Source organism: uncultured Aquimarina sp., from assembly GCF_947495315.1.
Lineage (GTDB): Bacteria > Bacteroidota > Bacteroidia > Flavobacteriales > Flavobacteriaceae > Aquimarina.
The window spans coordinates 346,029-402,726 of record NZ_CANLYD010000005.1 but is presented as its reverse complement, the minus strand read 5'-3'; the positions used below and the strand labels follow the sequence as shown (position 1 = coordinate 402,726).

Below are 56,698 nucleotides of genomic sequence, written 5' to 3'. Positions count from 1 at the left end.
TAAGTGTATAACTTTCAGAAAAAGACCCTTCTGTAATGGTATAACCAACCTCGAAACTTATTTGAGAAACATCTAAAACTGAAACCTGATCCGGAGAATCAGGGACTTCTACACCACTAGCATCAAAACCTCTAAGTCTGTATATACCATTAGAATTTACCTGATCATAAAAAGGGAAAGTTGCTCCAGGAATATCCACAAAATTCGTATCTCCTAAATCCGCTCGAGACCATTGAAACGTCACTGCCGCAGGAACAGCAGGAGGCCCTGTTCTTGCTGGAAATCTACCTTCTACAGTTATCGGAAATTCTCCACAAGTAGCAATTCTTTCTTGAGGAATACCTGGCTCCAACACACTACAATCAGTAGTACCCGCACCTTCTTCTCCCAGATTTGTTTGTTCTAATTGTATGACTCCAGCCTCATCGGAAAAGTTAGTAATCAATACGATATAAAATTCTCCTGTCTGAGCATTAGGAATTGTGAATGTTTCTATAAAATTGTCATCTGATGTTCTCGCATAACTACAATCTATAATATTGGTATTATCCTCATCATTTATATAAAAATCAGGTTCATCTGCATTATTAACACATTCAGCTGGACGAATATTATCTCCATCTCCATTAAGATCACAACCTCTTGGTAATTCATCATCACAATTAATTATAAAAGAAGTCTGAAATGGACCCCACGCGATGAAATCAACGTCAAGCTGTCTTTCATTACGATCTAAACGATTATCACCATCAGCATCCATCCATTGACGAATATCAAAAACCAAATCACCAGCTTCATCAATAAGCAGAAAATACCAGGAGGGATTTGGTGTAGTATTTAAACATCCAACTTCTCCTAAACCGTCTAAATCACCAGTAGTGTTGGGAAAAGTAAGCTCCAAAGAAGCATCAGAACAAAAAGGCTGAGAATTCTGACAGGCCGTATCAAAGTCCTGAGCGTTCAGCAATGTACTACTAAAACAAAATAGCACAAATAATAATAAGATTTGAGGTAGTAATTTTGTCATATTTTATATAACGTAGGTTCGTTGATTTTCTTATGTAGGAATTAAATTTACTAATATAAATATATAGAGCTTAGAAAACAATGACATTATTTATAATTGTTAACATAGCTTTCACTAAGTAAAAAGACAAAATCGTATCTTTGCAGCCCGTTTGCGGTTGATTTTACTTGAATTCAAAATAGTATATGGATTTATTAATAATTTTCAACGTATACATTGTAGGGAATTTAAAAAAAAGAATGAGTTAAAATTGTACATTCCAGGAAGGTACTATTTCAATTTTAATCAGAGAACACATCATATATTATGATAGTATGCGTGTGTTTTTTATAATTCTTTTATATTTTATAATAACAAAATTTTGAACTTTTGAAGATAGACAAGGCCCTTGAAGCTATTGAAGCGCTAGGTGATAATCATGTAGCTACTAGCGCTACCACTCCTCTGAGAGAAGATGCATTTAAACTTAGTGACAAAGAAAAGATCGCTTTGATTAAAGATGATGTTAAACATATTATGGAAACTTTGGGATTAGATCTTAGTGACGATAGTCTTAAAGGCACACCCCAAAGAGTTGCAAAAATGTTTGTAAACGAAATTTTCTCGGGACTACATCCTGAAAGAAAACCAGACGCTTCTACTTTTGACAATCACTACAAATATGGCGAAATGTTAGTAGAAAAAAATATAACAGTTTATTCTACTTGCGAACACCATCTTTTACCTATAGTTGGTCGTGCTCACGTAGCCTATATCTCTAACGGAACTGTTGTAGGATTATCTAAAATGAACCGTATTGTAGATTATTACGCAAAACGTCCTCAGGTACAGGAGCGTTTAACTATGCAAATTGTGCAGGATCTTCAGGTAGTTCTAAACACTAAAGATGTTGCTTGTGTAATAGACGCTAAACATTTATGTGTAAATTCCAGAGGAATACGAGATATAGAAAGTAGTACGGTAACTAGCGAGTTTGGAGGGAAATTCAAAGATGAAGCTGTTCGAAGAGAATTTTTAGACTATATCAAACTAGATACTACTTTTTAATTTTATCTTTAATCAATAATCATAAGCATTTACCAAAATTATGGCAGTAGCTCCGTTGTATAAAACTCAGGAACTAAAGATTTACAATTCTATTTCGGGTCAAAAAGAAGTATTCACTCCTATTACGGAAGGTAATATAGGAATGTATGTTTGTGGTCCAACCGTTTATAGCAATGTGCATTTAGGAAATTGTCGTACGTTTATTTCTTTTGATTTAATATATAGGTATCTTAAACATTTAGGATATAAAGTTCGCTATGTGCGCAATATAACGGATGCTGGTCATTTGGAAAATGATGCTGATGAAGGAGAAGATAAGGTTTCCAAAAAAGCACGATTAGAACAACTAGAACCTATGGAAATCGTACAACGCTATACGCTGGATTTCCATAACATCCTAGCTAAGTTTAACAATATACCTCCTAGCATAGAACCAACAGCGACTGGTCATATTGTGGAGCAAATCGAAATTATCAAAACCATTATCGATAATGGTTTTGCGTATGAAGCTAATGGCTCTGTATATTTTGATGTAAAGAAATTTAACGAAACCAATAACTACGGAAAATTAAGCGGTCGTAATCTAGAGGATATGATTGCTAATACAAGAGAATTAACCGCTCAGAGTGATAAAAAAAATCCGCAGGATTTTGCATTATGGAAAAAAGCGGAACCAGAACACATTATGCGCTGGCCATCTCCATGGAGTGACGGTTTTCCTGGCTGGCATCTAGAATGTACTGTAATGAGCACAAAATATCTCGGCGAACAATTTGATATTCATGGAGGTGGAATGGATCTTAAATTTCCACATCATGAATGTGAAATTGCACAAGGAGAAGCTGCTTGTGGTGTTACACCAGTAAACTATTGGATGCATGCGAATATGCTTACTTTGGATGGCAAGAAAATGTCTAAATCCACGGGTAATATTCTTTCTCCAGCCGAAATATTTAGTGGAGAAAGCGATAAATTAAATAAAGCCTTTGCTCCTACGGTTGCAAGATTCTTTATGTTGCAAGCACATTATAGAAGTATCCTGGATTTCTCTAATGATGCTTTAGAAGCTTCAGAAAAAGGATTCTATAGATTAATGGAGTCCATTGGAACTTTAGAAAATTTAAAAATTAATAAAGTTACAGAAGGGTTTGATGTTCAGAACTGGATTAACGAATGTTATGAAGCAATGAATGATGATTTTAATAGTCCAATATTAATCGCAAAATTATTTGATGCTGTTAAATTCATCAATTCTATTAAAGAAGATAAAGCTACTATCTCAGAAGCAGATCATAAGCTCATTCAAAAAACTATGAACGAATTTGTTTTTGATGTTTTGGGATTAGTAAATACAAATGAAGCTTCCTCAGATATTAGCGATAAGCTTTCCGGTACTGTTGAATTATTAATTCAGTTAAGAGCGGAAGCCAGAGCTAATAAAGATTTTGCTACTAGCGATAAGATCAGAGATGAATTACTAGCTATGGGTATACAACTTAAGGACGGACGTGAAGGCACAAGCTTTACACTCAACTAATCCTATATTTTGGCTTCAAAATTAACATTAAAAAAGATTTTGATTATGCCGTTTGTCGGATTGGTAAAATTGTATCAAAATTTAATTTCACCCTTAACTCCAGCCACATGTAGATACCAACCTACTTGTTCTCACTACACTGTAGAAGCATTACAAAAACATGGATTACTCAAGGGAGGAAAACTTGCTATAAAACGAATTTTTAGTTGCCATCCTTGGGGAGGTAGTGGTTACGATCCTGTTCCGGATACTAACCAAGAAAAGAAAGTTAACTCATCTAAATAGCACTTTAACTCATTATTATTCCATTTGTAATTTCGAATTTAATTAAATACCTATATTTACCCTTGAAAAATAGATTACCACATGATATTCTCTAAAATAGTTTGGAATCCCATAGAAGGATTCGATCTTGGCTTTTTTGTCATTCGTTTTTACAGCCTAATGTTTGTAGTTGCATTCTCACTAGGCTGGTATTTAATGAAGAAAATATATGTCCGAGAAAACATTTCTATGGAAAAACTGGATTCCGTATTCATTTATGCAGTTATAGGTACTTTATTAGGCGCTAGACTAGGACATGTCTTTTTTTATGACTGGGATTATTATAGAAATAATTTATTGGAAATTATTTTACCTTTTAAATTCAATCCAGCGTTTGAGTTCATTGGTTTTAGAGGACTAGCAAGTCATGGAGCGGCAATTGCTTTTATTATTGCTATGTACTATTATTCTAAAAACGTTCTGAAGAAACATCCTTTATGGATTATAGATAGGGTTACTATTCCTGCTGCAGTTGGAGGAATTTTTGTTCGATTAGGAAACTTTTTTAACTCAGAAATCATAGGAGAACCTTCTGGTGATTCGGCTTTTGGGGTAAAGTTCATCAGAGATGGCTTACGTAAAGCTGAAGTAATAAGGGAGACCGGAATCAAAAATGTGAATGAAGCATATTCTGCTGTTGTCAATGATCCACAGTTCTCTAATTTATTAGAAGCAATTCCATATCGCCATCCTGCTCAACTATACGAAGCATTTGGATATATCTTTGTATCTCTAATACTTTGGTTATTTTATTGGAAAACAGACAAAAGAAACAACAGAGGTTTTCTTTTCGGAATGTATATGATGCTGATATTTATCGTTCGTTTTATTGTAGAAAATGTTAAAAAGAGTCAAGGAGGTTTTGAAGACGCTTTAGGGGATGCCTTATCTACGGGACAATGGCTAAGTATTCCGTTTATTCTTGTTGGTTTGTATTTTGTGGTTAGAGCCAAAAAAATTCCAGAAGATCCTAAATCATACACGTTAAAATAATAAGCGCAATAAGAGTTCAAAAAAAGAGGATAAATTTTTAGAATTTATCCTCTTTTTTAGTTTTGCTAAACATCTTATTATGTCTAAAAAAACACAGAAAAACTCTAAATCATGTACTCTTAAATAACCAATCATTCTCTACAAACAAGAGGTTTCTTTATTTTTCACACTTATAGAATTTTCAAAACATCCATTTTAAGTTTAAACCTTTTTACTTTTTGAAAGTCAAAGTTCTACAACTTAAAAAACACAAATCATGAGAACAACTGTTCTGATATTTTTAGGGATATCACTTTTCCTAAATAATTCCAAACTATTTAGTCAAAATACCAACTTGTATGGCCCCGAAAATTTTGTAAATATTTCTGATGGAGAGGGTGGGTTTAACGGCACCCTTGAAGGAGGGGATCGTTTTAGCAGAGATCACGACGTTGCCGGAGATATTAATAACGATGGAGTATTAGATCTAGTAGTAGGAGCACGATCAGATGATGATGGTGAAACAGATGCCGGCGCAGTGTATATTTTATTTATGAATCCCGATGGAACTGTATCTACACACCAAAAGATATCTATGTTAGAAGGTAATTTTAACGAAACACTAACCGAAGGAAACTTCTTTGGATATGGTGTCGCAGGGATTGGAGATTACAACAATGATTCGATTCCTGATATTGCTGTTTCTGCTCCAACCCAATCTAACACAGCTCTATACATTATCCACTTAAATCGTGATGGCACCGTTAAGAGTTTTGTGAAAAACTCTAATATTATCGCTCAGGGACTTTCTGCTATTGGAGATCTCAATGAAGATGGAAGGATCGATTTAGTAGCTTGCAATCCTGGTTCTGATGATGGTGGAACAGATAGAGGAGCTATTAGTATTTTATTTTTAAACGAACAATCAGAAATTGAGACTTCGGATATAGTGACAATAAGTTCAATAAATGGAGGATTTGGATCAGGATTGGAAAATGGAGATTCTTTTGGGGGTCGCGAGGTTGCTATGTTAGGAGATATTGACAATGATGGAAATAAAGAACTTGCTGTAGGAGCATTTCAATCCGAAGGTGGTAAAGGAGCTATCTGGATTCTGTCTTTAAGTAGTGACAATTACAATGTTATTTCTAAACAAAAGATCACAGAAGGAATAGGAGGTTTTACAGATATCTTGGATGATGAAATGAATCCTAATGGAACAAGCGGAGCTCAATTTGGACATGCGATGGCTAGCCCAAGAGATCTTAACTCAGATGGAGTTCCTGATTTAATAACAGGTGCCAATCAGCAAGATGAAGGACACGCATATATCTTATATCTCAATTCAGATAAAACTGTAAAAACTTTTACTAAAATAAATAATACAGAAGGTGGTTTTAATCTTTCTCTAGAATCTGAAGAACGCTTCTCCAGATCAATTTCTTTTATTGGTGATCTTAGAGGCGATGGGAGCCTTGCTGTAAATATTGGAGGTGGTGCAGGAGGAACTGGAACATTATATATTCTATTTTTAAAACCTTGTGAGTTTCCTCAAGAGCCTGGATTTAATTTTTGGAACGAAGGAACAACCTTATTTTCCAATTGGAATCATAATACACAAACGGTTACTGGACCATTAAGTTTTGAGCAATGCACGGTAAAAGCTTATGAAACTGATGCTATCTATGTTACATTTAAGGAAAGTGATGGTAGATGTATTTGTAAAGCAAACGATGCTTTTTTAGATAACAGTGATGAATTAAGCTCTGCATTTACCAACAGCTGTTCTAGTGACAACACACTATCTATTCCAACTTTATCTAAAAATGATTTAATTGCATACCCGATTCCAACAGGAAGTTATCTTAGAATTGATGGTTTGACATCAGCACTAGAGTTCAAAGAAATCGAAGTTGTAGACATCACCGGAAAATCGTTTCCTATAAAGAATTATACAATGATTAATGAGACAGTTGAAATCGATACCCAACAGTTATCAAAAGGAATCTATTTTTTAAATATTTATAAAAACGAAAATACTTTTGATTCTATAAAATTTATTAAACAATAAAAAAATAGAGATCAGCAACTAGCGCTACTGATCTCTATTTTTTTTAGTAGGTTATTATATCTAAAAAACCTCGTTAGACTCTTTTAACTTCTCTGTGTTTTCCACCAACTGAAGTTCGTCTATAATTTTTTGAATATCGCCATTAATAATATTACCTAGATCATACAAGGTTAATCCGATGCGATGATCAGTTACACGACCTTGAGGATAGTTATACGTTCTGATTTTTGCTGATCTATCTCCAGAAGACACCATACTCTTTCGTTTCTCGGAATCGGCTGCTTGTTTTTTAGCTAATTCTATCTCGTATAATCTGGAACGTAATACTTTTAATGCTTTTTCTAAGTTTTTATGAGAAGATTTCTGATCCTGACAACTCACAATCATACCTGTCGGCTCGTGATGTAATTTAATTGCAGAATAGGTTGTATTCACAGATTGTCCTCCAGGACCTGTAGAAGTCGTTCGTTCGATTCTTACTTCTGTCATATCCAATTCCACATCAAACTCTTCAGCTTCAGGCAATACCATTACAGTAGCGGCACTTGTATGAACACGTCCTTGTGTTTCTGTTTGAGGTACACGTTGCACACGATGCACTCCTGCTTCGAATTTCATAGTTCCGTAAGCATCTTCCCCATTAACTTCTAATATAATTTCTTTATAACCACCACTAGTTCCTTCGCTAAGATCAACTACACTAACACTCCAGCCTTTACCTTCGCAATATTTAGTATACATCCTAAATAAATCTCCAGCAAAAATACTTGCTTCATCTCCACCTGCTCCGGCACGAATCTCTACCACACAGTTTTTAGCATCTTCCGGATCTTTAGGCACTAACATATACCTTATTTTCTCCTCTAAAGCTGGTAATTCTTCTTTGGCTTCTTCTAATTGCATTTTAGCCATCTCGACCATTTCTGCATCACTGCCATCATCAATGATTTCTTCTGCTTCCTTCTTATTATTAGTCAACTCAATATAGTGATCTCTTACATCCATCAATGCTTTGAGATCCTTATATTCTTTATTGAGCTGCACATATCTTTTTCTATCAGAAATAACATCTGGCTGAATAATAAGATCGGTCACCTCATCAAATCGTTGCTTTACAATATTTAATTTATCAATCATAATTCTATCTATCCTGTGCTTGGAATTCACAAAAGTACGCTTTTTTGTTCAAAGGTCACATTGCCTTTTAATATTCTCTAGGGGTATGATGTAAGCCAAAAAATTGTATTTTTACAACTGAAATGTTAAATCATAAGCGCACATATAATAATAACCTGATTTCAAGCTGGTTCATTACGCTTCTACTTTTTCTCGGTATTGGAGGATATACTAATTATACTCCACCAATTGTTAATCAAACCACAATTGAATTAGTAATTTCTAATGAAAAAAGTTGCGACAAAACATTATCGTATGCAAATGCTATAAAGGTTAACGAACATTTCAACCTTTATCACACTTACCTTAAACAACTATCAAAACATCACACTACGATATCTTTGGTTAAGACGAAAGAGTTTAACAGTACTATCTCTTTAACAATAACACATAAAGTATTTCGTATCAGAAGCAACAACTACACTACTGAAGAAGATTCTTTTCATTTAATATAACACCTTATTCTTGGCTTTTTAGCCAATTTTCAAAAACATCTAAACACTGCTATCATAACAGATAGTAGCTTACACTATTACCAAAATGAAAAGATTTAAAAAAATACTAAGACGTATCGTCTTACTCGTGTTTATTGTTATGGTGGCTATGATTCCGGTTCCGATTTTCTTTCAGAAAAAAGAAGGAAAATTTAACGATGATAACGCTATAGAACTTACAGAAACAAAAGAAGAAGATACAGAAACCAAAACGGTTAAATTTAATGATGAACTAGGATCATAAATTATCCTTCTCAATTAATAATTAACGTGAGTTTCGACATAAGAAAGTCTCGTCAGTTTGAGTGTCCGCCCTCGGGCGGATGTATCGAAAACAAGAGATTTTCGTCATAAAGCCTAATTTCGATACAATTTTTCTCCATTTCATTATGAAAAACCACTCAATTTGACGGCTTTATATAGATTCAAGTTATAACTCACGTTAATTATATAGATCGAGAGCCTGGAGAATTACTAAAAATGATTTTTCAGGTTTTCGAAATAAAACATAAGGATTTATAATAATTTACGACTTTTGTATATAATGAATGATTTACAAATTGGCTTAGGCGGAGGGTGTCACTGGTGTACGGAGGCAGTTTTCCAATCTTTAAAAGGTGTGACTTTGGTAGAACAAGGTTATATTTCTAGTATTGGAAAAAACAATTCTTTTTCTGAAGCGGTAATTGTATCTTATAATCCCGAAGCTATTGAGTTAAAAGACTTGATTGAGATTCATTTACATACTCACAAAAGTACTTCAAATCATAGTTTTAGAGAAAAATATCGAAGCGCTGTCTACTACACTGATGAAAAGCAAAAAACGGTTATCGAAACTTATATAAATGAACTACAGGAAGATTTTGAAAACAAGGTAATTACACAAGTTTTGAAATTAGATAAATTTAAACTGTCAAGACCTGAGCTTTTAGATTATTACAAAAAAAATCCTGAGAAACCATTTTGCAAGCGGTATATACACCCTAAACTTGACTTGCTTAGAAAAAAATATGTCGAAAAAACAAATCTCTAATTATACGTGTATGTGCCGAATTCACTATTGATAGTGAGTTTCTTTTCATCCGCACTTTCTACGCGACCTACAATTTTAGCATCTACATCAAAACTTTTAGAAATTGAAATAATCTCATCTGCAATCTCTTGAGAAACATACAATTCCATTCTATGTCCCATATTAAAAACCTGATACATTTCTTTCCAATCTGTACCTGAGTTTTCTTGTATCAGTTGAAACAAAGGAGGAACCTCGAATAAATTATCTTTAATGATATGCAAGTTATCTACAAAATGTAAAATCTTAGTTTGAGCTCCTCCACTACAATGCACCATTCCGTGAATAGTTTCGCTATCAAACTTAGATAAAATCTTTTTTATTATTGGTGCATAGGTTCTTGTTGGCGATAACACCAATTTCCCTGCATCAATTGGAGCATTCTTTACCTCATCGGTAAGATTGGTTTTTCCAGAATAGACAAGATCAGAAGGCACTGCAGCATCAAAACTTTCTGGGTATTTCTCTGCCAGAATTTTATGAAATACATCATGACGAGCAGACGTAAGACCATTACTTCCCATACCACCATTATATCCTTTTTCATACGTAGCCTGGCCAAAAGAAGCTAGACCAACAATTACATCTCCTGCTTTTATATTTGCATTATCAATAACATCGCTACGTTTCATACGTGCTGTTACTGTAGAGTCTACGATAATAGTTCTAACTAAATCCCCTACATCTGCTGTCTCACCACCTGTAGAATGAATTGTAACTCCAAAATCTTTTAGTTCTTCCAGTAATTCTTCAGTTCCATTAATAATGGCAGAAATTACTTCTCCCGGAATTAGGTTTTTGTTTCTACCTATAGTTGAAGAAAGCATGATATTATCAGTAGCTCCAATACATAATAAGTCATCGATATTCATTATTAATGCATCCTGAGCAATACCTTTCCATACAGAAACATCTCCTGTTTCTTTCCAGTACATATATGCCAGAGAAGATTTAGTACCAGCACCATCTGCATGCATAATCAAACAATAATCCTCATCACCTGTAAGATGATCCGGAACTATTTTACAAAATGCCTTTGGAAAAAGACCTTTATCTATATTCTTGATAGCACTATGAACATCTTCTTTAGATGCTGAAACCCCACGTTGAGCGTAGCGTTTACTTACTTCTTGACTCATTATTATAGTATTATGCGGATAATAAAGCGCAAAGATAGTTGAAATTCTGAATTCAGAATTCTGAATTCAGAATTATATTATTCCCAATCAGCCATAGAAGCATCAGTAATCAGATCAGCTCTATTAGCTATTTCTAAAATTGACATGGTCTGTATGTTTCTTTGCGATATACCGTCATTAGAAGTGTTTACAAAAATCAGAGCAGCCTCATTTGGAGAAAAACGTGCATCCAAATCATTTGTTCCTGCGGGCTTTTCTATAGAAATATCTAATCTAGAGCTATCACCGAAATCATAAATAAACAAATGAGAATCTAATTGCCTGTAATCACTACTTTCGAAACCAGAAACATCTTGGCAATATAAAAGCTTAGTGCCATCTACCGAAAGATTCACACTTCCAGCTGCTCCAGTCTCTCCTGATAACACTGTATCTAATATCGTACCTGAAGTATTAATCGTAAAAATCTCTACTTCATACCCATCAAGGTTATTTGTTTTAAGCACTATGATATTATTATTGTCGTTCTTATCCACTTCCGAAATCAAGTTTCCATTTACCGTTTGATATATCAGAGTTAAACCACTTCCGCCCACATTAATACTATATAGTTTATCCTGATTAGGAAATAATAATTTCGAACCATTGTCGGACCAGGAAAAATCAATTTCTCCTAAGTTGAATCCTGCAACTGACACTTGGGAAGTAACTTGCGTTATCTGAGAACCATCCTCGTTCATTGTAAACAAATGTGTTTGTGAACCAACGGATTGCAAAAAAGCAATTTTACCAGTTCCCACATTGCGTCTTGGCCTGAAACTATTTTTAGTTTCTGAAGTAAGTTGAATTTCAGTTCCTCCTTGCTCATTTGCAGAATAGATAACGCTATTACCATTAATAGATCTCGTGTATACAATTCGATTATTTGGAGGACTCATCGTCTCAAAAGCAAAAGTACCACTGTTAACAGGATCATTTATTCCGTCACTGCTACTTACCTGCCAGAAATACTTAACTTTATAAGAAAGGTTCGTCAAAGTATAGGTAGTATCTGTAATATTTTCAAAAATCTCTACATCAGAATTCTCATCATTACGCAATGTAACTGTATATGTAAGCGTATCATCATCGGGGTCCACACCGGTCCAAACCAAATCGACCTCCAATGGCTGATCTATAGAATTATCTACTGGTGAATCCAAAATAGCTGTATCAGGAGGCCTATTACCTGCTGTTTCGATATCCATTTCGAAAACTATTTCTAATTCTCTATCAGCAATTACGGATATCGCTTCAAATTGTGCTAATAACCCTTCTTTTTGAGCTGACAATGAATAATCTCCTGAAGGGATATTTTCAATGAGATACTCACCATTTGCATCTGTAAAAACTGTACTAGATGAAGGGTTTGTAGATATCTTTACATTTTCTAAAGGTTCATTTGTCCCTACAGCCACTACACTACCTCTTACAGCACCTAAACCTTCTAAATCTATAGTATCCTCACTACAGGAGGACATAGTTAATATGGTAAATACAGTTATTATTTTTATAATATATTTCATCATTTTCATCAGGGTTTTATCCTTTTGGAGCATCACCATTTTCAATTACTTTTCGATTTCTTTTTTTAAGCTTTCTGAGTTCTTTTTGTTCTCTACGTTTTTGTTTACGGAGCTCTTTATCCATTTTTAAAGGATTTTTGAAATACCAGTTTAAGCCCAAAGAGAAATTAAAATACTGATCATCTCGTTTACCTTGTGTAACATTATCCAGTTTATCTCCCAGAACAAGGTTATGTGTTGCATTTAAGGAAACACCTATATGCTCAGAAACCAGGTACTCAACCCCACCTCCGTACTGAAACTTAAAGAAAGTTCTGTCAAAATCATCGCTATTTACAGTTCCCATTCCTCCAAAAAAGAAGGGAGTCAATTTTTCGAAAGGTAAGAGTGTCAATTCTGCATTTACATCTATCGCATTAAATCCTTCAGAAAAAGCGCCTTCATTTCTCAACTGAAATTTACTAAGACTTGCATTAGCATTTAGATATGGATTGAAATACCACTTTCCTCCTATTCTGGCAGAATACGATAAATCTGCATTGTTATAGTCACCGCTCATCAATGCCAATCCTCCATTGGCAAAAACTGCCTTTTCTCCTCGTCTTTCTTTGAAATAACGCTCATAAAGCCCTGTATTTTGAGCCTCATTTTTATCTGCATTATAATCCGCTACTAATGCATTTATTTTTTCTGGTTCAGCTTTAGAACTCCATAGTTTATCTTCTATCCCTTCTATTATTAAAGCCTCTACAGCTTTTTCAATAGCTTCAGAAACCGCAATCTGTCCTGGTTCATTTTTTGTGAAACCAGTTTCAGCTTCTAATAATCTGCTAAATTTTACATATCTAAAGAAACTTGCATCTAACGCTTGTGATAATATAGTTTTAGACACATATACGGTTTTCAAGATCTTACCACTTGATGTAGATACAGCTCTTAAATAAACTGTTATCCTATCTTGTCTATACTGAGTAGAACCACCAATTCCAAAATATCTTGCACCAAGTCCACCTGTTATGATATTAGAATCGTATGACACGATTCCTCCTTCTAGAATAATCCCGGCATATAATAATGGAGGTAATTGAGGCTCATTTGGATTTTTATTTTTTCTATATTCTTTTCTGGTTGAACGTATAATATTTCGTTCATTCAAAAGATTACTTAAATTTTCTCTTTCAATTGGCACAAACCACTTAGAGTCCTCTAAGGCTTTAATCAAAATAGTGGTTGCTCCTTGTGTAACTGCTGTACTAAAAGTACTACCTGCCTCCGTGGGTTTATATTGACCAGTTTGGTCTCTAAATTTATAAACACCAACCACTACTGGCTCAATTGGGCGAGGAAAATTTCTTAAAGATTTGGTAAATCGTGTGTCTTCACCGATTCGTGCCTGTTCTATTGTGATGGGTTGATTAAAATAGGTACCACATCCAGACAACAATATTGTACAAGAAATTACTAGAATTACTTGATAAAACTTATGACGCATTAAAAATTAATTAGGAATTATTACTTGAGATTGATCTCCTGTACTGGTGTCCAAAATATTAATCACCAAACCTTCACCAGATGGAAAAATCTCTATAAACAATGTTCCAAAACTAAAGGTTCCTTCTGTAAGACCTTCTTGTCCGAATTGTTCATTAAATAAAGTTCTTGATATCTGACTTAACAACTGATTATTAAGGCTTTCTGTAAATCGTTCTAGTTCGGATCTATCATCTGCATTTGGATCATTATCATCCGTGAACGTATTCTGAGCTTCAGCAGAGCTTAATAACCATTGATAATTAAATGTATCTCCTCCAAAAGCAGGATTTGTTGGTCTATACACTAAATCTTGTCCAAAGCCATATTGATAAGCGGAGAAAATGAGTATAATAGTTATTATGATTGACTTCATTATTTTTAGAATAAGTAATTAATACTGAAAAATATCTCTCTTTTGTTTCTTTAGATCTTTAAAATATTTATACACTCTACGTATTGCAACTTTAGACATTTGCTCTAAGTATTCTATATCCGGTTTCCCAAGAAATTCGTGAATGACTTTATCTTCTATTTTAACTTGAATAATAGTACTTCTACCAAAGCTAAGCTTTTCATAAACTCCAACTATTTTAGAACCATTTATCCTGTTTAATGTATATGAATTATAAAAGAATTCGTAAAAATCTTTCCCCGGTTTTGTCTTTGTTTCTTCGATAACGATACCTTTTAATTCTATACCATCATCCTCAGTATATTCTTCTTCTTCTTTTTTCTTTTTCTTAGCTTCTTCATTAAAAGCGATACGATCTTTACCTACAATTGTTTCTTCTTCATAAACCAACAAAAGGATTACAATTTTATCACTCTCATCAATACCCACAGATACGGTAGCTAAATTCTTTTGCTCGTTAGCTTCTAATGTAAATCTACCTTCTTGATTATTTTTTGTAACATTATTATCCGAATCAGTTCTAAAAATTGAATATATATATTTTAAACTTTTATAAACTTCTGTAGAATTTGCAACTTCAGCACTGACAGAAACTATATCATCAATTCTCTCTGTTTTAATTTTAGCAACAACCTCAGTATTTGTAAACTGACCATTTGAAAATTGAAATACCAAAAGAAATAATATGATCAGCTTAAAATTCATAAAGCAAGCAAGTAAACTTTATTAAAAACTTCTAACAATAATCGTGCGAGCATTTCCGGTCATTTTAAACTTTAAGTTTTTGGATAACTCATTACTCCCGAATCTTTCAAAGGAAAGATTATCTCCTTCCTGAAGAATCTCTAAACTAGTTGAAATATCAGAGTTAAAAGAAAAATCAGTAACTGTATTATTATTACCGTTCTGAGTAATAAACTTCTCTATTTCTTTGGATGTTTCATTTATATCGATCAGGTTTTGTTCTCCATTTTGACTTAAACGAATATCCGATGATTGCGCTGTAATATTAGAAAATATCTGGTTACCCGTGCCAATCTGCTGAATAAAAACGGTATTATTTCCAGCCATATTCTCCCTAGCCACTTGCACCGCTGTATTATTCTGCAATTGATTTAGTGTAATAAATCGCTCCTGACTTTCTACCAATGATTCCTCCTGACTTTCTGTGTTTTGAGCAGACGCATTTCCAAAAAATAATAAGATAGAAGCAACAACACAAAGTGTGATATATTTTTTCATTGATAAAAGGTATTAAAAGTAGTAAAAGAGTTACACTACCTTAAAGATAGTGCAACTCTCTCAAATATATTAAAATTATTTCTTAAAGCTCTCCTCCAGAACCAGTCTGTGTTACCACAGCAGCGTTTCCTGTTCCGCTTTGAAGGATAACACTACTATGAGATTCTCCTGTTTGAGTAACAAAAGTAGTATTATCTTGACCAAACTGAATGTCTTGTGCAAAGTTAGAATCTCCTACTTGAAATATATCACTGATGTTTCCAGCTCCATTTTGAAAAGATTCTGCAATGTTTTCATCACCAATCTGTCCTTGAAGCACTAAATTATTTTCTCCAAAGATACCAAAGTCACCTTCTTGAGATGCAGTAGCAACGTTTCCATTACCAGATTGGAATTGTTGTGTTTGATTCTCTCCACCAAAGAAAGCTAAGTTCTGAGTTGCAGAAGCAGAGTTACCATCACCTAACTGAGTTTGAACAATAATGTTATTATCTTCTTCGTGTTGAGCATACGCCTCATTCTCATCTCCAGACTGAAACTGATCTACAATACCTCCTCTAGAGTCAAAGAAACTACTACCTTGAAGAGAAGTAGCAACGTTACCTCCACCATTTTGTGATTGAATCAATAGATTGTTAGATCCCCACTGCTCACCAGTACCAAGATTAGCTTCTCCAGTTTGTCTTTGGTCAGCTGTATTAACATCTCCAACCTGTGCCATTGAGGCAGTATTAAAAGAACCGTCCTGAATGATTAAACTAAAGTTTTCTTCACCACCTTGAGATGTTGTTGCTGTATTAGCATCTCCAAATTGACCTTGACCTGCATAGTTTAAAGATCCATCTCCGAAGAAGCCCGCTCCTTCTTGAGAAATTGTAGCGGCATTACCGTTACCTTCTTGAAGCTGCTCTGAAAGATTATCTCCACCAAAGTTTAATAAGTTTTGAGTAGCAGAAGCAGAATTCCCATTTCCTACTTGTACCTGATAAACTTCATTTCTATCCTCTTCGTGTTGAGCAAAAGCAGTATTCTTATCACCTGTTTGCATTTGTGTAACAGTTCCGTTTCTAGAAGCAAACGCATCACTACCTTGAATAGCTTCTGCATTATTCCCCGCTCCTAGTTGAGTTGTTGTATTAGTATTTGCTAGACCTACCTGTGTAATATTGGCTGCATTCATATCACCAGATTGATCAACACTACTAACGTTCGACTGTGCAACCATCACTGACGCGCTTAATAAAGTTGCTAGACTAAAAATTACTTTTTTCATACGTAAAATATATTAAATTTGATTAATAATTCAATTCAAGTATTAAACATTTTGGGGCGTACGAAGGAGTGATAGATAATTATACCTAACGCTCTTTTCTAAAAAAATCTGGGGGAGTTATCTAGCAAAAAATCTATTGACCTTTGCTGACATTGCAAATTTATGAAAACATTAAGGGTATTTTTGGAAATTCCGTAAGAATTCGACAAAATGCATTACGGAAAACCCATAAAATCAGTAATTTCCTATGGGTTTGTCAAGGGTTTAACAGATATTAATTTTTTGTTAAAAATAAAACAAAAAACACTATTAGTCAGTTAATTCTTACCTATCTAGTAAAAAGAAGCTCTCTATATTTAGTTAAAGGCCATAATTCATCATCGACCAATAGCTCTAATTTATCACAACTATATCTAATTTGATCAAACAATGGTTTTACCTTATTACAATAATCAGCAGCTTTTTTTTCAGCATCTTCTAATTTATTAGCTTTTCTGCGTTCTGCTGTCATCTCATTTACTTTAGTATTTATTTTACCTATATGCTCAGAAATCTCCTCAATAATCTCCATCTGCTCTTTCGCATATTTTTTAAAATCCTTTTCATAAAGATTTTTTAACCCTGAAACATTACTAATCAGCATATTCTGATATTTAATAGCAGTTGGTATAATATGATTTCTGGCAATATCTCCTAATACTCGGCCTTCTATCTGAATACGCATTACATACTCTTCAATTTCTATTTCATAACGTGCTTCGGCTTCTATCTTATTCATTACCCCCATTTCTTCAAAAAGATCCAATGTCTTTTTAGAAACCTTTGCTTTTAATGCCTCTGGTGTTGTCTTATTATTACTTAGACCACGTTTTTTTGCTTCCTTCTCCCATTGTTCTCCATACCCATTACCTTCAAACAGAATGTTCTTAGATTTCTTAATATATTCTCTTAATACATTAAAAATGGCCTCGTCTTTCTTTAAATTTTTCTTATCGATTAACTTGTCAACCTCTTTTTTGAATTCCACAAGCTGCTTTGCCACTATAGTATTTAAGATCGTCATTGGATTCGCACAATTGGCCTTAGAGCCAACCGCTCTGAATTCGAACTTATTTCCTGTAAAAGCAAAAGGCGATGTTCTGTTACGATCTGTATTATCTAATAAAATTTCAGGGATTTTACCTACCACATTAAGTTTTAGATCCGTTTTTTCTTTTGGGGATAATTTTCCATCCGTAACTCCTTCTAATTCTTTAAGCACTGATGTAAGTTGTTCTCCAATAAATACGGACATAATAGCAGGAGGTGCTTCATTAGCACCAAGACGATGATCATTACTTGCAGAAGCAATTCCGGCTCTCATTAATTCTTCGTGTTCATTAATAGCTTTAATCGTATTAATAAAAAAGGTTAAAAACTGAAGATTACTCATAGGTGTTTTTCCAGGGCCCAATAAATTTACACCTGTATTAGTGCTTAGCGACCAATTATTATGCTTACCGGATCCATTTACACCTGCAAATGGTTTTTCATGTAGTAATACTTTTAGATTATGTCTGGATGCTACTTTTTCCATAATATCCATTAACAAAGAATTGTGATCCACTGCTAAGTTTGTTTCTTCGTAAATAGGTGCCAACTCAAACTGATTTGGAGCTACCTCATTATGACGAGTTTTCACAGGAATCCCCAACAGCATACATTCTACTTCTAAGTCTCTCATAAAAGCCAAAGCTCTATTAGGAATACTCCCAAAATAATGATCATCTAGCTGCTGACCTTTTGCCGAAGAATGCCCCAATAAGGTTCTTCCTGTCATTACAAGATCTGGTCTAGATTCCACAAGCGCTCTATCAATCAAAAAATATTCTTGTTCCCAACCAAGTGAAGCGTTTACTTTTTTTACATTTTTATCAAAATACTTAGCAACTGCTGTTGCAGCAGTATCCACAGCATGTAACGCTCTTAGTAACGGAGTCTTATAGTCTAGAGCCTCACCTGTATATGCTACAAAAACTGTAGGAATACACAAAGTTGTTCCATAAATAAATGCAGGAGAAGTAGGATCCCAAGCAGTATAACCTCTGGCTTCAAATGTGTTACGAATACCACCATGAGGAAAAGAAGAAGCATCTGGTTCCTGCTGTACTAATTGCCCTCCACCAAACTTTTCTATACCCTGACCATTACCTATCGTTTCAAAAAAAGCATCGTGCTTTTCTGCAGTAGCACCAGTAAGCGGCTGAAACCAATGCGTATAATGTGTAACCCCCTTAGCCAATGACCAATCCTTCATTGATGATGCAATTTGATCAGCAATCCTTCTATCAATCTTAGTTCCATGGTCAATTGCATCCATTACACTATTATATGCGTCTTTAGTTAAATACTGAAGCATCGTAGCCTGATTAAATACATTTTCGCCAAACAATACAGATCGACGTTCAGTCTCTGTAACTATCACAGAACTACGATTTAAGGTTTCTTTTAATGCTTGGAATCTAAGTGTTGACATAATTGAGTAAGTTTTTTGCAAATATAAAAGAAGTTTTTATTGTTAATATTAAAAAAATGCTCTTTAAAAATTAGAATAAAACCAAAATACCCTACAAAAAAGTAGGGTGTTGATAAAAATTGATAAAAAAAACACATTTGACCCCCTATTTTTTTTCCGTTATCATAAAATAAAACTAATTTTGAAACCTTTAAGAGTTCAATTTATAAAGTATTAATTATGAGTAAAGCTAAATTAGAATACATTTGGTTAGACGGTTATAAGCCAACTGCTAATCTAAGAAGTAAAACAAAAGTGGAAGATGATTTTAGTGGAAAGCTTGAAGATTGTCCTGTATGGTCTTTTGACGGTAGTTCTACAAGACAAGCAGAAGGAGGTTCTTCTGATTGTTTATTAAAACCTGTAGCTATTTACCCTGATCCAACAAGAAGAAACGGGTACTTAGTAATGACAGAAGTTCTGAATGCTGATGGAACTCCTCACGAATCTAATGCAAGAGCGACAATAGATGATGATGGTGATTTCTGGTTTGGTTTCGAGCAAGAATACTTTATTATGGATAGAAATACGCAGTTACCTTTAGGTTTCCCTGTTGGTGGATATCCTGGACCGCAAGGAATGTATTACTGTTCTGTTGGTGGTAGAAACACACACGGTAGAGATTTTGTAGAAGAGCATGCTGATCTATGTATTGATGCCGGACTTAATTTTGAAGGAATCAATCAGGAAGTTGCTAGTGGGCAGTGGGAATTTCAATTATTCTCTAAAGGTGCTAAAAAAGCTGGTGACGAAATATGGGTTGCCAGATACTTATTAGACAGACTTACAGAAAAATACGGATACTATATTGAATACCACCCTAAACCAGTAAAAGGTGACTGGAATGGTTCTGGTATGCACGCCAATTTCTCTAATGAAATATTAAGAACTTGTGGATCTAAAGAAGTTTATGAAACTATTTGTGAAGCTTTTAGACCTGTAACTAAAGAACATATCGCTGTTTATGGTGAATTTAATGACCAACGATTAACAGGAGAACACGAAACACAATCTATCAATGAGTTCTCTTATGGAATATCAGATAGAGGAGCTTCTATAAGAATACCTATCATCACCGTAGAAAATGGATGGAAAGGATGGTTAGAAGATCGTCGTCCTGCATCTAATGGTGATCCTTATAAAATTGCAGCTAGAATCGTAAAAACTGTAAAAACTGCAGATGTTTCAGCAGTTACAGCATAATGATTTGAAGCAAGTAACTAACTAAAACTTGTTAAACGCAAAAAAGTCTCCTGAAAATATCAGGAGACTTTTTTTATTTTTAATTCCTCAATAATCATTATGAAGCAATACTAGAATTCTTTGAATATTGGCATATTACTAATTTTACAGTTTCAACGCTAGAAGACCTCTTCAATCTTCCTATTCAGACACCTTTATATTTCTAGAAATAAATAATCTAACGCACTCTATTATCCAACTGCAGCTTGGCTTTTATAAGATCTGTATTAACCAATACCTAAATAAAGTATTTCTAATTCAATTTAGGCAACACCTCAACATCACAAGCCTTTTGAAACATATACTATCCTTATATAGAAGACATTTAATCAAGATACCCAATTATACAACTACAAAATATTAGCAAAAAAAATGTTCTCACCTTAGGTAGTACCAAAGATTTACTTTATAAACACTAAAGCTATAAAAACACAATATCCAGCAAAAATCAAAAACCCCTTTGGTCTTCCTAAAATCATTTTTTTTGGAATAAAAGCTAGAGGTAATAGAATCAACGCAAATCCAAGCATCCAAAAGATATCTATATTCATTAATCGTGGATCGGTAACCGCTATTGGCTGAATCAGCGAAGTAACACCAAGAACAGACGCTATATTAAAAATGTTAGAACCGATAAGATTACCTAAAGAGATTGCTTTTTCTTGCTTCAATGCAGCAATTACAGAAGCTGCTAATTCCGGTACACTAGTTCCTATAGCAACCATAGTGAGTCCAATTACAGCTTCACTTACTCCCATTCTAGTTGCTATATCCTTTGCTCCTTCTACCAACAACTCTGAACCAAAATATAGTGCTAATCCTCCTATCAACAACCAAAAAATCATCTTAAAATTAGAAACCTTTTCTAACGCATCATCAACCTCTTCGATCATTTTATCTGCGTGCTTTCTTGCTCTTTTAATCAATAAGAACATATAAACAAATAAAGAAATCAATAATGCACCACCTTCTGTTCTAGTTAGCACACCATCATTATCCAAAAAGAAATATAATGCCAAAGACAGTAGCATCATTACCGGCCAATTAAACTTATAAAAATCTTTATCTATAGCTAGTGGACCTATAAGCGCCGTTATACCTAAAACCAATCCGATATTTGCCACATTAGAACCTATAATATTACTAAGAGAAAGATCTGCAGAGCCACCTAGCGCCGCCTGTAAGCTAACCAATAATTCAGGTGCAGATGTAGCAAATGATACAACAGTAAGACCAATAACCATTTTTGACAGCTTCAATCTAAAAGATAATGCAACCGAAGAACGTACTAAATACTCACCTCCAACTACCAAGAGTACAAACCCGATTATTACAAAAATTATGCTCTGAATCATATGCTACTTATTTGTTTGCGAATATAAAATAAGTATACCATATGTCACGGATGTAACTAGTATTTTTTGACTTCATATTATATGGTTTTACATTTCAAAAACTATAAAAATAGTTAAATAACTACAAAAACAGTTGTGTAACTATTTTTATAGTTATATATTTGAAACCACTTAAAAACTCGTAAATGGAAAAATTGACTAATAAGGAAGAGGAAATCATGCAAGCTTTATGGAAACTGGAAAAAGCGTTTGCAAAAGAAGTTCAGGCCGAACTAAATAACACCGTACATTACAATACGGTATCTACTATCATCAGAAACCTAGAAGACAAAGGATACATAGCTCATAAAGCATACGGAAAAACCCATCAATACTATCCTGTCATAACTAAAGAGGCATATCGAAATAATTTTGTCTGCAAAGCTATGACACAATATTTTAATGATTCTTATAAGAACATGGTCTCATTTTTCGCTAAAGAAGAAAAAATTACAGCAAAAGAATTACGAGAAATTTTAGATGTAATCGAACAAAAAAAATAACGCTATGGAAGCTTTTTTCATATATCTATTTAAGTCAAGTGTTATACTATCTTTATTCTATCTTGTTTATTTCTTTCTTTTAAGAAAAGACACATTTTTTAAAATAAACAGACATTTCTTACTTACAGGAATACTAAGCTCATTATTGCTTCCTTTTTTAGAGTTTACTACTATAGAACTTATAGAACAACCAATTTTCCAGACAATAGCATACAACTCTTCGTACTCTGATATTACAAAAAATGAACCCGAACCGACAAATTGGTGGCTAATTGTCTTTAACCTATATATCACTTTCACCCTAATCCTATTAGGACGTTTTGTTGTTCAACTTATATCTCTATTAAGAATCTTTAGAACCAGTCAGAATAGAAAAAATGAAGGGTTTTCTTTTTTAAAAACGGCAGAAGACATTGCTCCATTCTCTTTCTTTAAATATATCATATTTAACCCAATACTTCATGACACTAAAGAGTTAGAAATGATTTTGAAGCACGAGAAAATACACGCAAAACAATACCACACAGTAGACATATTAATAACCAATATTTTTGCGATTTTTCAATGGGTTAACCCATTTATATGGCTCTACAAAAAAAGTTTACAACAAAACTTAGAATTCATTGCGGATCATGAAGCAACCCGCGATCTTCCTTCAAAAAAAGAGTATCAATTAACTTTAGTTAAAGTATCATCAGGTAATTATTCATCAATCACGAATAATTTTTATCAATCATTAATCAAAAAACGAATCGTTATGTTAAATAAAAAAGAATCAAACCAACAGAACCTCTGGAAAGCAACAATTATATTACCCCTATTATGTTTGTTTTTATGGAGTTTTAATACTAAAACAGAGATACATTATATTCAAAATAAAACTCCAGATCAAGCTACTTCTGTAATGGAAGTTTTACACAATGAAGCTAATATTATTTCTGAAGATGCTAAATTCCCTACTGAAAAGGAAGATAATACTAAAATACGTGAGCATTCGTTTCCTTCTAAAAAAGAGCACCCCAATACAATAGAGCATCAAAATATAATCACTCATAATCCTGCTGTCACTACGCTCCCTGTAAAAATTACAACTCCAATAGAAGAAAAACCTTTGACAAGGTCAAAGAATACCAAAGTCAAAAAAAATATAATCGAATTCACTATAAATAAAAGCGCCACAAAAGATCATTTAGAAAAAGTTAAAAGGATTTTTAAAAATGAATATGATGTAACAGTAACATTTAGTGATCTTAACAGAAATAGCAATAATGAAATCACTAGCATCAGTGTTAAAGTATCATCTAAAAAGAGTAATGCTAATTTTTCAGTATCAAACGACACTCCAATAACTCCGTTTGTTTTGTCTTATGACAGTAAAAATGATAAGATTAATATAGGACAATCTAACAGTGGTCATAAAAATATTTGGATTAGTAAAAACAAACATAATAAACATAGCGACGGTCATGTAATAGAAATCAATTCAGGTGATGAAGGAGAAAGTCTTTTTATTGTAGAAAGTGACAAAAAGCATAAAAGAAAAGTAATCAGAAAAAAAGGTAATAAAAACAAGTTTATTATAAAAAGTGATCACAATGATGATGAAGATCATATATTCATCAATTCAGATGATCACAAAACAATTTTTGATTTTGATGGTAATTCGGGAAAAGATCCTTTATTTTTTATAGATGGAAAAAAAGCCAGCAAAAAAGAGGTAAAAAAACTAAAATCCGATGAAATTCAAAGTATTGATATCTCCAAAGGTAAAGCTAGTGTTAAGAAATACGGAAAAAAGGCAAAAGATGGTGTCATTAATATTACCACAAAAAAGAATGCAAAAAAAGAGACAGGTTTTAAGATAAATATTGACAAAAACAATATGAGTATCGGAGAAGCCAACATAAGACCATTAATATTTGTTGATGGAAAAAAAGTTAGTCATAATGAATTCGAAAAAATTAAACATAAACAGATTGAATCTGTAAATGTTTATAAGGCAGAAAAGGCAATAGAGAAATATGGTAATGTAGCAAAAAATGGGGTCGTAGAAGTTGTTTTAAAAAAATAGACATACCACAATACATAAACAAGTAACCAAAAACTCATCACAATCCGATGAGTTTTTTTATTTTAGATATATGGAAAAACAGCTTTTTATCTTTATCGCAAAACTAAACAAACTATTACTACCTAGTTTCACAAAACGAAGACTGGATCTTAGTAAAGCTTCTAAAATACAACTACTCATTTTTGGGTGGAGATTGTATGTAACCAAAAGGGCTCTTTAAAAATAGTGATAAAAAAACCTGAAAAGCATTACCAGAGAATATACTTTTCAGGTTTCATTTTAAAATAATTAATAAAGAAATTCTAAAGCTACTATATCAAATTCACCGAACTCGCCTCCATTAAATGGGAAACAAGAATTCATAATTGAACCAGGATCTTGACTAGCTCCCGGAGTACCTGGAATATATATTGCCCCATCCGGATTCGCAGACTCTCCAGTTTGTCCGCAAGATTGGCGAGTATCCCAATCAGTATGCCTTAGTCCAAAACAATGTCCTAATTCATGCGTAAACAATCCCTCTAGTAATTGATCATTATTATTGGCATTTGCACCTCCATTAATAATTACTCTTTTAAAAGGTTCTCCGCCACTTGGAAACCCAGCTCTTCCTCTCACTCCATCTTGAGCTATCTCTGATCCGCTAGTTTGTGTATAAGCTACAATATCATTATTATTAAAATTAGTAGTAAACACTAACTCAAGTTGAAAATCCACATTAATAGCGTTGTAGTTATTTACAGCATACCTCAAACCTGTTTGAGCAATATCACTTAGACCAAAGCGATTATTTCCGTTATAACCCACAACACGAACGTTTCTTGGAGTGCTTACCAGATTAGTGGTATGATATTGTTTACTATGTACACCATCTCCATTATCCATTTGCATAATTTGATCATAAGTAAAAGCAATATCATCTTCTATAAGATATATCTCTCTTTGAGTACCATCAATATCTGTCAATATTTCTTTTGTGACTTGATTATGATTAAAGTTTAATTCTGAAATTTTCTCTAATATTTCTTTGGGAATATCCTGAGAAGATTCATTGATCGTGTTCACTGGCTCTTTTTCGCACGAGAAAAACGAAAAAACAAAAAACACCAAAAGTGTTCCAGTTAAAATTTTTGAATTTTTCATAAAATTAAAGTTTGTGTTTATATTTAAATTAGTTATTCCAAAGCTAGAAAAATCAATTTCACATTATTAATACTAAATCCACTATTCTATGCATTAAATTACCCAAATCACCTGATTACAATGCTTTCAAAAATTCACACACTATCTAAATAGAGTAAAAAATTATAAAACCAGAAGATTCACTTTGCAACATTGATTTCAATTTTTCGTATTTAAAAGAGAATACATTTCAATTAAAATCGATAACCAAAAAACAATATTTAGTATGAAAAAATGGATCATTCTGGGAATGGGTATACTAGGTATACTATCCCTAACAGCATTTACTTCTGGTTCATATATTGACCGAATTCAGGACGAATTTCGACCTAATGAGATCATTGCCACCATCAATAAAAATACAACAGAAAAGGAACTGGAGGATCTTAAAACTTTTTTTTCTGAAAATGGTATTGAATTCATCATAGAAAAAATAGAATTTAATGAACAAAATGAGATTACCAGTTTAAGCATCGTTCTTAAAAAAGGGAACGCTAAAAGCAAGTACTCTTCCTCTTCCTCAGAACCCATATCAGACGTCGAGCTTGGCTATAAAAATGGCAATCTATACATAACTAATTCTGGGATGTTTGATATTGCTTCTTGGAAAAACCAAATCGGTTTTAACAATCAGGATTTTGATCTGGATAGCATCTTAAAAAATCAGAATTTCAGATTTAACTTCGATTTTGACCAAGAAGGAGATTCCATATTTTTTAACGGTCATCATTTTGACATAAACAAGCTAAAAGATCAAATCACGAATTCTTTTGAATTTGATGAAGATGAAAATGGAAACTTTATTTTTAACGGTCAACAATTTCCATCACATTTTAGTAAATCAAAGAAATTCAGCTTTGTAGATGATCCAGATATTGAGAAATTAATCATTATTGATGGAAAAGAGTCTGATTTTAAAACATTAGATGAATTAGCAAAATCAGATAAATTAGATGAAGTCGATTTCCTGAAAGCTACCACAGCAATTAGTATTTATGGAGATAAAGCAAAAGATGGGGCCATTATCGCCACTACGAAAAAGTAAAATAAGAATACCTATAATTTTATATACTGTCAATTCGAGCGCAGTCGAGAAATATGAAGTCTTGATTTTTCATAACATTTCGACTCCGCTCAATGTGACCGTAGAGAAGTTCTAATATTTTTAGATTCTCCATCCCTTATATCAATAACTTAACAATGAAGCCACTGTGGTCTGAAGTTTATTTCTACCATTAAGAAAATCCAGTTCCATAATAAAATTACACTGCACTACAGTACCTCCTAATTCTTCCACAAGTTCACATACAGCTTGCGCAGTTCCTCCTGTAGCCAAAACATCATCGTGAATCAATATATGCTCTCCTGCCTTAATAGCATCTTTGTGAATCTCTAAGACATCTTCTCCATATTCTAATCCATAACTTTTGGAATTCACTTTTGATGGTAGTTTTCCTTTCTTTCAAACAGGAATAAAACCTGCATCTAATCGCTGTGCAATCATACCGCCCAAAATAAAGCCTCTCGCTTCGATACCGATTACTTTATCAACCTTTATGTCGGTTGGACATAATCCAGCCAATTGATCTGCACAATGCACTAAAGCATCAGAGTTTGCTAAAAGTGGAGTGATATCTTTAAAAATAATTCCCGGCTTCGGAAAGTCTGGAATATCTCTTATTAATTCTTGTATGTTCATGCCTGCAAAATAACGAAAATCAAAAAAGAGTGCTAAAAAATTATGAAAACCGCCTTGAATTTTAAATCCAGTTTCTAAAACAGTCTTGAATTATTATAGTTTTTAAAGCAAATTACATTATTAACTTATAATTTATAACACAAATCAAGACTTTAAACTTTCATATTAAAACATTAATCATTTTTAAGCTTACAAAATATATTCACTTTGGCAGATTTTAGCATAAACATTTTTCTAATTATTCTTCTCCATATATATTGAATGGAAACGAAATAACTGTATCAATTATCACTCTTTAATAAGTATAGAAATCATGTAATCAATAGCATTCCTTTATTTACTAAATAACTTATTCATAAATTTTAAATACATCATTACTATGCTAACATATCTAGGAATTATAATGGTACTCGTTGGAATTACCATTTTTATTATTAAACCATTTTTTAAGGAATCAAAAATAGTACATAAGTTCACTCGACAAAGAAACATTGCTATGATTATAATTGGACTATTCATGAGTATCGTCTCAGGAATGTTCTTTTATGCAGAGCCAGGAACGGCATACGCTGTGCAATATCCGTGGGGAAGTCAGAAAGCAGTCGTACATCAGGGAATCAATACCAAGATGTGGGGACGATTGATACCCATTCAATTTGAACTACCTATTAAGTACGTGATTCCAAACAAAAAGAACGAGATGGGTGAACAAAGTAAATACGCTAACGTTGATATTGCCAAATATTGGGCGTTTAGCGATGCAGTAAAAGCTAGGATTGCAACTTCTGTGGTAATCAGTATCAATACAGCAGATGAGGATCAATTTTTATCCGTTGCAGATCGTAATAAAACAGAGAGAAACTTAATCCGTTCCAGGATTATTCCTAATATTGATCAGTCTATAAAAAATACTTGTAAACTAATGGATGCTCAGGATTACATATCTGGACAAGCTTCTGATTTTGATAGATATTTTAAAGATCAATTAGAAAACGGGATGTATGTATTGGAAGAATATTTTGCTAGCGAAAGTCGTGAAATTATAGGTGACAGTGCTACAGTGCGAACAGTCACTAATAAAGAATCAAAACAAAAGCGTTTTCGCATCCAATATAATAATGGAGAGCCAGTTAGAGAAAGAGGAAACTCTCTATCCGGATATGGCCTGACAGTGGTACAAGCAGTTGTTACAGAAATCGATTGGGAAACAACTTTCGACAAGAGGTTACAATTACAAAAAGAGGAAGTAGCACAAACTCAATTAGAGAAACAACAAGCAGAACGTCAATTTTACCGTGCGCAGAAAGAAACGGCAAAGGGAGAAGCAGAAAAAGCTACAGAACGTGCTCGTTTAGAAAAAGAACAAATTCAGAAAACTATTGAAGCAGAAACAAGAGCTAAGGTAGCAGAGTTTAATCTTATCGAGGAGCGCAAGAACTATGAAGTTGCTCAGTTTAAAGCTAAAACTCAGAAAACAATGGCAGATGCACAATCCTATGAGAATGCAAAACTAGTAAACGCTGGTCTTACACCTCAGGAACGTGCAGAGTGGGAATTTAAAACCTCTGTAAATGTTGCTAAACAGCTTAAAGATCTAAAACTTCCTGAGATCTATATTCAAGATGGAAGCAAACAAGGAACTGATGGTAATTTATTACAATCATTAATCGGAGCTGATCTTGCTAAAAAAATGATGTCTCAAAAAACATCTAAAGAATAAAACCAAAAAAGCGGAATGAAGCCTATTCATTCCGCTAAAATCTATTATTCATAGTATTACATAACACTACTTATTCGTTAGAATAATAAAAACTCTATTATATGAAAAATCTCATAAAAATATATACAGGAACTTCAATACTAGTTAATCGATTAGCTTTCTTACTAGATGAAATACATATTCCTTCTATGATTAAGGATCATAGTCAGTCAGCGAGGTTAGCAGGCTTTGGAGTCGTTGAAGGCTCGACTGAGCTATTCATTTTAGATACGAATGCAAAAAAAGCAAGCGAAATCATTAAAAAATTTGAAAAAGAAAATTTAAAATAGTTTTATAATTTATAAAATACCCATATATTTGCACCCGCAAAAAAGGCCTCGTAGCATAACTGAATAGTGCACTTGATTACGGCTCAAGAGGTTGCAGGTTTGAATCCTGCCGAGGTCACTTGATAATCAAAGCGTTACAGAAACAAATCACTGTAACGCTTTTTTATTTGCACAAAATTTGCATTTTTTTCCTAAATTAAAAACTTCTTTAATAAGATTCAGTAAATCCCAGATTGAAACCTTCTTAGGCTGCTTTTAAGTAAAAAAACAGTTATAGAATATTATCTAACAGGAAATATGCTAATAGTAAATAATAATATTTTTTTGCAAAGATATCTAGGTAAAACTAAAATCACATTATCAAAAAAGATATCCGTTAACTTTCAAAATGTCAATGATAATGTCTTAAAAAGAAATTCCAAAAAACCTCTCTTCAAGGATATATAGATAATAATGTTGTTAATCTTTCTAATGCAGACCTTAAAAAGAAGAACTTATTAAGAATGTTAAGTATTCGGGTTTTGAAAACGAATATCTTGAATTTAATTGCCTGGAAAAAGATGTAGATTATAATACACAGTATTGTGAAGAATATTAAATAAATTACAATACACCTGTAAAAGTTATGAAAATGATAGTTTTCCATACTAGAATTGCTAAATCTAAATTGAACTAATGTTGTTCTTAAATAGAGATAATTTTTTCCTATTCATTATCTTTTTTCCAATTAATTAGTTTTTCTGACAAAGCGATCCAAAAGGGACTAATTATTAAAGTTAAAGAAATCAGACTAATAGTGAAGTTATAGGAGAAGTCTTCTATAATACCTAAACCTAATGCGGTGGAACTAATCAAAAAGCTTAACTCTCCTATTTGAGCTAGAAGAGCCCCTCCTAAAAATGCTTCTTTCCAGGTATTTGAAAAAACCTTTAATATTACAGTATTCAATAAATGATTGGTTATATAAACTACAAAAATAACCGAGAGTATGGTCCAAAGATTATTTATTGTACACAAAACCAAGATCTATTTGTAATCCAACACTAATAAAAAATAAGGATACAAACAAAACTCTAAAAGAATGTAGCGTGTCATGTATCCAATCTGTTGCCTTTGCTGCATTAATAATCATTCCTCCAACAAAAGCTCCCAAAGCAGGAGATATACCGAAAAAAGATGTTGCTAAAGCACCACCAAAACATAGAAAAATAGCCATAAAAACCTGTAATTCGTGATCTCGGTATATTTTTTTGGAATATGGCAATACAATTACTCCCTTAATATAGATATATATTAGTGTAGCTACAATCACTATTGCTCCAATTATCATCAATACAATGTTTTCTGTAGATTCGGTTTTCCCACCAAGCTGGGAGATAATTATTAATAGAGGTACAAAAACTATATCCTGAGCCAATAAAATACTTAATACATTTTTTCCTATTTGATTATCAATAAGATGTTTATCCTGTAGAAGTTTAATTACCACCGCAGAACTACTTAAGGCAATTACAAACCCTAATACTACTGACCTTGCAAAACTCCAATCGTAAAAATTTCCAATAAAAAACACTAATAATACACTTAAAATAATTTGCAACAAGGTGCCAAGTACTGCAAGTTTCCATCGCTTAAGAAAATCAATAAGATTAATTTCCATACCTATAAAAAACAGTAAAAGAATCACTCCCAATTCTCCTAAAAGCTCAATCGATTCCTTGTCATCAATAACTGCTAACCCTTGCTCTCCAAGAAAGATACCTGCCAAAATATATCCAATGATATATGTTTGATTCATTTTTCTCAGGATGATACTAAGAACAATAACAAGTATTGCCAGAATAGAGATTATTTGTATAATTGGTTCGATCTTAGAAATTAAAAACATACAGAAAATATTTATTCAAATGTAACTGTAAATGTCAATTAATTAATTCTACATTTCAAAAATGTACGAAGCTTACAAATATTAACAACATAATATTTAATATATTTAATAGCTGCTTAAATCTTATGAAAAAATGAAAAATATTTTGATTCCTATAGATTTTTCCGAAAATTCTATCAATGCACTACAGTATGCAAAAACACTTTTTAGTACTGAAATTTGCACATTTTATTTACTAAATGTTTATATAACTAACCCGTCTAATTTATTGAGTGAGGAGTATAATAATTCAGTTTTGACCAAAATGTCTTACGAATCTGAAAAAGACTTAAAGTTGTTTTTGAATAAGAACAGTAGTGAAAATGATAATAACAATCATCGTTTTGAATCAGTCTTCAAAGTAAATACATTGGTTAAGGCTATTAACTCTGTAGTTACCTCCAAAAAAATTGATTTTATAATAATGGGAACCAAAGGAGCTAACGGGGCCAAAGAAGTGTTTCTAGGGAGTAATACTGTAAAGGTAATTAATCGAGTGGAAAATTTTCCAGTGTTAGTAGTACCTCAAAATTACATTCCGAAAAAACCTTCAGTCATTACATTTTCTACAAATTTCAAACGATCTTATATTGAGAAAGAATTAAAGCCATTAATTAATATAGCTATATCAAATAACTCGAAAGTAAATATTGCTCGAATAATGATGGAAGAATATCTAAATGATCATCAAAAAGTAAATAAAAAAACTTTAAAAGTGTTTTTTAAAGAAATAGATTATATTTTTTGCAAAATAGATCTCGAAAGTTCTCAAACTAATGCTATAAAAAACTTTGTCCAGCAAACAAAAAGTGACCTCATTGTTTTAATTCATCATAAACACAATTTTTTTCAAAAGCTATTAGAAGAAGATGTGGTAGAGAAGATAAGCTTTAACAGTTCAATTCCTTTATTAATATTACCTGAATTGAAACAAAAAAGTATTACTAATAAATAAAGCCTATATATAAAATACTCCCTGGGTATATTAACGTATGTCATATTTCGGCACCTGATTTCCGAAAAAGTCTTATTTTTTCTTTTATCATTAATGAATAAAAAATAGTTTTACCAAAAACTGTAAAACATATGTTATGTTGATATCTAAGCAAGAGTTACTATTCACTGCCATATTATTGGCTATAATGGTTTTAGTAATATTTCTTACCAAAAGGGCAATCAGGAGGTTTAGTTTCGTTAAATCAATTGATGTAAACCGAAGAAAAGTTATATTTAATTTAAGTTATCTTCTTATTTATATAACCGGAGGTTCTTTCTTGGCTATCGTTTGGGGTGTAGATCATAAACAATTTGTAGTATTTATTTCTTCGATTTTAGCTGTTTTGGGTGTTGGTTTTTTTGCGCAATGGTCAATCCTATCTAATTTAACTGCAAGTGTAATTTTATTTTTCAGTCATCCTATGCGAATTGGCGATAGAATTAAGGTTTTAGATAAAGATTTTAACTGGAGTGGAGAAGTTAAAGACATTACCGGTTTTTATCTTTTTATGAAAACAGATGATGGATGTGATATCACACTTCCAACTTCCCTTGTGATGCAAAAAGGTATTGAGATTTTAACAAACAAAGACATACAAGAAATAAAGCCCGAAGACTAATAATATTTTAACAAATATCTAAGCGAATAAAACCTTCCTCGTTACCAAAACTATTGAAATTTTACTTTGCACAGTGATACGATATGTTTTACGAAATACCTTAAAAGTTATTTTTTTCAAAAAGACAAATAAATTCTTCATATGGCCTAATAATAATTCAGGATCGAACTTTAATTTGTATATATTTATTGTGTAATTTTTCGAGAATGACTTTTTTTTAATAAAATCTAGCAAGTCGATTAATATGTCCGGAAATATTAATCGTGCCTTTAAGAATTACCTATAATAGGGCTGCAAAATTTTGTTAGCCCTATTTGTTATAATCTGTAGTAATCAAGCTTCTATTCTGAAACAACAACTCCATCAGTAGTGAATGCAAATCCTTGTTGACCAGAGATACCAACCATAACTCCTTGAAAAATTGGTTTAATAGTTTTATTAGCTCCCCACGTAATCAAAAAATTAGCTCCACTCCCACCCAAAGTATCCTTCTCTTCAATCACATATTCGATAGATTCTAGTGGTTTAAGATAAATAGGTTGTTTTATATAACTTCTTACAAAATCTCCTTGAGTATTATAATAATCTGCATTTTTGATAAATAATGAGTCTTTTGGACTGGTATTTCTGATGCTTAAGGTAGCTGTAAGTAGAAATCGATAATCCTTGGTCTTATTATAGATGTCAGAATAAATTGGCACATATATTTGTTGTTTTATCAGGTAACTAAAATTTTCATTATTCTCAATTTTATTTTCTTTAAGTATTCCCTGTTCCAATTTTTTGTTCGGATTTTGTTTAGTACACCCTAATAAAACAAGAAAAAAAACTGATACAGTACAAAAGTTTTTAGATATATCCATGATCTGAAATAATTACTATTAATTTAGATTGAAATTACATTTTTTAGAATTTAATTAGGTATTGTTATCGAAATTTTACAAAAATTTCTTTTTTAATACATTTACAGAACAACCGTTGCGCTATGAAGAAAAACAGACCTATTCACAAAAAAAGTAAAAAACCTAAATCCTCACAAAGTCTGGGTAAAGCGCCTGGAACTGTAGTGTATATTGGCGAAAAAGAACATCTCGAAACTAAAATTGAGATTCAAGATTATACAAGGGATACCCATAATATTTCTGAAACTGACAATATTGAAGATGCATTTACTTTTAAAGGCAATGATCGTGTGACCTGGATTAATGTAAATGGTCTAAATCACACCAAAGAAATTATTAGTATTGGGGAATTTTATGGACTACATCCATTAATTCTAGAAGATATAGTAAATACTGATCAGCGCCCTAAGATAGATGAGTACGAAAACTATATTTTTTTAGTACTAAAAATGATGTATTTTAATAAAGAAAAAGAATTTATTGTAGAGCACATTTCTATAGTATTAGGAAAGGATCATGTCATTACTTTTCAAGAATCTGACGAAGATATTTTTGATCCTGTAAGAATTCGAATAACTAATGCCAAAAGCAGAATTCGAAACTCTGGAGCTGGGTACCTTGCCTATTCTTTACTTGATGCTATTTTTGACAATTACTTTGTAGTTATCGATGACCTTGGTGATAAAGTAGAACAATTAGAAGAAGAGCTATTTAATGAAAAAGAAGGAGATCATATCACGCAAGAAATACAATCGCTTAAACGCGAAATCTTACGCATAAGAAGAAGTATTTTACCACTTAGGGAGGTTATCGGCAGGATTGTTAAATCTGACACCACTCTGATCCTAGAAAAAAACAAAGACTATTACAGAGATTTATATGATCACATCATTCATATACAAGAGAATATTGATGTTTATCGCGAAATGATCTGGGGACTTATGGATATGTACATGACCACGATCAGTAATAAAATGAACGGTATTATGAAGGTACTGACCATTATCGCAACCATATTCATTCCTCTAACTTTTATTGCAGGAATATACGGAATGAATTTTGACCATATGCCGGAACTTAAATATCGATATGGATATCACGCCTTAATGAGTATTATGATTATCATTTTTATTGGGCTATTGATTTTCTTTAGAAAAAAGAAATGGTTATAACCTTATACCGTATAGCTTGATAATTACTTACAAAACATCTATCTATTTATTAACGTATAATATCATATTGCATTTGAGATACTATTTTGGTCAAATGCGTTAACATAATCTATAGAATTTCATTTACTTACTCACATACAATAATCAACCTAAGTTTAAATTTCTTTTGAAACTTAATTAATTGAAAATCAAATCATAAGTTTTAAAAAAAACAAAATAAAAAACTAGTTATGCTAGTTGTAATGGTAATATCGTTGATAGATATTATGGTTTTTACATTACAAAATTATCAAGTGGTAGCCATTAAACTATTTTTTAGGAAGTCGGAGCATTTTTATCTATAATTCTGTTTACTGTATTTTCAACAACTATATTAGTTATAGTGATAGCTATTTTACTAACATTCTATCACTTAAAAAAGCTTAGAAATTAATCTCAAAAAAGTATAATAAAAAGGAAAATCATGAAAAACAAAAATAACATTCAAAGACCAGGTTTACGTAGAAAAAAATTTGGAAGTAAAGCATTTTTGAGAAATGTTAGAAAAAAAATAGGCAAGATCGCGAAGCCTCAAAAAAACACAATGCCTTAAATTTCAAACTTCTCGTTAAACATTTAACAAAAAAACATGATAGAGAATCAAGAATTAAAAACGGATAAAAACATAAAAGTTGAAGTTACTGAAAACTCACCTATGTCGCATTCTGAAATATTGCGAGAACAAGTATCAGAAGCATTAGTAATTTATGACAAAACAAACTCAAGTATTCTATTGAGTTCGTTCTCTGCGGGCTTAGAAATTGGATTTAGTTTTCTACTAATCTGTGTAATGACCGCTTTTTTTATTGATGAAACGAATAGCGCTTTAGTATGGAAGATAAATGCACTAGTGTATCCAGTTGGATTTATTCTTGTTGTTTTAGGAAAATCCATGTTATTTACTGAGCAAACATCTTTGCTTACACTACCTGTATTAAATAAAAAATCAAAAATAATAGATCTTTTCAGGTTATGGGGATTAGTACTTACAGGTAATATTTTTGGAGGAATGTTAATAAGCATAGTTGCTATTTGGATTGGTCCCAAATTAGGAATTTTTGATATAAAAATTATTGAAAAAGTTTCAGAACACGTGCTTCATAGTGATCTTACTGTGATATTCGTAAGTGCGATATTAGCAGGTTGGTTAATGGGTTTGCTATCCTGGCTACTTACCTCCTCAGATAGTACGATTAGTAGAATTTTGGTGATTTATATCATTACAGCAGTAATTGGTGCTATGGGATTGCATCATAGTATTGTAGGGAATATTGAGGTTTTCTCAGGACTAATCGTATCAAAAAGTATCACAATGATAGACTATCTTTCCTTTCAGGGAATTGCGATTGTAGGAAATGCTATAGGTGGAGTGGTATTTGTAGCCTTATTGAAATACAAAGCTTTTGCCTACAACGGCAACAATTAATAAATACAAAAAATAAAAATAAATGAAAACAGTTTTTGAATACACTAATGTAAGTGCAAGTGATAGATTAGAATCATTTGTAGAAGAAAAATTAGGCAATTTATCAAATAAGTATCCTTTCGTAATTCGTGCTGATATCTTCTTAAAAAAAGAGAGTAGAGATGACAACTCTGGACACATTTGTGGTATTCGATTAAGTGCTCCGGGACCAAGATTGTACGCCTCATCTGATAAAGTAAGTTTTGAGGAAGCGATTACCGAAACTATTAGAGACCTCAACGATCAATTAGAAAGAAGGAAAGATAAAATGAAAACTTATTAAAATTAACAATAAAAAAGATGAAATTTCTATTCGTATTAACATCACACGACAAACTCGGAGATACCGGTGAAAAAACAGGATTTTGGATTGAAGAGTTTGCTGCCCCCTATTATTATCTTACCGACAAAGGTGCGGAAGTTACGTTGGCATCCCCAAAAGGAGGTCAACCTCCTATAGACCCTAGCAGCGACAAGCCGGAAAATCAAACTGAAGCTACGAAACGCTTCCATAATGATAAAAAGTTACAGGAAAAATTGAGTAAAACCCTTCAACTTTCCGAAGTTAAAGAAAAGAATTATGATGCTATTTTTTATCCTGGTGGTCATGGTCCTTTATGGGATCTTGCCAATGACAAAGATTCTATTAAATTATTGCAATCATTCTACGAAAGTAATAAACCCACAGGTTTGGTATGCCACGCACCTGCAGCTCTAAAGAACGTAAAAACTAGTGACGGTGAATTTCTTGTAAAAGGCAAAAATGTAACCGGATTTACCAATAGTGAAGAAGCAGCGGTTCAATTAACAGATGTTGTTCCGTTTTTAGTAGAAGATATGTTAAAAGACAATGGAGGAAAATATAGTAAAGCTGACGATTGGCAACCTTATTCTGTACATGATGGAAACCTAATAACAGGACAGAACCCAGCATCATCGGAAGAGGTAGCTGAAAAACTATTTAATATGTTGAAGAATTAATTAGAATATTTCCGAGTATACCTCAACAAAAAATGCAGGACGTAATACATCCTGCATTTTTTGTTGAAAATTTAATTAAGTATGATAAATCATTCAATATCTTAGTACACTATGAAGTTACTAACCATCATAACATTTTTTTCAGCTCTATCTTTTCTTTTATATGGATTTAGTTGTCTGTTTTCTAATCATATGAAAAATGAGTTTGTTCGGTTTGGTCTTGAAAAGAGAAGGAATTTAACCGGTGTATTACAAATACTTGGTGGCTTAGGCTTGATTGTTGGTTATTTTTGTTTCCCAATTCTTATTTCAGTGTCTTCCGGTTCTTTGGCCTTATTAATGCTACTTGGTTTTGGAGTACGAATAAAAATTAAAGATCCTTTACTAGCGTCTATGCCATCTCTATTATATGCAATCCTCAATTTTTATATATTTTTTCAAAACACTTTCATCTCGGAACTCTCTTAAAAATAAAGTTTTATATGACTACTGGCAGCAATAAGAGTACACATAACAAAAAAAAGAAAAGCTGGAAAAGATTTATATAATGGGTCTTTAATTTTAAAATGCATTAGTATTGATCCTAATAAAAGAGTTGCCAAACCAAGCGCTGAAAATTCTTTTAGTTCAGGATACCAAATCGATATTATTAATAAAATTGCCAAAATAACTTTTAAGACTCCTATAAGATAACAGGACCAAGTTGATAGTCCATAAGCATGAAACTCTTCGATAATGGTGTTGGCGTTACCACCTCTCCATTTTGTCGCTTTTTTATTCTGAATAAGCCATACGTTTAGTATACTTAGTCCTACGATAGCCTGCATAGCAATGATTACATAATTCATGATAGTAATTTTAATTATTTCTAAGAGCCTAAATCGACTCTTTTTTATTCAATTTTGATCTTCCTTTAATATTTACTCTTTTAGCTTGCGTGTACAACTCTTCTTTCTTCCTATCTTCATAATCTGAAACTTTACTACACTTTGCAAGACTATTAGGAGTGTTAGCGATTCATACTGATCTTCATTTTTTATACTGCCTATTGTTCGCCATCGTTTTCTTCTTTTGATTTTATCTCAATAGTAGTTTTATCAGATTCAAAAGTCGACTTTTTGGCCTTTTCACCATCTTTATTATACACGTGAACTTCTCTTTGAGGAAATGGTAAAGAAACACCTTTATCTTCTAAACGTTTCTTGGCTTCTTCTACAGTATAAAAATGAATGCGCCAATAATCCTCAAGCGATGCCCAATATCTTAGTGATAAGGTTACAGCGCTTTCACCAAGTTTCGAGACTACAACTTCTGGTGGTGTATCTTGAATAACCCCTTCCTGACTGTTGATTAAGTCTAAAAGAATATCTTTTGCTTCTTTAATGTTACTAGTATATGAAACTCCAATCTCTACGTTATTACGGCGAATTGGTTCTGCAGAATAGTTGATGATGTTCTCATTGGATAGTTTTCCATTCGGAATGATTGCCAATTGATTTCCGAAGGTGTTTAACTTGGTTTTGAATATTGAAATTTCTTTTACCGTACCAGAGACTCCTTGTGCTTCAATAAAATCTCCAATCTTAAACGGTTTAAAAAATAAAATCAATACTCCTCCTGCAAAATTAGATAAAGATCCCTGCAATGCCAATCCAACAGCTAAACCAGCAGCACCTAGAACGGCTACTAACGAAGAAGATTGTACTCCTAATTGTGTAATGACTAATATTAGTAATAAAACTTTGAGCCCTATGCTAATCAGATCGTACAAAAACTTCTCTAAAGTCTCATCATAATCCTTTTTCTGGAAGAATTTACGTAAGCCTCTACTAAACAAATTAATGATCCAAATACCCACAAAGAATATTACAATTGCAGATACTACGCCAGGCACGAAGTCCCAAACCCATGTTACGAATTGCTCCCAATTTTCTCCAGTAAGTCCTAATTTTTCCATTTTATCTGATCTATTTATTAATATTAATTTGTTTTTCTAATATGCTTTTCATTTCTGTCAATTGTAACGTAATCTAATCAAAATAAGCTTCGATTTCGTTCTTAATGTTTTCCCATTGTTCTTTTTCTCCATTAAATGCTCTAAATATTTCTTTAATTTTTGACAGTCCAAAACCCTTAGCTTCTTCGAAACCTATCTTAGGAGGTAAAGATAGCTCTGCATTTGTAACTACTGCATCAATAATAAAAGACTTTTTAGAACTTTTTGCCATTTGTATAGCCGCCAAAATGTCTTTTGCATGAGTAACTTTTATTCCATCCCCTCCACAAAGCTTTGCGTACTCTGCAAAATCAAAATTATCGACCTTGAGAGCTTGAAAATTAGGTGCTAATCCAGCTTCTTCCATTTCTATTTTGACAAAACCTAATTGAGAATTATTGAATACAATAATCTTAATTGGTAATTCATATTTAACAGCAGTAGAAAAATCCTGTAATGACATATTAAAAGCACCATCACCAATCAACCCCCAAACTTCTCGATCAGGAAATTGAAGCTGTGCTCCTATTGCAGCCGGTAAACCAACAGCCATTGATCCGTGGTTAAATGACCCTATAATTCTCCGATCAGAATGAAAATTCATAAAATTAGAAGCCCAAATAGCTGCGGTTCCTGTATCAATAGTAAAAATTGCATCATCCGAAGCTATATCGCTAACACCTTTTGCAAAGATATGTGGATGTAAAGGCTCCATATCACGAGATGGATCTGCTTTTTTATCATTAGATTCTTTCCAATCACTAAACTTCTCTGTTAAGGTATTTAAAAAAGAATCATCTTTTTTTTTTGAGCATAAACTAAGAAGTGAAGTAATTGTTGTTTGAATATCCCCGTGAAGACCTAAAGTGACAGGTGAACGATTACCAATGTTCTCAGGTCTAATGTCAACCTGAATAGTTTTAGTTTCTTCAGGAAGAAAATCTGTATATGGAAAATCTGTCCCTAACATCAATAATAAATCACAATCCATTACAGCTTTATAACCTGAGGGGTTACCTATCAGTCCTGTTAATCCTACTACATTATCAGTTGTGTGATCAAATACATCTGCTGCTCTTAGTGTATGGGTTATTGGAGCTTTTAATACTTTTGAAAAATTAATCACCGCTTCTCTCGCTTCTCTACACCCGGCTCCTGCTAAAATTCCTATTTTCTTAGACTCATTGATAAATTTTGCAGCAAGGTTTAACTCCTCCTGGCTAGGAACAACATTACTTTTTGATCTGAATACAGTATGAACAAAATCTCTGTTTTCGACTTTCATTTGGGCAATATCTGCTGGCAATTCTATCCTACAAACACATTTGTGATTCACTGCAATCCTGATAGCCCTAAGAATAACTCTTGGAGCTTCTTCTGGAGACCTTATGATTGCTTGATACTCACATACATCATCATATATTTTCTTAAGATCTGCTTCCTGATGATAATTTGTACCTAAATGCTCTATCGGTATTTGCCCGGTTATCGCAATTACAGGAGACCGCTCTTTTTTCGCATTATATAAACCATTTATTAGGTGTAAAGCTCCGGGACCAACAGTACTGGCACAGACTCCAAAATTATGATTAAGTTCTCCTTGTGCAAACGCTGCATAGGATGCATTTCCTTCATGATGTACTCCAACCCATTCAATAATATCCTGTTTACCAATAGCATCTATAAGAGGATTTAAAGCATCTCCTGCGACTCCAAAAATATGTTTCACTCCTTCATTTTGTAATATTTCCAATAACTGTTCAGATACATTCATTATTTTATTTTTAAATTAATTGATTAACCTCGGCACCCATTCTTTAATTTTTTTAAAAAACCAGCTGGGATTCAAAAGGTTTTGACCACTTTGATACTCTATCTATTGCCGGAATAAGCGTAGCAAAAACTTCAAATTTTCTAGTATACACCGAAGTATTATCTTGTAATTCTCCCAGTTTGATAGTCATGGGTGTTTTAATACTGATATTTTCTTTATTAGCCTCTTCTGATCTTATCAAAACACTTTCCTTGCATAAAAAATCATCCTTCCGTTCATTTCTAACTACTCTCAACACTTTGGTATCATCCCAATTAGAAATCAATACAGGCAAATCTTTAATTCCATGAACGTCGTAGACGAATAGATGTAATAAATACTCCATATTGCCAGATATATCTAATGGATGAAATTCTATTTCAGTTTTTACGATGATCGTGTTTGTTTTTGTATCATCTACCTCAACATATTCTGGAATTTTATCAAGGGTCACTTCCGTTATTTTTGCCATATTGTTATTATTTACATGTTAAAAAAAGAGATTATGATTTCTATTTATTCACTATTCTACCGTGATTATTACTTACAAAAGCATCAATAACTATTAAAATACATCTAGGAAAACTCCCGAAGCAATAACTCCAATTATCAATAAAATCAATACCAATACAATGAACTTTGTCCCTATTTTTGTCTTTGTATTTTTCTGAAAAATATAATCTCTTCTTTCCTCGTCTTCTTCTTTTACGAATTTCATTTTTTGTATGTTTTTAATTAAACTATTATTATTTTAAACAATTTATTTTCTTATTTACAAATTCAAAAATTCCTTCTTTTGAAAGGTCTCCCCTATACTTTACAGCCATAATACCACCAAAAGATACCTTAAACTAGAAATGCTTCCTCAGATTTTTTTAAGGAAGCATCAATCTCATTTACTTAAATAGGGTAATTTCTCCTGTAGAAGGATAAATTATTATGATTGTACTTGCCATCTAACATCATTTTTACTACATTCAAAGATAGATTGAGAGATGTGAAATGATGAACGCTTTTGATATAAATGTTAATTCGTTTGCCAAAAATCATTTCCGTTAACATCCTTATGGTTTGAGTTAAAGCTTACGACTATTTTTGATGAATTTTGTAGTAAATAATTTAACAACTTAAAAAACAATAACAATGAGTAATAGTGGAAATACATTTTTAGGAATTTTGGCGGGAACCGCAATCGGTGCAGCTTTAGGTATTCTATTTGCTCCAGATAAAGGAGTAAATACAAGAAGAAGATTAGTAGATGAGGCGCAAGCAACCAAAGATCATTTAGCAAGAGAGGCCTCTAATTTAAAACATCAAATAGCAGATACCGTATCTACTCAAAAAGAAACATTAGACACCAAAATTGAGTCTCTAGTTTCTGATGCAAGTTATAAAGCGGACGATGTGATCACCTCTCTCGAAAAAAAATTAAGCGAGTTGAAAGCTAAGAACAAGAAATTACAGAAATCGTAATGGGAGTAATTAACGCAATAAACGAAACCTCTAATAAAGCTTTCGATTCTGGAGAAAAGTATGTAAAAGCCTCTCAAGAATATTACAAGCTCAAGGCTTTTCAGCAATTGGCACTGGCATTTTCATTCTTAAGCAAGCTGGCCATCATTGGTGGCTTGCTTTTTCTTGGATTAATATTTTTAACTGTGTCGGGAGCAATTTGGTTAGGCCAATTTATTGGTAGTACAGCATTGGCTTGTTTAATAATGGCCGCAGCACTTTTTGTTTTTACGGGTATAGCATATCTTATTCGCCAAAAAATTGATAAAAACATTATAAAAAAAATGTCTCAAGAATTTTTTGATTAACGCTATGAAAAAAACATACACCTCATTTAAGGAAATAGAACAAGATCTGCGTAAGTTAAGTTTACAACGTCAAATATCTCTGGAAGAAATGAAACTTCTAAAATCTGAGTTCAAAGATGATTTACAACCGTATCAGTGGGTTTCTACTGTTCTTAGTGCTGTAAAAAAATATGGTATATTCTATTTAATCAAAAGGCTCTTCAAATAGTATATTTATGATATGCCTACAACCTCTTCTACAGGCAACTCAGTTCTGTTTTTGAAATTATTAGGGCTAATATCATACTTTTCTTTAAAAATTTTAGAGAAATAACTTCTACTACTAAATCCTATAGAATATACAATCTCTGAAATATTCATGTCGGTAGTTCGTATCAAATCTCTAGCAGCTTCTAACCGCACATGTCGAATGTATTCTGTTACTGTTCTAGCATATAACAATTTAAATCCTTCCTGGAGCTTTGCCTGAGGTAAACCTGTTTCTTCAGATAATTGTTCTAAAGAATAATCTTTGGCTACATCCTTGATAATTTTCTTAGCTAAACTTCTAATTATCTTTAATTCTCTTTTTAAAAGCGTAGTAGGTAACACTTTTTCTTTCACTGCTCGATCATGTTGCTGAATATGCATAGATAAAATTTGATAAATCATACCTTCTATTTGTAATATCCTTATCATACCTTTTTGCTTTATTTTTCGTAAAGCACCTATCTGATCTGCTAATTTTAAATTAAAAGTGCCAAAATAAGCAAAGGCTTTTTCATGATCTTCATCCATAAAAACTTTATATAACTTCTCATTGAGCTGTGATACATTGTTGAGTCGTTTTTTTAAATACTTTTTTCTTGCAATTTGTATTACGTTAATTTCTAATTTTTGTTCTCTCGGAAAATAACCGTAATTATATCCTCCATCCCGGCTAGTAATAATAACTGACTGAAACTGTTCTAAAGTATGTATTTCATTTTGATAACCAAATCGATGTCCGCAATGTCCTGTGAGGCAATATGCAAAATGAATTGGGTTATATTCTGAAGCATCCATGACTAACACAAACTCCTTATGAAATATAATATCATATTCTAGCAGGTTTACTCCCCAATCAAACGTAATAAATCTAATGGAACCATGCGCATTTAGATTATTAACGGTGAGTTCATACTCTCCCCATCTTTCCTCTATTTTTCCTCCTATAACTTCCTGAATTTGCCTTACTGTTCCTTCAGTATCCTTAGCAGTAATATTAATTTCTATGGCGGTTGTTGGTTCTGCGTACATTTTTAAAAAATGATTAGAGTGATATTTTTGTTTAACGTTATTGTAAAATTAACAAACAAAAAATAATTTATTCTTTATTTGAGGTATAAGGTTTTGTTAAGATACATCAAAAAAGAAATGTTATTACAGATAGCATATTATAAAATCAAAAAAACTCCCAAAAAAGGGAGTCTTTAAAAATATTATATCTTTAGATAATTTTTTAGATTGAATCAAATTCATCTACAAAAAAGTAGTCTTTGTCTGCGTTATTCACAAAATATACTCCTTCCCCAAAAATATACTCTACATTTTTATTATCAACGATTACTTTAAAACCTCTTTCTGTAGGCTTTAATTCAAAACTATCATTAGCATCTTTGCTGTATCGTAATACAATGTATTTATCATAATCGCTATATAGATCATTATCTACGTAAATCAATTTTGTAACCTGTTGAGGAGAAATTTTTCTATCTTGATTTAATTTTCCTTTATCAGAATCATCTAGCATTACTTTTGACTTACCTGTTTTATACACAGTAATTCTGTAAGGTATTGTTTTTCCATCTTTCTTGAATTCGTACGTTTTAGTAGTTCTAGTTTTTATAACTTGTCTATTGCTCTGCGCAATTGCACCTGTAAGTGTAAATGTGATTAACAATGCTGTTATTAATTTTATCATTTTCATTTTTATATAATTTTAAAAGGTTATTAATTTGTTTGTTTTGATTATGCTATTCTAACAAGGGATGTGTCTAAATGGTCAGAAGTATCTTTTGACCACGCGTTTAACATCCAGCTCGATTTTTCTAGCTCTCTAATATAAACTCCTACCATATCTATTGTACCCTCGTCTCCTGCCTCTTCCGCATGTCTTAATATTATCCGCATTTGGGTAAGTAATTTTTTATGGTCTCCAAGTAATTCTTTTACCATTTCTATATCTTTCATCAAAGGTGTCACTTCTTTTATGTCTGATAATTTGATGTACTCTGCGAACTGACTTACCGGATGATGCTGTAGTGTCAAAATACGCTCTGCGATTTCATCTATTTTTAATTTAGCATCATTGTATAATTCTTCAAATTTTATGTGAAGATCAAAGAAATTTTTTCCTAAAATATTCCAGTGGAAACCTCTCAATTTTTGGTAGTATAAATTGTAATCAGCTAAAAGTATATTTAATTCTAATACTACAGGTAAAAGCTTTTTCTCATCCATGTTCAAATAATTCATAGCAATTTTTTAAGATTAATAATATAGTAAAGTCGAACAACAGAATTGTATTATTCTTTTTTGTTCATTACAAAGATACCCTGAGTAGAATGGCATCTTTTGCTCATATACTATTTATCTTAACTCTATCGTAAAGAGATCAAACATCAGATGAAAGTTATAAGAATATGGTTTTAGAAATTTAGTATTGTTTGAAAACAAATACCTTTTCCGGATTTAACAAAACTATATAAAAATTCTAGTAAAATGAATCTTAATCAACTAAAGGCTCAAGATTAATATAGCTATAGTTAATTTCTCCTATATGCTTATATTCAGTTTCTCGATCGTGAAGTTCTCCCCAACCAAAATTTCGTTCGATAGTCTTATCTTTAAATTCCGATAACAAATCTTCAGAAAGTAAAATATATTCATCTATTGGTATTTTATTTTTTAGTAATCTATGGGCGATAATGACATCTTCTCCCATAAGTTTTATGTTTTTACCTATAGGAACCGCACTTATTTCCTGGCCATAATGTAATACAATTTTAAGACCAAGCATCTCCGGGATATTATTTCCTTCTTTTGTATTTTTATATTGTTTGTGGAGTATTTTTAACTGTTCATAAAATTCTGTGTAAAACAATCTGCACTGATACACCAGTTCTGTGAATGTTGGTAATGGTCCGGTTCTATAAAACAAAATAGCGTCTCCTTCAATTTCTGAGACCTTAAGATCTAATTTGTTCGCATAGATTACTCTGTTAAGTAATGACGGTATTACTTTAGAACTTAATTCTATATTTGTGGAACTCATAAATTCAGTAAAACCACTGATATCCGGTATACATAGTAAGGTTGGTGTTGCTTTCATATATTTTGAAGAAAAAAGTTAAGTCTCTAATAACTCTAAGATACGTTTTAGATCTTGATTATTACTTATGTGTTTTTTTAAATCATTACTTAATGCGATAATTTCATTTTGTACAGCTTCTACATAATCAGGATGTATATCATTACAATTTTTAATAAAAATCAATGCACTCAATAGTTCATAAGAAACTGTACTATCTGACTTTGCATAAAGACGAATCGGTTCAATCACAATACGCATTATTTCTGAGGCACTTATTTTATTATGAATAATTGTAACTTCACAATCAGCTATGCCCAAAATAGTTTTTGGTTCAATTTTTAGCGCCTGCTGCACTAACTGACCTAATTTAGAAATAGCATTGATAGCAGTACCCGGATCATTAATACCTGGAGACAAAGCTTTTACGGCTACCTCGGTTAATTTTATCATTCCTCCAACACCACTATCGTCTTCATGTCTGTTAGAGAGAATATAAAGACAAATGTGTAAAGATTTTAATTCCTCTTCAGAAATAGGTTCTTTAATACCAAGAACAGGATCTCCTTTCCAAATATGTTGATCCGCATAAGGAATGATTTCTATTGTGTTTTCTTTACTTTTTAAAGAATCCTGCAATAGTGTAATATCAAATGATCGATAATAACCAGTTTTTTTACTAGGTATCGTCTTCCAATATTGAAATGAGGTATTTTGATTTTCAGAACCCTTCTCTTTTTGTTCTTGTTTTTCCTTTTCAAGCAATTTAGTACTGGACGCATAAATCTTGTCTATAATATTATGTATTTGTATTGCTTGAGATATACTATGAATAAAATACACAAACAACCCAATACAAAATGCTCCCAGTACCGCTGACACCATTACAGAAAATCCTACGGCGTTTGTGGATGAACCATAAGCTCCTAAAGACATTAAAACAATTATTGCATACAATATCGTTCCAATATAAAACCCTAGTATGATTTGATGCTTTTTGTTAGAGATCAACCCTGGCAAAAGTCTTGGAGAAAAGTTAGAAGAAGCTTGATTTAATACTACCATTACCATGGTAAAACTAAAAACGGTCAATGACAATATCCCCCCAAATAATGTAGAAAGAATTGTTCTGGCAGTTTCATTATCCTGTACCAAAAGATATGGCACCTTTTCCTTAATGGAATCGATTACTTCCAGATTTTCTACAAATAACAAAATAATTGCCAAAAAAAAGAATGCTGCACTAATTAGAATAGGATAAAATGCGATGCTATGAAAGACAGCACTTTTTACTCTTTTTAAAAACTTCAATGTGGATTTCATAACAGTCTGTCTACTTTTCTTAATATAATAGATTAGCGATATTCAGGGTTTTCAAAATTCCATCGTGTACCATCATCCCAATCTTCTCTAGAATTACCATATGAGCTATAACCATTATTATTCTTTAATATAGCAGCTAAATGAAGTAAATTATAAGTCATAAAGGTAGTGTTTCTATTGGTAAAAGCATTGTTCTTTGCACCAGACTCTTCGTCTAGGTAACTTGGTCCGGGACCTGCTTCTCCTATCCATCCACAGTCCGCTTGTGGAGGTATACTGTAACCCAAATGCTGTAAAGCATATAGGATTCCCATCGCGCAGTGCTTTATTCCATCTTCATTACCTGTGATGACACACCCACCAACTTTTCCATAATAAATATACTGTCCTTTTTTATTAGTTTTACCACTCATTCCGTACAATCTTTCAATTAATTTGGTGGCGACAGATGATTTTTCTCCTAACCATATAGGTGTTCCTATAATTAGGATATCAGCATCCATTATTTTGTCATAGATTTCCGGCCAATCGTCTTTTTCTTTTCCTTCATCCTTCATATCAGGCATTAACCCATAAGCAACATCATAATCTACTAATCGAAGATATTCTACTCTTACATTTTCGGATTTCATAATATCCATAGATACATTCATAAGTCCTTCAGTATTGCTTTTTTGATTAGAACTTTTTAAAGTACAGTTAATGTATAATGCTTTCAGATTAGAAAAATCAGGTTGTTTTGTAGAGCTCATATTATTTTAGTTTTAAGAATTATTTTGAGTTACAAGTTCACGAATTAATATATGATGCCGTTGTGCAATCACTATATTTTTTAACTCAATACCAAATACAGAATACTTTGTACCTAATTCACCTAACTACCAAAACAGTCAAGGAAAATTGTATATGCGCACAGTTTATCACTCCTTGAAATCTACCTTTGCCTTGTAACAAATAGAAATAAGGGCTACTAAAATCAAAAACGTAAAATATCATTAGGGCAAATGTGATGTGTTAAAATAAGTAGCCCTTAATTTTTAAACTAAAAAACCTTTTAATTATGAAAAAATTTGCAGGAATATTAATGATCATTCTTTTAGTAACAAGCTGTGATATACAGCAAAAAAAAGAAGCAAAATTACCTGATGTAGATGTAGATATTGATACCGAAGCTGGGCAACTTCCAACATTTGATGTTGATTGGGCTGATGTGAATGTAGGAACAAGAACTAAAATGGTTAAGGTCCCTAAAGTTGTTGTGGTAATGGAAGAAGTAGAGGTAGAAGTACCTTATGTTGATGTAGATATGCCGAATAGTGGAGAGAAAGAAGAACTTACGCTAACAGTTGAGGCAGAAGTAACTGGTAAAGAACACTCTATTGATATTAAAGAGATTATTGCTTCCAACGATAAATTATACGTTATTTCTAGTCTGAAAGAATTAGATCAAGATCTAGGGGACAAAAAACTAAGAGTTTCTGATCGTGTAATTCTTAATGCTCCTGACCTTAACGTAAAGCATATCATTATGGGAGAAAAGCCGGACAGAGTATTTAATGATCAGTATAAATACATAAAAGACATTAATGCTTTTAAAGCAGGCTTAAAAAAACCAAGAGTGATTTTCACTAAATAGTATATCTAATTCCAGATAGATATGGTTAGTTGACGAAATGGCCTCTTTAGATATATTTAAAGAGGTCATTTTTATTTTAAGAGCATAATATAATGGTATTTTTGATTAGCCCTAAATAAAAAAGAAATACAAAAGAATATTCTAAAAGCATATGATATGGCTGCAACCAGTTTAGGAAACACTAGAAATATCTGTCGTAAATACTATGTGCATCCCTTCGTAGAGTCATCTTATAAAGATGGTTCTATAGAAAAGGTATTTAACAGAATTGATCCTTCTGATCAATTAGAGGATTATTTCACCAATACAGAAGGTGCTATTTTAAAATTACTGTCGGACTACACACCAACATTTTTAAAAAATATTAAACACTAAAAATCAAAAAAACATGAATGACAAACTAATCAATGCCTGGAATAAAATGTATGAAAAACTAGAATCTTGGTTAGACTCGATTGTAGTAAACTTACCCAATATTTTGATAGCAGTCTTTGTATTCATAGTAGCACTTATTGCTTCAAAATATATTAGCAAACTAGCACGAAAGATACTCGATAAAAGCAGACTTCAACCATCGATGAAAAATCTGATTTCAAAATTTATATCTATTGCTGTTGTCATTATAGGATTATTTCTGATTTTGGGTATTCTTAATCTGGATAAAGCACTGAACACCATTCTTGCAGGTGCTGGGGTAGCTGGTCTTGCCGTTGGTTTGGCATTACAAGGAGCATTAGCCAACACCTACTCAGGTATAATCCTTTCGTATATCAAACACATCAAATTTGGAGACTGGATAGAAACCAATGACTTTGAAGGAGAAGTTATCGATATAGATCTACGTGCCGTTACCATAAAGCAAGTAGATAATAATTTAGTATATATCCCTAATAAATTGGTAGTAGACAACCCAATTAAGAATTACTCAACTACAGCACAATCGCGTGTCATTCTTGAGTGTGGTGTTGGATATGAATCAGACCTAAGATTTGTCGAAAAACTTACAAAAGAAACTATAGTCTCTAATTTTGAAGCAGTACAGAAAAAAAATGACGTTTTATTCTTATGGAGAGAATTTGGGGATAGTTCAATTAACTACGAACTCCGTTTTTGGATTAATTCTACCTCTGCTTTGGAAGTTGCTAAAGCTAAAAGTGAAACCATGATGTTAATGAAAGAAGCATATGATAAAAATAACATCAACATCCCATTCCCTATACGAACATTAGATTTCCCTAAAGGTTTTGATTTAATGAAAGAAGAAGAAGAAAAATAGGATATCTTTAAAGAATAAATCAAAAATTATAAATGAAAAATATTAGCCCAAACATTATACGGCAGGTTTTTGTATTACTTCTTATATTTTTAATTGGCGGACTTATATTTAGAGAAATCCTCCCGTATCTATCCGGTATTTTGGGAGCGATCACCATTTATGTCATTTTACGAAAGTGGATGGTGCTTTTGGTTCGCAAAGGCTGGCATCCAGACCTTGCAGCAATAGCATTATTAATTGGTTCTTTCTTAGGAATATTAGTACCTGTAGTGGGTTTAATTCTTATGTTGAGCAACAAAATTGGACACGTTGCAGATAATTTTGAAAAAGTTATTGTGGCACTTAAGGGAAGGTTGGACACTTGGGAAAATGAAATTGGCTACGATCTAAGCGAACAATTAGACGCAGAAGCCATTTCTAATTGGACTACAGAAAACTTGCAAAGCTTTGCCGGAGGCACTTTTAATGTATTTATTTCTATTGGTATTATGTATTTTCTCCTCTATTATATGTTTACGAACAGAAGGAAATTAAGGGAATCTCTTTTTGAGTATATACCAATTAACAAAGATAATTTAAAAATTATAGGTGACGAGAGCCAGAAAATGGTTCGATCTAATGCCGTTGGTATTCCATTGGTTGCCATCATACAAGGAGTTGTTGCGCTTATTGGATTCCTGATATTTGGTATAGAAGATCCTTTGTTTTGGTTCGTTATAGTAATCGTTGGATCTATGATTCCTTTTGTGGGTACGATCATTGGTATATTGCCCGTATTTATAATTACACACTCCACCGGACACGTTTATCAAGCTTGGGGGATTTTAATATACGGATTAGTAGTTGTTGGGTTTTCTGATAACATAGTCCGGCTATATGTTTTACAAAAATTAGATAATGTACACCCAATAATAACTCTTATTGGAGTGATTGTCGGTGTTCCTCTATTTGGCTTTATAGGACTCATTTTTGGTCCGCTATTAATTAGTCTGTTTTTAATAGTGGTTCAAATCTATAAATCAGAATATGGAAAATCAACACCGAATGGTGAAGAAAAATTATAAATAACGTGAGTTCGATCTAACGATTTGGTTTAAAAAAGCCGTCAAATTGATTTAATTTTTCATAGTGAAACGTAGAAAAATTAGCCTGCCTGCCTATGGAGGGTATCGAAATTAGGCTTTTGATTGAAAATTCACTTGCCTACCTGCAATCCGACAGGTAGGCAGGTCTCCGATACATCCGCTTGAGGCGGACACTCTGACTGACGTGAATTTTCTTATATCGAACTAACGTTAAATACAATGAGAAGCAGATTTTTTTACTTACACTGTTAGCGTGATACTACCTTTTTTTATATCATACCACTTCATTAAAAGAAAGTGCTTCAGCAAATTTATGAGCGTATTTGTTTCTTAGCATACTCTGGTAATTCAAAAATCGAGAAAGCGATACAATCTGAACCTCTCTTGCAGCTCTGTAATATCTTATTTCCGCTTCAAAAAGAACGCCTAATACTTTTTGTGATTCACCTCTGACATTCATACCACTGACTTTATTTATTAACTATAAAGGCATGAATGACACCAGGCAACCATCCGATTAAAGTTAATATCAGACTAATTAAAAACGTAGTTCCGAGTCCATGTTTTAAAAAAACAGCTAATGGCGGTAATAAAATGTTCAAAATTATTGTTAGAAAAGACATAGTTTTATGATTTATTAGTTATTATTCTTTATTGGTTTGTTAAAATTGCTTTCTTCAGTCATTCTAATTATCTGCATAAAATAACCTCAGTATAATCTTTCAGCACATGTGAACCATCAGAACTCTTAATATATAGTGCCTTATTTGCACTGCTAAAACGGACCAACGAATTCTCCTTTATTTTTCTTGTAATCTTGTACATATATGTTTCTTCGACAATACCGAATAAGGTAGTTTGATCTTGAGTCCACCTTACTTTTTCTCCTTTTTTTATCATGTCCTAATTTTGAGCTATATCAATTTAACTATATACGATCAACTTCGTTTTCACTTTTAAGCACATAATCACCGTCATCTTGTTGTATATAAAGCGCTTTATTTCCTTCCTCGCCAATTCTGGTTACTTCAGTTCCTTTTATGGTTTTGGTTACCTTACTAGTATGTGTTTCCTCTACCTTTCCGTTTGACTTACCTTGACCCCATTTCCACGAAACTTTACTCCCTTTTCGTATCATAAATTTTTTATTGCAAGATCAATTATAGATACCAAATACATTAATCCAATCAAAAAACTTATTGACTCAAACCCGCTGAAAAGCTTGCGTCTTGCTATAAAAAGTTAAATTCTAAATGAGTCAATTTTTCGTTTATCTGAGCAAATAGAAATTACAAGACGACTTTATCTTCGTATAAAATTTAAAAGAAATGGGGCTTCAATTTCTATTGATATTTGTAAGTGGATTCGCTTCAGGTGTGATCATAGTCGTCACAACAGGAATGCGAAAAAAAAGAAACAGAAGATAGTACGATACAATGCCCGGCATTTAAAATGGCTGGTAACGTTAAATATAAGATGTTAATCGATCAGCATCTATAAATAATTATCGTTCACTTAAAACTAAAATTTATGGCAACTTATTCTGAAAAAGTTGGAAACAAACTTAATGATTTATTAGAAAAGACGTATGATGCAGAAAAGGGATTTAAAAAAGCTGCTGAAAACACCAATCACTCTGGATTAAAAAATTACTTTAATCAAAAAGCTCAAGAGCGTTACGATTTTGGTCACGAGCTTAAAACCGAACTCAAATCCGTTGGTCAAGAAATTGAAAAAGGAGGAAGTATTGCAGGGTCAGCACACCGAGCGTGGATGGATGTAAAATCGTTTTTATCCTCTGACAATGAAGAGTCTATGTTAGAAGAAGCAATTAGAGGAGAGAAATCTGCATTGGAGGAATACAACGATGTTCTTTCTGAAACTACATTACCACCAACTACACAAACAGTATTAACTCAGCAAAAAAATAAAATATTGCAAGGATTATCTTCAATTAAAAGATTAGAGGACTTACACTAGATACATTATTTTTTTACATACAAAAAGAGATCATTAACATATTAATGATCTCTTTTTGTATGTAAAATTCATTAGTCAAAGAGCTTTTATTGCCAAAAGAAAAAGGAGATATAGTTTTCTCTAAATATAACATCTACTTTAGCTCTAATCCCAAAAACACCTTATAACAAATCAGAAACACTATTAATTATCTTGATTTGTATTCTTTTGGGCTACAGGAGTACTTTTTCTTAAAAATTTTACAAAAATAGCTTCTACTAGTTAATCCAACCGAATACACGACTTCAGAAATCGTTAACTCTGTAGTCTTTATCAATTTTTCTGCTTTTTCTAATCGTACATTTCTCACGAAGTCGGAAACAGTTCTTTGAAAAATAAACTTAAAACCTTCTTGTAATTTTGCAGGAGAAAGTCCAGATTCTAAACATAATGATTTTATACTATGCTGTATTTCCGGATGCTGTTTAATATAATCACTTACTTGAGAAATCGCCTTTAGTTCATTTTTTAACAAACCACTTGTATTAGAGTTATTCTCAATTTCTGCATGGAACTGTTCAATATGCTTTGCCAAGATCAGATAGTACCTCCCTTTTTGGGATAATAATTCAGAAACTTCATTACTATGCTCTACCCCAAATAATAATTTTAATTGCTCTGCGACTTTTAGGTTATAACCTCCAATATGAAAATGTTTAGACTTTGTTTTTATATTAAATAATAAGCTTTGCAATTTTTTACCAAACTGGTTATTCTGTATGCTAAATTTATCGAAATATTCTTTTTTATTAATACAGATAATATTGAGCATCAAATGTTGATCTTTTGGGATTAAAATACTGCTTGATAATCCTTGGTCACTATGAACGACTGCTGTTTGAAACTGTTCTATTTTCGTAATCTCTTCGAACACTTCAAATTGATGATATAAATGACCTTCTAAACAATACAAAAACTGAAGAGATTCTGATGTAATCGAATCTATAGGGATCGCTACATTTTTATGTAGTTTTAAGTTGAAATCGAACGTTTGCAGACCATTTTGCAAATTCGTGTAACGAACTTGCCCTTTTCCAACTTCCGAATCTAAAGTTAACGTATGAATATCATAATCGACGGTAATATTTCCTTGGAGATGTTCCTTTAGAATATTTAACTCAGAAGGAACGCTCACCAAATCATTTTCTATTTTTTCCATAATACCCTTCGTAATAATTTAATAATTGATTTTAAGATAGTTATACAATATAACTGTACTACAAAAGTAGTTAGTTGACATACCATAGCTTAACGTTTTTGGGTATTTACTTATCGTTATTGTGTAAATCAATAAATAATTATGAATTTTTAACGTTCAACTTATTAAATGCGTTATTATTTAATTGATACGCGCTAACTTAGCACCTGATTTTTTATTTACTTGCACAAGTAATTAATAATAATGTATAAAAAAATTTCAAATATTGCGGAGAGAGAATTCATTGAAAATGAATTAGGTATTAAGTATAAATTTCCAAGGCTATACACCCCAAGTTCAGTAATCGATGGTACTCAAGAGGCTACATTATCTATTATTACAATGGATAACCCAGATCATATATTATATGCTATTTGGGGACTACTACCTAATAACTATGAAGGTGAATGGTCCGATTTTCAAAAAGCTTTGGACACCTTAAATGTCCCTAAAGAAAATTTAAATTCTAAAGGGATATTTAAAGAGCCTTACTATAGAAGACGTTGTCTTATTATTGTAACTGGTTTTTTTATATATCATTTGCACAACGGGACTCTATATCCTTATTATGTTTATCTGGATGATAAAAAACCTTTTTATATCGCGGGAATTTATAATATACTAGATGATGGGTTCATTACTTGTTCAATGTTAATGACAAAAACGACAGGTGTTGTAAACAAAATACAAAATCTAAGTACTACGATGCCTATCTTTGTTCCTAATAATCTAAGTGATGTTTGGTTAAATTCTAAAACTGATATGGATGAAATCGATTATATCCTAAATCTCCCTAATGCGCTGAAATTGAAAGCACATCCAATCGCTAAAGAATTTTTTAAGAATGATATCTCTTATGAATCCATGCTCGAACCTGTCTACTATGAAGGTATTCCTTTAGTTTAATAACGGAGTGCTTTACCCTACATTACTTCCTTTTATTTCATCTTTTAGAGAACCAATATCTATCTTTAGTGTCACCGGGATTATTCCATATTTTGGTCCGATACCTTGAGTTAAAAACTGCCCTAAATACTGATGTGCCAGTTGTATATTTTCAAAAATGTAAGTACCACCAATCGTTTTAGTCTCTTCATTTGTATAACAAAATAATGAAATTAGTCCTTCGGTGTTTTTTAGTATCTGTTTTCGGTTTGTTGATATTTCACAAACTTCATCAGTAGGTAAATTTGATTTAAATCTGAGGTTTACTATTGTTTTTTTATTCTTCATTTCAATGATTTCGATTTAGGTTAAGTATTCATTAATCAATCAAAAACCTGATGCACAATTAAGCATCATCAGGTTTTGGTTCTGAGGTAAATTTAAGGTAGAAAACAGTGTAGTTTTTAATCTAAAAAAGTAAATTATTGACCCTAATCCTTTGCTTTAATTTTTTTTCTATATTCCGTTGGTAAAATTCCGTAACGTTCAGAAAAGATTTTCGAGAAGTAACTTCTACTTTTAAAGCCTATATTATACACTATTTCAGAAATAGAATCATTTGTATTTTTTATGTAA

General features: G+C 32.3%; 63 protein-coding genes, 1 tRNA gene and 1 pseudogene (2 of these 65 only partly in view). 31 read left to right on the top strand and 34 right to left on the bottom strand.

Translation table 11 applies throughout. From position 1 onward, the window contains the following. Positions 1-1,027, bottom strand: partial view of a T9SS type B sorting domain-containing protein gene (locus Q0910_RS11875; RefSeq protein ID WP_299216431.1) — the 5' portion only. The gene continues 506 nt to the left of window position 1, outside the view; 1,027 of the gene's 1,533 nt are visible here — the first part of the coding sequence; the start codon lies at positions 1,025-1,027; the stop codon falls past the left edge of the window. A gap of 369 nt (positions 1,028-1,396) precedes the next feature. Here Q0910_RS11875 and folE point away from each other — a divergent pair, with 369 nt between their 5' ends. The 5 genes from folE (at position 1,397) to Q0910_RS11850 (ending at position 6,978) form a co-directional block, all read left to right on the top strand. Continuing rightward, a complete protein-coding gene (gene folE / locus Q0910_RS11870; RefSeq protein WP_298318321.1) occupies positions 1,397-2,074 on the top strand; it encodes a GTP cyclohydrolase I FolE in 678 nt (225 codons plus the stop codon). Between the two features lie 40 nt (positions 2,075-2,114). Beyond that, on the top strand, positions 2,115-3,611 hold the full coding sequence (gene cysS, locus Q0910_RS11865; RefSeq protein ID WP_299216427.1) for a cysteine--tRNA ligase: 1,497 nt from the start codon (positions 2,115-2,117) through the stop codon (positions 3,609-3,611). Between the two features lie 45 nt (positions 3,612-3,656). Beyond that, complete coding sequence (gene yidD, locus Q0910_RS11860; protein WP_299216464.1) at positions 3,657-3,896, top strand: membrane protein insertion efficiency factor YidD; 240 nt, start codon at positions 3,657-3,659, stop codon at positions 3,894-3,896. Positions 3,897-3,977: 81 nt separating this feature from the next. Next, complete coding sequence (gene lgt / locus Q0910_RS11855) at positions 3,978-4,928, top strand: prolipoprotein diacylglyceryl transferase (RefSeq protein ID WP_299216424.1); 951 nt, start codon at positions 3,978-3,980, stop codon at positions 4,926-4,928. Positions 4,929-5,184: 256 nt separating this feature from the next. Next, positions 5,185-6,978 (top strand): T9SS type A sorting domain-containing protein, encoded by a 1,794-nt coding sequence (locus tag Q0910_RS11850; protein WP_299216422.1) that lies wholly within the window; start codon positions 5,185-5,187, stop codon positions 6,976-6,978. Between the two features lie 60 nt (positions 6,979-7,038). On the opposite strand, the gene prfA is transcribed toward Q0910_RS11850, so the two are convergent. Further along, positions 7,039-8,115, bottom strand: coding sequence for a peptide chain release factor 1 (gene prfA, locus Q0910_RS11845; RefSeq protein ID WP_299216461.1), 1,077 nt, complete (start codon positions 8,113-8,115; stop codon positions 7,039-7,041). Positions 8,116-8,237: 122 nt separating this feature from the next. Here prfA and Q0910_RS11840 point away from each other — a divergent pair, with 122 nt between their 5' ends. The 3 genes from Q0910_RS11840 to Q0910_RS11830 all read left to right on the top strand — a co-directional run bounded on the left by Q0910_RS11840 (position 8,238) and on the right by Q0910_RS11830 (position 9,681). Further along, the gene (locus Q0910_RS11840; protein ID WP_299216419.1) at positions 8,238-8,609 is read left to right on the top strand and encodes a hypothetical protein; all 372 of its coding nucleotides are present in this window, start codon (positions 8,238-8,240) and stop codon (positions 8,607-8,609) included. A gap of 85 nt (positions 8,610-8,694) precedes the next feature. After that, positions 8,695-8,892 carry a hypothetical protein gene (locus tag Q0910_RS11835; RefSeq protein ID WP_299216416.1) on the top strand — a complete coding sequence of 66 codons (198 nt, stop codon included), beginning with the start codon at positions 8,695-8,697 and terminating at the stop codon, positions 8,890-8,892. A 300-nt stretch (positions 8,893-9,192) separates the two neighbouring features. After that, positions 9,193-9,681 (top strand): peptide-methionine (S)-S-oxide reductase, encoded by a 489-nt coding sequence (locus tag Q0910_RS11830; protein ID WP_299216413.1) that lies wholly within the window; start codon positions 9,193-9,195, stop codon positions 9,679-9,681. Here the strand turns inward: Q0910_RS11830 and Q0910_RS11825 are convergent. The 8 genes from Q0910_RS11825 to Q0910_RS11790 form a co-directional block, all read right to left on the bottom strand. Next, the gene (locus Q0910_RS11825; RefSeq protein ID WP_299216409.1) at positions 9,678-10,859 is read right to left on the bottom strand and encodes an AIR synthase related protein; all 1,182 of its coding nucleotides are present in this window, start codon (positions 10,857-10,859) and stop codon (positions 9,678-9,680) included. The two genes, Q0910_RS11830 and Q0910_RS11825, sit on opposite strands and share 4 nt — an antisense overlap. 77 nt (positions 10,860-10,936) lie before the next feature. Beyond that, on the bottom strand, positions 10,937-12,427 hold the full coding sequence (locus Q0910_RS11820) for a carboxypeptidase regulatory-like domain-containing protein (RefSeq protein WP_299216406.1): 1,491 nt from the start codon (positions 12,425-12,427) through the stop codon (positions 10,937-10,939). 13 nt (positions 12,428-12,440) lie between these two features. After that, positions 12,441-13,916, bottom strand: a complete 1,476-nt coding sequence (locus Q0910_RS11815; RefSeq protein ID WP_299216403.1) for a CsgG/HfaB family protein — start codon at positions 13,914-13,916, stop codon at positions 12,441-12,443. 6 nt (positions 13,917-13,922) lie between these two features. Beyond that, the gene (locus Q0910_RS11810) at positions 13,923-14,330 is read right to left on the bottom strand and encodes a curli production assembly/transport component CsgF (RefSeq protein ID WP_299216400.1); all 408 of its coding nucleotides are present in this window, start codon (positions 14,328-14,330) and stop codon (positions 13,923-13,925) included. 18 nt (positions 14,331-14,348) lie between these two features. Next, a complete protein-coding gene (locus tag Q0910_RS11805; protein ID WP_299216397.1) occupies positions 14,349-15,074 on the bottom strand; it encodes a CsgE family curli-type amyloid fiber assembly protein in 726 nt (241 codons plus the stop codon). 21 nt (positions 15,075-15,095) lie between these two features. Then, entirely contained in the window at positions 15,096-15,611 is a 516-nt protein-coding gene (locus Q0910_RS11800) for a hypothetical protein (protein ID WP_299216394.1), read from the bottom strand. Between the two features lie 82 nt (positions 15,612-15,693). Then, on the bottom strand, positions 15,694-16,884 hold the full coding sequence (locus Q0910_RS11795) for a hypothetical protein (RefSeq protein WP_299216391.1): 1,191 nt from the start codon (positions 16,882-16,884) through the stop codon (positions 15,694-15,696). Between the two features lie 328 nt (positions 16,885-17,212). Then, a complete protein-coding gene (locus tag Q0910_RS11790; protein WP_299216389.1) occupies positions 17,213-19,399 on the bottom strand; it encodes a glutamine synthetase III in 2,187 nt (728 codons plus the stop codon). 219 nt (positions 19,400-19,618) lie between these two features. Between Q0910_RS11790 and Q0910_RS11785 the strand changes: the two genes are divergently transcribed. After that, on the top strand, positions 19,619-20,641 hold the full coding sequence (locus Q0910_RS11785; RefSeq protein ID WP_299216386.1) for a glutamine synthetase beta-grasp domain-containing protein: 1,023 nt from the start codon (positions 19,619-19,621) through the stop codon (positions 20,639-20,641). 440 nt (positions 20,642-21,081) lie between these two features. Here the strand turns inward: Q0910_RS11785 and Q0910_RS11780 are convergent, their stop codons facing one another. Next, entirely contained in the window at positions 21,082-22,035 is a 954-nt protein-coding gene (locus Q0910_RS11780; protein WP_299216383.1) for a calcium/sodium antiporter, read from the bottom strand. Between the two features lie 185 nt (positions 22,036-22,220). Here Q0910_RS11780 and Q0910_RS11775 point away from each other — a divergent pair, with 185 nt between their 5' ends. Both Q0910_RS11775 and Q0910_RS11770 read left to right on the top strand, forming a co-directional pair. Beyond that, entirely contained in the window at positions 22,221-22,577 is a 357-nt protein-coding gene (locus Q0910_RS11775; RefSeq protein WP_299216380.1) for a BlaI/MecI/CopY family transcriptional regulator, read from the top strand. Between the two features lie 4 nt (positions 22,578-22,581). Then, positions 22,582-24,648, top strand: coding sequence for a M56 family metallopeptidase (locus Q0910_RS11770; protein ID WP_299216377.1), 2,067 nt, complete (start codon positions 22,582-22,584; stop codon positions 24,646-24,648). A 288-nt stretch (positions 24,649-24,936) separates the two neighbouring features. On the opposite strand, the gene Q0910_RS11760 is transcribed toward Q0910_RS11770, so the two are convergent. Continuing rightward, a complete protein-coding gene (locus Q0910_RS11760; RefSeq protein ID WP_299216371.1) occupies positions 24,937-25,791 on the bottom strand; it encodes a M57 family metalloprotease in 855 nt (284 codons plus the stop codon). A 265-nt stretch (positions 25,792-26,056) separates the two neighbouring features. On the opposite strand from Q0910_RS11760, the gene Q0910_RS11755 reads away from it, so the two are divergent. After that, on the top strand, positions 26,057-26,875 hold the full coding sequence (locus Q0910_RS11755; RefSeq protein ID WP_299216368.1) for a hypothetical protein: 819 nt from the start codon (positions 26,057-26,059) through the stop codon (positions 26,873-26,875). A 141-nt stretch (positions 26,876-27,016) separates the two neighbouring features. Here the strand turns inward: Q0910_RS11755 and Q0910_RS11750 are convergent. Next, a pseudogene (locus tag Q0910_RS11750) lies at positions 27,017-27,529 on the bottom strand (adenine phosphoribosyltransferase). Between the two features lie 379 nt (positions 27,530-27,908). Between Q0910_RS11750 and Q0910_RS11745 the strand changes: the two are divergent. From Q0910_RS11745 to Q0910_RS11735, 3 genes are all read left to right on the top strand, one after another. Then, positions 27,909-29,249, top strand: a complete 1,341-nt coding sequence (locus tag Q0910_RS11745) for an SPFH domain-containing protein (RefSeq protein ID WP_299216365.1) — start codon at positions 27,909-27,911, stop codon at positions 29,247-29,249. 101 nt (positions 29,250-29,350) lie between these two features. Beyond that, complete coding sequence (locus tag Q0910_RS11740) at positions 29,351-29,578, top strand: DUF2007 domain-containing protein (RefSeq protein ID WP_299216362.1); 228 nt, start codon at positions 29,351-29,353, stop codon at positions 29,576-29,578. Positions 29,579-29,622: 44 nt separating this feature from the next. Next, positions 29,623-29,696, top strand: a tRNA-Arg gene (locus tag Q0910_RS11735). 587 nt (positions 29,697-30,283) lie between these two features. On the opposite strand, the gene Q0910_RS11730 is transcribed toward Q0910_RS11735, so the two are convergent. Beyond that, positions 30,284-30,526, bottom strand: a complete 243-nt coding sequence (locus Q0910_RS11730; RefSeq protein ID WP_299216359.1) for a cation:proton antiporter — start codon at positions 30,524-30,526, stop codon at positions 30,284-30,286. A 52-nt stretch (positions 30,527-30,578) separates the two neighbouring features. Then, on the bottom strand, positions 30,579-31,466 hold the full coding sequence (locus tag Q0910_RS11725) for a cation:proton antiporter (RefSeq protein ID WP_299216356.1): 888 nt from the start codon (positions 31,464-31,466) through the stop codon (positions 30,579-30,581). 133 nt (positions 31,467-31,599) lie between these two features. Here Q0910_RS11725 and Q0910_RS11720 point away from each other — a divergent pair, with 133 nt between their 5' ends. Continuing rightward, a complete protein-coding gene (locus Q0910_RS11720) occupies positions 31,600-32,460 on the top strand; it encodes a universal stress protein (RefSeq protein WP_299216353.1) in 861 nt (286 codons plus the stop codon). A 136-nt stretch (positions 32,461-32,596) separates the two neighbouring features. Beyond that, the gene (locus tag Q0910_RS11715; protein ID WP_299216350.1) at positions 32,597-33,121 is read left to right on the top strand and encodes a mechanosensitive ion channel family protein; all 525 of its coding nucleotides are present in this window, start codon (positions 32,597-32,599) and stop codon (positions 33,119-33,121) included. A gap of 341 nt (positions 33,122-33,462) precedes the next feature. Here the strand turns inward: Q0910_RS11715 and Q0910_RS11710 are convergent, their stop codons facing one another. Next, positions 33,463-33,900: a DUF3124 domain-containing protein gene (locus tag Q0910_RS11710; protein WP_299216347.1), complete on the bottom strand. Its 438-nt coding sequence runs from the start codon at positions 33,898-33,900 to the stop codon at positions 33,463-33,465. Between the two features lie 206 nt (positions 33,901-34,106). Here Q0910_RS11710 and corA point away from each other — a divergent pair, with 206 nt between their 5' ends. From corA to Q0910_RS11685, 5 genes are all read left to right on the top strand, one after another. Beyond that, entirely contained in the window at positions 34,107-35,195 is a 1,089-nt protein-coding gene (gene corA / locus Q0910_RS11705) for a magnesium/cobalt transporter CorA (RefSeq protein ID WP_299216344.1), read from the top strand. A 628-nt stretch (positions 35,196-35,823) separates the two neighbouring features. After that, complete coding sequence (locus tag Q0910_RS11700; RefSeq protein ID WP_299216341.1) at positions 35,824-36,660, top strand: formate/nitrite transporter family protein; 837 nt, start codon at positions 35,824-35,826, stop codon at positions 36,658-36,660. 22 nt (positions 36,661-36,682) lie between these two features. After that, entirely contained in the window at positions 36,683-36,982 is a 300-nt protein-coding gene (locus Q0910_RS11695) for an HPF/RaiA family ribosome-associated protein (protein WP_299216338.1), read from the top strand. A gap of 17 nt (positions 36,983-36,999) precedes the next feature. After that, positions 37,000-37,680 (top strand): type 1 glutamine amidotransferase domain-containing protein, encoded by a 681-nt coding sequence (locus Q0910_RS11690; protein WP_299216335.1) that lies wholly within the window; start codon positions 37,000-37,002, stop codon positions 37,678-37,680. Positions 37,681-37,791: 111 nt separating this feature from the next. Further along, entirely contained in the window at positions 37,792-38,148 is a 357-nt protein-coding gene (locus Q0910_RS11685; protein WP_299216332.1) for a DoxX family protein, read from the top strand. Here the strand turns inward: Q0910_RS11685 and Q0910_RS11680 are convergent. The 5 genes from Q0910_RS11680 to Q0910_RS11655 all read right to left on the bottom strand — a co-directional run bounded on the left by Q0910_RS11680 (position 38,145) and on the right by Q0910_RS11655 (position 42,207). Further along, entirely contained in the window at positions 38,145-38,537 is a 393-nt protein-coding gene (locus tag Q0910_RS11680; RefSeq protein ID WP_299216458.1) for a DoxX family protein, read from the bottom strand. The genes Q0910_RS11685 and Q0910_RS11680 overlap by 4 nt on opposite strands. Before the next feature lie 188 nt (positions 38,538-38,725). Beyond that, positions 38,726-39,637, bottom strand: a complete 912-nt coding sequence (locus Q0910_RS11670; RefSeq protein ID WP_299216328.1) for a mechanosensitive ion channel domain-containing protein — start codon at positions 39,635-39,637, stop codon at positions 38,726-38,728. 73 nt (positions 39,638-39,710) lie between these two features. Beyond that, positions 39,711-41,450, bottom strand: coding sequence for a thiamine pyrophosphate-dependent enzyme (locus Q0910_RS11665; RefSeq protein WP_299216325.1), 1,740 nt, complete (start codon positions 41,448-41,450; stop codon positions 39,711-39,713). A gap of 52 nt (positions 41,451-41,502) precedes the next feature. Continuing rightward, entirely contained in the window at positions 41,503-41,961 is a 459-nt protein-coding gene (locus Q0910_RS11660) for a hypothetical protein (RefSeq protein ID WP_299216322.1), read from the bottom strand. Between the two features lie 93 nt (positions 41,962-42,054). Next, positions 42,055-42,207 (bottom strand): hypothetical protein, encoded by a 153-nt coding sequence (locus Q0910_RS11655; RefSeq protein WP_299216319.1) that lies wholly within the window; start codon positions 42,205-42,207, stop codon positions 42,055-42,057. A gap of 425 nt (positions 42,208-42,632) precedes the next feature. Here Q0910_RS11655 and Q0910_RS11650 point away from each other — a divergent pair, with 425 nt between their 5' ends. Genes Q0910_RS11650 through Q0910_RS11640 form a run of 3 tightly spaced genes read left to right on the top strand, consistent with a single transcriptional unit; the run spans position 42,633 to position 43,517 of the window. Beyond that, entirely contained in the window at positions 42,633-42,962 is a 330-nt protein-coding gene (locus tag Q0910_RS11650; protein ID WP_299216316.1) for a YtxH domain-containing protein, read from the top strand. Further along, positions 42,962-43,309, top strand: a complete 348-nt coding sequence (locus Q0910_RS11645; protein WP_299216313.1) for a hypothetical protein — start codon at positions 42,962-42,964, stop codon at positions 43,307-43,309. The genes Q0910_RS11650 and Q0910_RS11645 overlap by 1 nt, the downstream gene beginning before the upstream one ends. 4 nt (positions 43,310-43,313) lie before the next feature. After that, entirely contained in the window at positions 43,314-43,517 is a 204-nt protein-coding gene (locus Q0910_RS11640; protein ID WP_299216310.1) for a DUF6327 family protein, read from the top strand. Positions 43,518-43,522: 5 nt separating this feature from the next. Here the strand turns inward: Q0910_RS11640 and Q0910_RS11635 are convergent, their stop codons facing one another. The 6 genes from Q0910_RS11635 to Q0910_RS11610 all read right to left on the bottom strand — a co-directional run bounded on the left by Q0910_RS11635 (position 43,523) and on the right by Q0910_RS11610 (position 48,715). Further along, complete coding sequence (locus Q0910_RS11635) at positions 43,523-44,587, bottom strand: response regulator transcription factor (RefSeq protein ID WP_299216307.1); 1,065 nt, start codon at positions 44,585-44,587, stop codon at positions 43,523-43,525. Between the two features lie 202 nt (positions 44,588-44,789). Then, entirely contained in the window at positions 44,790-45,257 is a 468-nt protein-coding gene (locus tag Q0910_RS11630; RefSeq protein WP_299216304.1) for a hypothetical protein, read from the bottom strand. 41 nt (positions 45,258-45,298) lie between these two features. Beyond that, positions 45,299-45,805 carry a DNA starvation/stationary phase protection protein gene (locus Q0910_RS11625; protein ID WP_299216302.1) on the bottom strand — a complete coding sequence of 169 codons (507 nt, stop codon included), beginning with the start codon at positions 45,803-45,805 and terminating at the stop codon, positions 45,299-45,301. 253 nt (positions 45,806-46,058) lie between these two features. After that, positions 46,059-46,661: a DUF2652 domain-containing protein gene (locus Q0910_RS11620; RefSeq protein WP_299216299.1), complete on the bottom strand. Its 603-nt coding sequence runs from the start codon at positions 46,659-46,661 to the stop codon at positions 46,059-46,061. Between the two features lie 18 nt (positions 46,662-46,679). Next, positions 46,680-47,963, bottom strand: coding sequence for a DUF2254 domain-containing protein (locus Q0910_RS11615; protein ID WP_299216296.1), 1,284 nt, complete (start codon positions 47,961-47,963; stop codon positions 46,680-46,682). Between the two features lie 32 nt (positions 47,964-47,995). After that, positions 47,996-48,715: a flavodoxin family protein gene (locus Q0910_RS11610; protein ID WP_299216293.1), complete on the bottom strand. Its 720-nt coding sequence runs from the start codon at positions 48,713-48,715 to the stop codon at positions 47,996-47,998. A 308-nt stretch (positions 48,716-49,023) separates the two neighbouring features. Here Q0910_RS11610 and Q0910_RS11605 point away from each other — a divergent pair, with 308 nt between their 5' ends. The 4 genes from Q0910_RS11605 to Q0910_RS11590 all read left to right on the top strand — a co-directional run bounded on the left by Q0910_RS11605 (position 49,024) and on the right by Q0910_RS11590 (position 51,939). Further along, positions 49,024-49,599, top strand: coding sequence for a hypothetical protein (locus tag Q0910_RS11605; RefSeq protein ID WP_299216290.1), 576 nt, complete (start codon positions 49,024-49,026; stop codon positions 49,597-49,599). A gap of 156 nt (positions 49,600-49,755) precedes the next feature. Beyond that, positions 49,756-49,974 (top strand): hypothetical protein, encoded by a 219-nt coding sequence (locus Q0910_RS11600; RefSeq protein ID WP_149627457.1) that lies wholly within the window; start codon positions 49,756-49,758, stop codon positions 49,972-49,974. 13 nt (positions 49,975-49,987) lie between these two features. Next, a complete protein-coding gene (locus Q0910_RS11595; RefSeq protein WP_299216285.1) occupies positions 49,988-50,875 on the top strand; it encodes a mechanosensitive ion channel in 888 nt (295 codons plus the stop codon). Between the two features lie 32 nt (positions 50,876-50,907). Then, positions 50,908-51,939 (top strand): AI-2E family transporter, encoded by a 1,032-nt coding sequence (locus Q0910_RS11590; protein ID WP_299216282.1) that lies wholly within the window; start codon positions 50,908-50,910, stop codon positions 51,937-51,939. 295 nt (positions 51,940-52,234) lie between these two features. Here Q0910_RS11590 and Q0910_RS11585 read toward each other — a convergent pair whose 3' ends face one another. The 4 genes from Q0910_RS11585 to Q0910_RS11570 all read right to left on the bottom strand — a co-directional run bounded on the left by Q0910_RS11585 (position 52,235) and on the right by Q0910_RS11570 (position 53,098). Continuing rightward, positions 52,235-52,420, bottom strand: a complete 186-nt coding sequence (locus tag Q0910_RS11585) for a hypothetical protein (protein WP_299216279.1) — start codon at positions 52,418-52,420, stop codon at positions 52,235-52,237. Positions 52,421-52,430: 10 nt separating this feature from the next. Then, positions 52,431-52,583: a YqaE/Pmp3 family membrane protein gene (locus Q0910_RS11580; RefSeq protein WP_299216276.1), complete on the bottom strand. Its 153-nt coding sequence runs from the start codon at positions 52,581-52,583 to the stop codon at positions 52,431-52,433. 67 nt (positions 52,584-52,650) lie between these two features. Further along, positions 52,651-52,860, bottom strand: coding sequence for a hypothetical protein (locus Q0910_RS11575; RefSeq protein ID WP_299216273.1), 210 nt, complete (start codon positions 52,858-52,860; stop codon positions 52,651-52,653). A 28-nt stretch (positions 52,861-52,888) separates the two neighbouring features. Next, positions 52,889-53,098 carry a DUF2945 domain-containing protein gene (locus tag Q0910_RS11570; RefSeq protein ID WP_299216270.1) on the bottom strand — a complete coding sequence of 70 codons (210 nt, stop codon included), beginning with the start codon at positions 53,096-53,098 and terminating at the stop codon, positions 52,889-52,891. A gap of 392 nt (positions 53,099-53,490) precedes the next feature. On the opposite strand from Q0910_RS11570, the gene Q0910_RS11565 reads away from it, so the two are divergent. Further along, positions 53,491-53,940: a PA2169 family four-helix-bundle protein gene (locus tag Q0910_RS11565; RefSeq protein ID WP_299216267.1), complete on the top strand. Its 450-nt coding sequence runs from the start codon at positions 53,491-53,493 to the stop codon at positions 53,938-53,940. Between the two features lie 187 nt (positions 53,941-54,127). Here Q0910_RS11565 and Q0910_RS11560 read toward each other — a convergent pair whose 3' ends face one another. Beyond that, positions 54,128-55,138: an AraC family transcriptional regulator gene (locus tag Q0910_RS11560; RefSeq protein WP_299216264.1), complete on the bottom strand. Its 1,011-nt coding sequence runs from the start codon at positions 55,136-55,138 to the stop codon at positions 54,128-54,130. Between the two features lie 243 nt (positions 55,139-55,381). On the opposite strand from Q0910_RS11560, the gene Q0910_RS11555 reads away from it, so the two are divergent. Continuing rightward, a complete protein-coding gene (locus Q0910_RS11555; protein ID WP_299216261.1) occupies positions 55,382-56,083 on the top strand; it encodes an SOS response-associated peptidase family protein in 702 nt (233 codons plus the stop codon). 12 nt (positions 56,084-56,095) lie between these two features. Here Q0910_RS11555 and Q0910_RS11550 read toward each other — a convergent pair whose 3' ends face one another. Both Q0910_RS11550 and Q0910_RS11545 read right to left on the bottom strand, forming a co-directional pair. Then, a complete protein-coding gene (locus Q0910_RS11550) occupies positions 56,096-56,410 on the bottom strand; it encodes a YdhR family protein (protein ID WP_299216259.1) in 315 nt (104 codons plus the stop codon). Between the two features lie 143 nt (positions 56,411-56,553). Then, positions 56,554-56,698: the 3' portion of an AraC family transcriptional regulator gene (locus Q0910_RS11545; protein ID WP_299216256.1), read on the bottom strand. It continues 878 nt past the right edge of the window; the window shows 145 of its 1,023 coding nt (coding positions 879-1,023); its start codon lies off the right edge, out of view; its stop codon occupies positions 56,554-56,556.

What these genes read in the sequence shown, in the direction of transcription:
- Q0910_RS11635 (WP_299216307.1), bottom strand. Translation starts at nt 44,587, where the DNA reads ATGTACGCAGAACCAACAACCGCCATAGAAATTAATATTACTGCTAAG.
- Q0910_RS11790 (WP_299216389.1), bottom strand. Translation starts at nt 19,399, where the DNA reads ATGTCAACACTTAGATTCCAAGCATTAAAAGAAACCTTAAATCGTAGT.
- cysS (WP_299216427.1), top strand. Translation starts at nt 2,115, where the DNA reads ATGGCAGTAGCTCCGTTGTATAAAACTCAGGAACTAAAGATTTACAAT.
- Q0910_RS11610 (WP_299216293.1), bottom strand. Translation starts at nt 48,715, where the DNA reads ATGAGCTCTACAAAACAACCTGATTTTTCTAATCTGAAAGCATTATAC.
- Q0910_RS11830 (WP_299216413.1), top strand. Translation starts at nt 9,193, where the DNA reads ATGAATGATTTACAAATTGGCTTAGGCGGAGGGTGTCACTGGTGTACG.
- Q0910_RS11755 (WP_299216368.1), top strand. Translation starts at nt 26,057, where the DNA reads ATGAAAAAATGGATCATTCTGGGAATGGGTATACTAGGTATACTATCC.
- Q0910_RS11665 (WP_299216325.1), bottom strand. Translation starts at nt 41,450, where the DNA reads ATGAATGTATCTGAACAGTTATTGGAAATATTACAAAATGAAGGAGTG.
- Q0910_RS11795 (WP_299216391.1), bottom strand. Translation starts at nt 16,884, where the DNA reads ATGAAAAAAGTAATTTTTAGTCTAGCAACTTTATTAAGCGCGTCAGTG.
- Q0910_RS11760 (WP_299216371.1), bottom strand. Translation starts at nt 25,791, where the DNA reads ATGAAAAATTCAAAAATTTTAACTGGAACACTTTTGGTGTTTTTTGTT.
- Q0910_RS11775 (WP_299216380.1), top strand. Translation starts at nt 22,221, where the DNA reads ATGGAAAAATTGACTAATAAGGAAGAGGAAATCATGCAAGCTTTATGG.
- Q0910_RS11620 (WP_299216299.1), bottom strand. Translation starts at nt 46,661, where the DNA reads ATGAAAGCAACACCAACCTTACTATGTATACCGGATATCAGTGGTTTT.
- Q0910_RS11660 (WP_299216322.1), bottom strand. Translation starts at nt 41,961, where the DNA reads ATGGCAAAAATAACGGAAGTGACCCTTGATAAAATTCCAGAATATGTT.
- Q0910_RS11560 (WP_299216264.1), bottom strand. Translation starts at nt 55,138, where the DNA reads ATGGAAAAAATAGAAAATGATTTGGTGAGCGTTCCTTCTGAGTTAAAT.
- Q0910_RS11555 (WP_299216261.1), top strand. Translation starts at nt 55,382, where the DNA reads ATGTATAAAAAAATTTCAAATATTGCGGAGAGAGAATTCATTGAAAAT.
- Q0910_RS11805 (WP_299216397.1), bottom strand. Translation starts at nt 15,074, where the DNA reads ATGAATTTTAAGCTGATCATATTATTTCTTTTGGTATTTCAATTTTCA.
- prfA (WP_299216461.1), bottom strand. Translation starts at nt 8,115, where the DNA reads ATGATTGATAAATTAAATATTGTAAAGCAACGATTTGATGAGGTGACC.
- Q0910_RS11580 (WP_299216276.1), bottom strand. Translation starts at nt 52,583, where the DNA reads ATGTCTTTTCTAACAATAATTTTGAACATTTTATTACCGCCATTAGCT.
- Q0910_RS11570 (WP_299216270.1), bottom strand. Translation starts at nt 53,098, where the DNA reads ATGATACGAAAAGGGAGTAAAGTTTCGTGGAAATGGGGTCAAGGTAAG.
- Q0910_RS11840 (WP_299216419.1), top strand. Translation starts at nt 8,238, where the DNA reads ATGTTAAATCATAAGCGCACATATAATAATAACCTGATTTCAAGCTGG.
- Q0910_RS11650 (WP_299216316.1), top strand. Translation starts at nt 42,633, where the DNA reads ATGAGTAATAGTGGAAATACATTTTTAGGAATTTTGGCGGGAACCGCA.
- Q0910_RS11725 (WP_299216356.1), bottom strand. Translation starts at nt 31,466, where the DNA reads ATGTTTTTAATTTCTAAGATCGAACCAATTATACAAATAATCTCTATT.
- Q0910_RS11685 (WP_299216332.1), top strand. Translation starts at nt 37,792, where the DNA reads ATGAAGTTACTAACCATCATAACATTTTTTTCAGCTCTATCTTTTCTT.
- lgt (WP_299216424.1), top strand. Translation starts at nt 3,978, where the DNA reads ATGATATTCTCTAAAATAGTTTGGAATCCCATAGAAGGATTCGATCTT.
- Q0910_RS11550 (WP_299216259.1), bottom strand. Translation starts at nt 56,410, where the DNA reads ATGAAGAATAAAAAAACAATAGTAAACCTCAGATTTAAATCAAATTTA.
- Q0910_RS11585 (WP_299216279.1), bottom strand. Translation starts at nt 52,420, where the DNA reads ATGAATGTCAGAGGTGAATCACAAAAAGTATTAGGCGTTCTTTTTGAA.
- Q0910_RS11835 (WP_299216416.1), top strand. Translation starts at nt 8,695, where the DNA reads ATGAAAAGATTTAAAAAAATACTAAGACGTATCGTCTTACTCGTGTTT.
- Q0910_RS11645 (WP_299216313.1), top strand. Translation starts at nt 42,962, where the DNA reads ATGGGAGTAATTAACGCAATAAACGAAACCTCTAATAAAGCTTTCGAT.
- Q0910_RS11825 (WP_299216409.1), bottom strand. Translation starts at nt 10,859, where the DNA reads ATGAGTCAAGAAGTAAGTAAACGCTACGCTCAACGTGGGGTTTCAGCA.
- Q0910_RS11820 (WP_299216406.1), bottom strand. Translation starts at nt 12,427, where the DNA reads ATGATGAAATATATTATAAAAATAATAACTGTATTTACCATATTAACT.
- Q0910_RS11600 (WP_149627457.1), top strand. Translation starts at nt 49,756, where the DNA reads ATGGCTGCAACCAGTTTAGGAAACACTAGAAATATCTGTCGTAAATAC.
- Q0910_RS11615 (WP_299216296.1), bottom strand. Translation starts at nt 47,963, where the DNA reads ATGAAATCCACATTGAAGTTTTTAAAAAGAGTAAAAAGTGCTGTCTTT.
- Q0910_RS11780 (WP_299216383.1), bottom strand. Translation starts at nt 22,035, where the DNA reads ATGATTCAGAGCATAATTTTTGTAATAATCGGGTTTGTACTCTTGGTA.
- Q0910_RS11655 (WP_299216319.1), bottom strand. Translation starts at nt 42,207, where the DNA reads ATGAAATTCGTAAAAGAAGAAGACGAGGAAAGAAGAGATTATATTTTT.
- Q0910_RS11785 (WP_299216386.1), top strand. Translation starts at nt 19,619, where the DNA reads ATGAGTAAAGCTAAATTAGAATACATTTGGTTAGACGGTTATAAGCCA.
- Q0910_RS11690 (WP_299216335.1), top strand. Translation starts at nt 37,000, where the DNA reads ATGAAATTTCTATTCGTATTAACATCACACGACAAACTCGGAGATACC.
- Q0910_RS11630 (WP_299216304.1), bottom strand. Translation starts at nt 45,257, where the DNA reads ATGAAAATGATAAAATTAATAACAGCATTGTTAATCACATTTACACTT.
- Q0910_RS11740 (WP_299216362.1), top strand. Translation starts at nt 29,351, where the DNA reads ATGAAAAATCTCATAAAAATATATACAGGAACTTCAATACTAGTTAAT.
- Q0910_RS11715 (WP_299216350.1), top strand. Translation starts at nt 32,597, where the DNA reads ATGTTGATATCTAAGCAAGAGTTACTATTCACTGCCATATTATTGGCT.
- yidD (WP_299216464.1), top strand. Translation starts at nt 3,657, where the DNA reads ATGCCGTTTGTCGGATTGGTAAAATTGTATCAAAATTTAATTTCACCC.
- corA (WP_299216344.1), top strand. Translation starts at nt 34,107, where the DNA reads ATGAAGAAAAACAGACCTATTCACAAAAAAAGTAAAAAACCTAAATCC.
- Q0910_RS11670 (WP_299216328.1), bottom strand. Translation starts at nt 39,637, where the DNA reads ATGGAAAAATTAGGACTTACTGGAGAAAATTGGGAGCAATTCGTAACA.
- Q0910_RS11800 (WP_299216394.1), bottom strand. Translation starts at nt 15,611, where the DNA reads ATGAAAAAATATATCACACTTTGTGTTGTTGCTTCTATCTTATTATTT.
- Q0910_RS11695 (WP_299216338.1), top strand. Translation starts at nt 36,683, where the DNA reads ATGAAAACAGTTTTTGAATACACTAATGTAAGTGCAAGTGATAGATTA.
- Q0910_RS11850 (WP_299216422.1), top strand. Translation starts at nt 5,185, where the DNA reads ATGAGAACAACTGTTCTGATATTTTTAGGGATATCACTTTTCCTAAAT.
- Q0910_RS11810 (WP_299216400.1), bottom strand. Translation starts at nt 14,330, where the DNA reads ATGAAGTCAATCATAATAACTATTATACTCATTTTCTCCGCTTATCAA.
- Q0910_RS11745 (WP_299216365.1), top strand. Translation starts at nt 27,909, where the DNA reads ATGCTAACATATCTAGGAATTATAATGGTACTCGTTGGAATTACCATT.
- Q0910_RS11595 (WP_299216285.1), top strand. Translation starts at nt 49,988, where the DNA reads ATGAATGACAAACTAATCAATGCCTGGAATAAAATGTATGAAAAACTA.
- Q0910_RS11720 (WP_299216353.1), top strand. Translation starts at nt 31,600, where the DNA reads ATGAAAAATATTTTGATTCCTATAGATTTTTCCGAAAATTCTATCAAT.
- Q0910_RS11625 (WP_299216302.1), bottom strand. Translation starts at nt 45,805, where the DNA reads ATGAATTATTTGAACATGGATGAGAAAAAGCTTTTACCTGTAGTATTA.
- Q0910_RS11565 (WP_299216267.1), top strand. Translation starts at nt 53,491, where the DNA reads ATGGCAACTTATTCTGAAAAAGTTGGAAACAAACTTAATGATTTATTA.
- Q0910_RS11605 (WP_299216290.1), top strand. Translation starts at nt 49,024, where the DNA reads ATGAAAAAATTTGCAGGAATATTAATGATCATTCTTTTAGTAACAAGC.
- Q0910_RS11770 (WP_299216377.1), top strand. Translation starts at nt 22,582, where the DNA reads ATGGAAGCTTTTTTCATATATCTATTTAAGTCAAGTGTTATACTATCT.
- Q0910_RS11575 (WP_299216273.1), bottom strand. Translation starts at nt 52,860, where the DNA reads ATGATAAAAAAAGGAGAAAAAGTAAGGTGGACTCAAGATCAAACTACC.
- Q0910_RS11815 (WP_299216403.1), bottom strand. Translation starts at nt 13,916, where the DNA reads ATGCGTCATAAGTTTTATCAAGTAATTCTAGTAATTTCTTGTACAATA.
- Q0910_RS11700 (WP_299216341.1), top strand. Translation starts at nt 35,824, where the DNA reads ATGATAGAGAATCAAGAATTAAAAACGGATAAAAACATAAAAGTTGAA.
- Q0910_RS11590 (WP_299216282.1), top strand. Translation starts at nt 50,908, where the DNA reads ATGAAAAATATTAGCCCAAACATTATACGGCAGGTTTTTGTATTACTT.
- Q0910_RS11640 (WP_299216310.1), top strand. Translation starts at nt 43,314, where the DNA reads ATGAAAAAAACATACACCTCATTTAAGGAAATAGAACAAGATCTGCGT.